At 61.0% G+C, this 57,671-nt stretch carries 51 protein-coding genes (1 of these 51 running past the window's edge); 25 read left to right on the top strand and 26 right to left on the bottom strand.

All coding sequences use genetic code 11. The annotated features are described in order from the left end of the window. On the top strand, positions 1–871 hold the 3' portion of the coding sequence (locus tag KIP88_RS36820) for an ABC transporter substrate-binding protein (RefSeq protein ID WP_214493058.1). It extends 422 nt beyond the left edge of the window; the window shows 871 of its 1,293 coding nt (coding positions 423–1,293); its start codon lies beyond the left edge, outside the window; it ends in the stop codon at positions 869–871. 134 nt (positions 872–1,005) lie between these two features. Next, positions 1,006–1,845: an ABC transporter ATP-binding protein gene (locus KIP88_RS36815; RefSeq protein ID WP_214493057.1), complete on the top strand. Its 840-nt coding sequence runs from the start codon at positions 1,006–1,008 to the stop codon at positions 1,843–1,845. Between the two features lie 96 nt (positions 1,846–1,941). Here KIP88_RS36815 and KIP88_RS36810 read toward each other — a convergent pair whose 3' ends face one another. After that, positions 1,942–3,102: an AGE family epimerase/isomerase gene (locus KIP88_RS36810; RefSeq protein WP_214493056.1), complete on the bottom strand. Its 1,161-nt coding sequence runs from the start codon at positions 3,100–3,102 to the stop codon at positions 1,942–1,944. A gap of 95 nt (positions 3,103–3,197) precedes the next feature. Here KIP88_RS36810 and KIP88_RS36805 point away from each other — a divergent pair, with 95 nt between their 5' ends. The 5 genes from KIP88_RS36805 to KIP88_RS36785 all read left to right on the top strand — a co-directional run bounded on the left by KIP88_RS36805 (position 3,198) and on the right by KIP88_RS36785 (position 9,258). Continuing rightward, entirely contained in the window at positions 3,198–4,424 is a 1,227-nt protein-coding gene (locus KIP88_RS36805; protein WP_214493055.1) for a phenylacetate--CoA ligase family protein, read from the top strand. 296 nt (positions 4,425–4,720) lie between these two features. Further along, the gene (locus KIP88_RS36800; protein ID WP_214493054.1) at positions 4,721–5,698 is read left to right on the top strand and encodes an NAD-dependent epimerase/dehydratase family protein; all 978 of its coding nucleotides are present in this window, start codon (positions 4,721–4,723) and stop codon (positions 5,696–5,698) included. A 377-nt stretch (positions 5,699–6,075) separates the two neighbouring features. Further along, positions 6,076–6,573 (top strand): HAD-IIIA family hydrolase, encoded by a 498-nt coding sequence (locus KIP88_RS36795; protein ID WP_214493053.1) that lies wholly within the window; start codon positions 6,076–6,078, stop codon positions 6,571–6,573. A 718-nt stretch (positions 6,574–7,291) separates the two neighbouring features. Then, a complete protein-coding gene (locus KIP88_RS36790; protein ID WP_214493052.1) occupies positions 7,292–8,518 on the top strand; it encodes an O-antigen ligase in 1,227 nt (408 codons plus the stop codon). Positions 8,519–8,817: 299 nt separating this feature from the next. Next, positions 8,818–9,258 carry a hypothetical protein gene (locus KIP88_RS36785; protein ID WP_214493051.1) on the top strand — a complete coding sequence of 147 codons (441 nt, stop codon included), beginning with the start codon at positions 8,818–8,820 and terminating at the stop codon, positions 9,256–9,258. 10 nt (positions 9,259–9,268) lie between these two features. Here KIP88_RS36785 and KIP88_RS36780 read toward each other — a convergent pair whose 3' ends face one another. After that, positions 9,269–9,460, bottom strand: coding sequence for a low affinity iron permease family protein (locus tag KIP88_RS36780; protein WP_308163722.1), 192 nt, complete (start codon positions 9,458–9,460; stop codon positions 9,269–9,271). Positions 9,461–9,783: 323 nt separating this feature from the next. Here KIP88_RS36780 and KIP88_RS36775 point away from each other — a divergent pair, with 323 nt between their 5' ends. After that, complete coding sequence (locus KIP88_RS36775; protein ID WP_214493050.1) at positions 9,784–11,019, top strand: glycosyltransferase family 4 protein; 1,236 nt, start codon at positions 9,784–9,786, stop codon at positions 11,017–11,019. Positions 11,020–11,193: 174 nt separating this feature from the next. Next, positions 11,194–12,507 carry an aminotransferase class III-fold pyridoxal phosphate-dependent enzyme gene (locus KIP88_RS36770; protein ID WP_214493049.1) on the top strand — a complete coding sequence of 438 codons (1,314 nt, stop codon included), beginning with the start codon at positions 11,194–11,196 and terminating at the stop codon, positions 12,505–12,507. Here KIP88_RS36770 and KIP88_RS36765 read toward each other — a convergent pair whose 3' ends face one another. The 8 genes from KIP88_RS36765 to neuB are packed head-to-tail and all read right to left on the bottom strand — an operon-like array spanning position 12,508 to position 19,444. Beyond that, positions 12,508–13,173 carry a hypothetical protein gene (locus KIP88_RS36765; protein ID WP_214493048.1) on the bottom strand — a complete coding sequence of 222 codons (666 nt, stop codon included), beginning with the start codon at positions 13,171–13,173 and terminating at the stop codon, positions 12,508–12,510. It abuts the gene before it with no gap. A 4-nt stretch (positions 13,174–13,177) separates the two neighbouring features. Beyond that, complete coding sequence (gene hisF, locus KIP88_RS36760) at positions 13,178–13,954, bottom strand: imidazole glycerol phosphate synthase subunit HisF (protein ID WP_057836601.1); 777 nt, start codon at positions 13,952–13,954, stop codon at positions 13,178–13,180. A gap of 13 nt (positions 13,955–13,967) precedes the next feature. Next, positions 13,968–14,606 (bottom strand): imidazole glycerol phosphate synthase subunit HisH, encoded by a 639-nt coding sequence (gene hisH / locus KIP88_RS36755; RefSeq protein ID WP_214493047.1) that lies wholly within the window; start codon positions 14,604–14,606, stop codon positions 13,968–13,970. A 53-nt stretch (positions 14,607–14,659) separates the two neighbouring features. Beyond that, a complete protein-coding gene (locus KIP88_RS36750) occupies positions 14,660–15,841 on the bottom strand; it encodes an N-acetyl sugar amidotransferase (RefSeq protein WP_214493046.1) in 1,182 nt (393 codons plus the stop codon). 36 nt (positions 15,842–15,877) lie between these two features. Beyond that, complete coding sequence (locus tag KIP88_RS36745; RefSeq protein ID WP_214493045.1) at positions 15,878–16,690, bottom strand: SDR family oxidoreductase; 813 nt, start codon at positions 16,688–16,690, stop codon at positions 15,878–15,880. Further along, positions 16,687–17,727, bottom strand: coding sequence for a nucleotidyltransferase family protein (locus tag KIP88_RS36740; protein ID WP_214493044.1), 1,041 nt, complete (start codon positions 17,725–17,727; stop codon positions 16,687–16,689). The genes KIP88_RS36745 and KIP88_RS36740 overlap by 4 nt, the downstream gene beginning before the upstream one ends. Beyond that, complete coding sequence (locus KIP88_RS36735) at positions 17,727–18,365, bottom strand: acetyltransferase (RefSeq protein ID WP_214493043.1); 639 nt, start codon at positions 18,363–18,365, stop codon at positions 17,727–17,729. Before KIP88_RS36735 ends, KIP88_RS36740 begins: the two co-directional genes overlap by 1 nt. Next, complete coding sequence (gene neuB, locus KIP88_RS36730) at positions 18,362–19,444, bottom strand: N-acetylneuraminate synthase (protein ID WP_214493042.1); 1,083 nt, start codon at positions 19,442–19,444, stop codon at positions 18,362–18,364. The genes KIP88_RS36735 and neuB overlap by 4 nt, the downstream gene beginning before the upstream one ends. A gap of 183 nt (positions 19,445–19,627) precedes the next feature. Here neuB and KIP88_RS36725 point away from each other — a divergent pair, with 183 nt between their 5' ends. The 6 genes from KIP88_RS36725 to KIP88_RS36700 all read left to right on the top strand — a co-directional run bounded on the left by KIP88_RS36725 (position 19,628) and on the right by KIP88_RS36700 (position 26,439). Further along, positions 19,628–20,374 (top strand): acylneuraminate cytidylyltransferase family protein, encoded by a 747-nt coding sequence (locus KIP88_RS36725; protein ID WP_214493041.1) that lies wholly within the window; start codon positions 19,628–19,630, stop codon positions 20,372–20,374. Further along, on the top strand, positions 20,371–21,561 hold the full coding sequence (neuC, locus tag KIP88_RS36720) for a UDP-N-acetylglucosamine 2-epimerase (RefSeq protein ID WP_214493040.1): 1,191 nt from the start codon (positions 20,371–20,373) through the stop codon (positions 21,559–21,561). Before KIP88_RS36725 ends, neuC begins: the two co-directional genes overlap by 4 nt. Positions 21,562–21,653: 92 nt before the next feature. Continuing rightward, positions 21,654–22,808 carry a hypothetical protein gene (locus KIP88_RS36715; protein WP_214493039.1) on the top strand — a complete coding sequence of 385 codons (1,155 nt, stop codon included), beginning with the start codon at positions 21,654–21,656 and terminating at the stop codon, positions 22,806–22,808. 81 nt (positions 22,809–22,889) lie between these two features. Further along, on the top strand, positions 22,890–24,443 hold the full coding sequence (locus KIP88_RS36710; protein ID WP_214493038.1) for an MBOAT family protein: 1,554 nt from the start codon (positions 22,890–22,892) through the stop codon (positions 24,441–24,443). Further along, positions 24,418–25,437 (top strand): hypothetical protein, encoded by a 1,020-nt coding sequence (locus tag KIP88_RS36705; RefSeq protein ID WP_214493037.1) that lies wholly within the window; start codon positions 24,418–24,420, stop codon positions 25,435–25,437. Before KIP88_RS36710 ends, KIP88_RS36705 begins: the two co-directional genes overlap by 26 nt. A gap of 21 nt (positions 25,438–25,458) precedes the next feature. Continuing rightward, complete coding sequence (locus tag KIP88_RS36700) at positions 25,459–26,439, top strand: NAD(P)-dependent oxidoreductase (RefSeq protein ID WP_214493036.1); 981 nt, start codon at positions 25,459–25,461, stop codon at positions 26,437–26,439. On the opposite strand, the gene KIP88_RS36695 is transcribed toward KIP88_RS36700, so the two are convergent. From KIP88_RS36695 to KIP88_RS36660, 8 genes are all read right to left on the bottom strand, one after another. Continuing rightward, positions 26,420–27,994, bottom strand: a complete 1,575-nt coding sequence (locus KIP88_RS36695) for a hypothetical protein (RefSeq protein WP_214493035.1) — start codon at positions 27,992–27,994, stop codon at positions 26,420–26,422. The two genes, KIP88_RS36700 and KIP88_RS36695, sit on opposite strands and share 20 nt — an antisense overlap. Positions 27,995–28,073: 79 nt before the next feature. Next, positions 28,074–29,399, bottom strand: a complete 1,326-nt coding sequence (locus KIP88_RS36690; protein ID WP_214493034.1) for a polysaccharide biosynthesis C-terminal domain-containing protein — start codon at positions 29,397–29,399, stop codon at positions 28,074–28,076. Positions 29,400–29,445: 46 nt separating this feature from the next. Then, positions 29,446–30,834 (bottom strand): hypothetical protein, encoded by a 1,389-nt coding sequence (locus KIP88_RS36685; protein ID WP_214493033.1) that lies wholly within the window; start codon positions 30,832–30,834, stop codon positions 29,446–29,448. Next, positions 30,834–31,982, bottom strand: a complete 1,149-nt coding sequence (locus KIP88_RS36680; protein ID WP_308163721.1) for a LegC family aminotransferase — start codon at positions 31,980–31,982, stop codon at positions 30,834–30,836. Before KIP88_RS36680 ends, KIP88_RS36685 begins: the two co-directional genes overlap by 1 nt. A gap of 78 nt (positions 31,983–32,060) precedes the next feature. Further along, complete coding sequence (locus tag KIP88_RS36675; RefSeq protein WP_214493031.1) at positions 32,061–33,059, bottom strand: NAD-dependent 4,6-dehydratase LegB; 999 nt, start codon at positions 33,057–33,059, stop codon at positions 32,061–32,063. A gap of 230 nt (positions 33,060–33,289) precedes the next feature. Next, complete coding sequence (locus tag KIP88_RS36670; RefSeq protein WP_214493030.1) at positions 33,290–34,390, bottom strand: DegT/DnrJ/EryC1/StrS aminotransferase family protein; 1,101 nt, start codon at positions 34,388–34,390, stop codon at positions 33,290–33,292. Positions 34,391–34,401: 11 nt separating this feature from the next. After that, a complete protein-coding gene (locus KIP88_RS36665) occupies positions 34,402–34,869 on the bottom strand; it encodes an acyltransferase (RefSeq protein WP_308163719.1) in 468 nt (155 codons plus the stop codon). Beyond that, positions 34,866–35,927: a Gfo/Idh/MocA family protein gene (locus tag KIP88_RS36660; RefSeq protein WP_214493029.1), complete on the bottom strand. Its 1,062-nt coding sequence runs from the start codon at positions 35,925–35,927 to the stop codon at positions 34,866–34,868. Before KIP88_RS36660 ends, KIP88_RS36665 begins: the two co-directional genes overlap by 4 nt. Before the next feature lie 298 nt (positions 35,928–36,225). On the opposite strand from KIP88_RS36660, the gene KIP88_RS36655 reads away from it, so the two are divergent. From KIP88_RS36655 to KIP88_RS36640, 4 genes are read left to right on the top strand one after another with little or no spacing between them, the layout of a single operon-like run. Continuing rightward, positions 36,226–37,521, top strand: a complete 1,296-nt coding sequence (locus tag KIP88_RS36655; protein WP_249791295.1) for a hypothetical protein — start codon at positions 36,226–36,228, stop codon at positions 37,519–37,521. Between the two features lie 12 nt (positions 37,522–37,533). Continuing rightward, positions 37,534–38,643: a dTDP-glucose 4,6-dehydratase gene (rfbB, locus tag KIP88_RS36650; RefSeq protein WP_214493028.1), complete on the top strand. Its 1,110-nt coding sequence runs from the start codon at positions 37,534–37,536 to the stop codon at positions 38,641–38,643. Between the two features lie 6 nt (positions 38,644–38,649). Next, entirely contained in the window at positions 38,650–39,843 is a 1,194-nt protein-coding gene (locus KIP88_RS36645; protein WP_214493027.1) for a glycosyltransferase, read from the top strand. After that, the gene (locus KIP88_RS36640; protein ID WP_214493026.1) at positions 39,840–40,631 is read left to right on the top strand and encodes a class I SAM-dependent methyltransferase; all 792 of its coding nucleotides are present in this window, start codon (positions 39,840–39,842) and stop codon (positions 40,629–40,631) included. Before KIP88_RS36645 ends, KIP88_RS36640 begins: the two co-directional genes overlap by 4 nt. 22 nt (positions 40,632–40,653) lie before the next feature. On the opposite strand, the gene KIP88_RS36635 is transcribed toward KIP88_RS36640, so the two are convergent. From KIP88_RS36635 to KIP88_RS36620, 4 genes are read right to left on the bottom strand one after another with little or no spacing between them, the layout of a single operon-like run. Then, a complete protein-coding gene (locus KIP88_RS36635) occupies positions 40,654–41,352 on the bottom strand; it encodes an NDP-hexose 2,3-dehydratase family protein (protein ID WP_214493025.1) in 699 nt (232 codons plus the stop codon). Next, positions 41,352–42,452 (bottom strand): DegT/DnrJ/EryC1/StrS aminotransferase family protein, encoded by a 1,101-nt coding sequence (locus KIP88_RS36630; protein ID WP_214493024.1) that lies wholly within the window; start codon positions 42,450–42,452, stop codon positions 41,352–41,354. The genes KIP88_RS36635 and KIP88_RS36630 overlap by 1 nt, the downstream gene beginning before the upstream one ends. A 6-nt stretch (positions 42,453–42,458) precedes the next feature. Further along, on the bottom strand, positions 42,459–43,433 hold the full coding sequence (locus KIP88_RS36625; protein WP_214493023.1) for a Gfo/Idh/MocA family protein: 975 nt from the start codon (positions 43,431–43,433) through the stop codon (positions 42,459–42,461). Between the two features lie 30 nt (positions 43,434–43,463). Then, positions 43,464–44,474, bottom strand: a complete 1,011-nt coding sequence (locus KIP88_RS36620) for a hypothetical protein (protein WP_214493022.1) — start codon at positions 44,472–44,474, stop codon at positions 43,464–43,466. A 234-nt stretch (positions 44,475–44,708) separates the two neighbouring features. Here KIP88_RS36620 and rfbA point away from each other — a divergent pair, with 234 nt between their 5' ends. Next, positions 44,709–45,587, top strand: a complete 879-nt coding sequence (rfbA, locus tag KIP88_RS36615) for a glucose-1-phosphate thymidylyltransferase RfbA (protein WP_214493021.1) — start codon at positions 44,709–44,711, stop codon at positions 45,585–45,587. Here rfbA and KIP88_RS36610 read toward each other — a convergent pair. Genes KIP88_RS36610 through KIP88_RS46920 form a run of 3 tightly spaced genes read right to left on the bottom strand, consistent with a single transcriptional unit; the run spans position 45,584 to position 48,234 of the window. Next, positions 45,584–47,104, bottom strand: coding sequence for a lipopolysaccharide biosynthesis protein (locus KIP88_RS36610; RefSeq protein ID WP_214493020.1), 1,521 nt, complete (start codon positions 47,102–47,104; stop codon positions 45,584–45,586). The two genes, rfbA and KIP88_RS36610, sit on opposite strands and share 4 nt — an antisense overlap. Positions 47,105–47,160: 56 nt before the next feature. Further along, positions 47,161–47,868, bottom strand: a complete 708-nt coding sequence (locus tag KIP88_RS36605) for a class I SAM-dependent methyltransferase (RefSeq protein WP_214493019.1) — start codon at positions 47,866–47,868, stop codon at positions 47,161–47,163. A gap of 15 nt (positions 47,869–47,883) precedes the next feature. Next, positions 47,884–48,234, bottom strand: coding sequence for a hypothetical protein (locus KIP88_RS46920; protein ID WP_249791294.1), 351 nt, complete (start codon positions 48,232–48,234; stop codon positions 47,884–47,886). A 629-nt stretch (positions 48,235–48,863) separates the two neighbouring features. On the opposite strand from KIP88_RS46920, the gene KIP88_RS36595 reads away from it, so the two are divergent. Then, entirely contained in the window at positions 48,864–50,789 is a 1,926-nt protein-coding gene (locus KIP88_RS36595) for a sulfatase (RefSeq protein WP_214493018.1), read from the top strand. A gap of 302 nt (positions 50,790–51,091) precedes the next feature. On the opposite strand, the gene KIP88_RS46915 is transcribed toward KIP88_RS36595, so the two are convergent. Further along, complete coding sequence (locus KIP88_RS46915) at positions 51,092–53,974, bottom strand: M10 family metallopeptidase (RefSeq protein ID WP_283848560.1); 2,883 nt, start codon at positions 53,972–53,974, stop codon at positions 51,092–51,094. Between the two features lie 137 nt (positions 53,975–54,111). Between KIP88_RS46915 and KIP88_RS36575 the strand changes: the two genes are divergently transcribed. The 4 genes from KIP88_RS36575 (at position 54,112) to KIP88_RS36560 (ending at position 57,184) form a co-directional block, all read left to right on the top strand. Continuing rightward, on the top strand, positions 54,112–54,456 hold the full coding sequence (locus KIP88_RS36575; protein WP_214493017.1) for a hypothetical protein: 345 nt from the start codon (positions 54,112–54,114) through the stop codon (positions 54,454–54,456). A gap of 113 nt (positions 54,457–54,569) precedes the next feature. Then, positions 54,570–55,763: a CaiB/BaiF CoA-transferase family protein gene (locus KIP88_RS36570; RefSeq protein ID WP_214493016.1), complete on the top strand. Its 1,194-nt coding sequence runs from the start codon at positions 54,570–54,572 to the stop codon at positions 55,761–55,763. Between the two features lie 269 nt (positions 55,764–56,032). Further along, positions 56,033–56,509, top strand: coding sequence for a type II 3-dehydroquinate dehydratase (gene aroQ, locus KIP88_RS36565; RefSeq protein WP_249791293.1), 477 nt, complete (start codon positions 56,033–56,035; stop codon positions 56,507–56,509). Between the two features lie 15 nt (positions 56,510–56,524). Next, positions 56,525–57,184 (top strand): hypothetical protein, encoded by a 660-nt coding sequence (locus KIP88_RS36560; protein WP_214493015.1) that lies wholly within the window; start codon positions 56,525–56,527, stop codon positions 57,182–57,184. The last annotated feature ends 487 nt before the right edge of the window (positions 57,185–57,671 follow it).

Below are 57,671 nucleotides of genomic sequence, written 5' to 3'. Positions count from 1 at the left end.
CAAGGCCAAGCCTGCCCCCTACAACTTCTTCTACGGACCGAGCTACTCGGACGCGGTTCGCGGCATGCTGACCTGGGCCGCCGAGGACTGGAAGTCCAAGGGCAAGCCCGGCAAGCCGAAGTTCGTCCATATGGGTGCAAACCACCCCTATCCGAACGCGCCGAAGGCCGCCGGTGAAGCGATTGCGGCCGAACTCGGCTTCGAGTTGCTGCCGCCGATCGTGTTCGCGTTGACGCCCGGCGATTACAGCGCGCAGTGCCTGACCCTGAAGAGCTCGGGCGCGAACTACGCTTATCTGGGCAATACCGCCGGCTCCAACATCTCCGTGCTCAACGCCTGCAAGGCCGCCGGCGTCGACGTGCAGTTCCTCGGCAACGTCTGGGGCATGGACGAGAACGCCGCCAAGGCTGCAGGCGCTGCCGCCGATGGCGTGGTGTTCCCGCTGCGCACCGCGGTAGCGTGGGGCGGCAACGCACCCGGCATGAAGACCTTCATGGAAATCTCCAAGATGTCGGACGCGGCCGGTACCACCTACCGCCCCGTGCATTACATCGCCGGCGTCTGCACCGCGCTCTACATGAAGGAAGCCGTCGAATGGGCTGCCAAGAACGGCGGCGCCACCGGCGAGAACGTCAAGAAGGGCTTCTATCAGAAGAAGGATTGGGTGCCCGCCGGAGCCGAAGGCATCTGCAATCCCTCAACCTTCACCGAGACGGACCACCGCGGCACGCTCAAGGTCGATCTCTATCGCATGAAGGTCGCAGGCGCGACCGACGCCCCGCTCAATGATCTCGTCAAGAACGGCGGCATCAAGATGGAGAAGGTGAAAACGATCGACCTGCCGCGCAAGCCCGAGTGGCTCGGCTGGTAAGGACTATCAACAAGCAGGCTGTCATCCCCCGCGAAAGCGGGGGATCCAGTACGCCGCAGCGTCTCGGTCGATCGCAGGCGCCTCTGGAATACTGGGTCACCCGCCTTCGCGGGTGACGACAGCGGGAGGTCAATATGAGCGAAGCAACCGAAATCAATCGTCCCGCACCGGCAGCGCAAGCCGCCGCGCCGCTCCTCAGCGTCCGCAACATCGAGGTGGTCTACGACAAGGTCATCCTGGTGCTGCGCGGCCTCAGCCTCGACGTGCCCAAGGGCGCGATCGTCGCCCTGCTCGGCGCCAACGGCGCCGGCAAGTCGACGACGCTGAAGGCGATCTCGGGCCTGCTCAAGACCGAGGACGGCGAAGTCATCCGCGGCGAGATCCTTTTCGACGGCGAGCGCATCAACGGCATCGACCCCGACAAGATCGTCCGCCGCGGCATCTTTCAGGTGATGGAAGGCCGCCGCATCATATCCGACATGACGTCGATCGAAAATCTGAAGCTCGGCGCCTTTACCCGCACCGACAACGAAATCGGCGCCGACATCGACATGGTGTTCAGGTATTTCCCGCGACTGAAGGAGCGTACCGGCCTCGCCGGCTATCTCTCTGGCGGCGAGCAGCAGATGCTGGCGATCGGCCGCGCGCTGATGGCGCGGCCCAAGATGATCCTGATGGACGAGCCCTCGATGGGCCTGTCCCCCCTCCTCGTCAAGGAGGTGTTCGGGATCATCAAGGCAATCAACCGCGACCTCGGCGTCACCATCCTGCTGGTGGAGCAGAACGCGCGCGCGGCGCTGTCGGTCGCGAGCCACGGCTACATCATGGAGCAGGGCAAGGTGGTGCTCGACGGCACCGCCGACGAATTGCGCGACAACGAGGACGTCAAGGAATTCTACCTCGGCGGCGCCGGCGATCAGCGCAAGAGCTTCAAGAACCTGAAAAGCTTCAAGCGGCGAAAGCGGTGGCTGTGAACCATAGCGTTTTCGAGCGAAGCACGTCCTCGGACTTGATTCGGGGATGGAGACCGGTTCGCGTGAAGAAAACGCGTCAAAACAAGAATCAAATGCTCAGCCGAGCACCTGCTCCGCTTCGGCAACCGCGCAGAGAACATGATAGAACGAAGAAGCAGGGATCGTCGTAACCAGCGAGTTGCCGTCGCGATCGAATTGGTCGTACCAGCCGCCCGCCACGGGATGGCTGAGGTAATGCCGTTCGAGCCGCGACAGCGCCGCGCGTGCTTCGTCCGCGGCCCCCGCCTCGCCCGCCTCGGCCTGCGCGATCCACGCCTTGGCGATCTCGGTCTGCGGCCACAGCCGGCGCGTATGGCGCCTGATATTGCCGTTGGCGGCGCCCTCGTCGACCAGGCAGCCGGTCGCTTCGTCGCGATAGCGCAGCGCGGTCGCCAGCAATTCGCCGCGGTAGCGTCCCGTCGGGCAGCCGGTGATGCGTTCAAAGCCCTTCAAGAGCCAAGTCCATTCCGCCTGATGCCCCGGCTCGACGCTGACGGGCTCGATCTTCGACCAGTCTTCCTCGAAATACTCCCCGAGCACCTGGCGCTGCTTGTCGTAGAGGTTGGCCAGAAACAGGCTGAAGAAATTCCCGGCCCTGTTCTGGAACACGGTATCGTGCGTCGCGTCGAACGCCGCGATCATCGCTTCGAACAGATGCATCTGCGGGTTCTGCCGCCGCGGCAGCGACACCGGCAATCCTTCGTGAACCCCGCCATGCGGCGAGCGCAGCTCCGTCTCGATGAAATGACACAGCGCGTCGATCTCGGTGCGGATCTGCGCATCGCGATCGAGCCCATGGACGGTTGCAAGTGCGAGCAGCACGAAGGCATGGTCGTAGGAATCGCGCAGCGGGTCCAGCACGGCGCCGTCAGGCGTCAGCGTATGGACAAAGCCGGGCTTGCCATCGGGCGCCTTCGCCTTGGCGAGCAGATGCTCCAGCCCCTTCAGCGCGATCGCGCGCCCCTCCGGATACCAGCCCATTTGCGCGGCCTTTGCGTAGCAATAGATCTGGCGCGCCTGCACGAGCACCCGGCGCGGCGCCAGGCGGTCTGCACGGCCGTCGCGGTCGAGCCGATCGATAAAGCTGCCCGACTTGTCGTCCCAGCCTTCGGTCGACCACAGCGGCAGACATTGATCGACCATGCGAAGCTTCAGCCTGGCGACGATATCGGCCGAAACGGCACCGTCTCCTGCCGCAGCGGTATGTCCTTCAACCATTGCGTCCTCTGGAACACGAGCAACACCGGTAGCCGCCGTCTGATAGCACGCCGGCGGCTCTGCGCAATCGGCCCCTTCTTGCGGGATCATCAGCCATGACCGATCACTATGACACCCTTGAAACCCGCGAGCCGGCCAAACGCGAGGCTGAGCTGTTCTCTCGCCTGCCGGACGTGCTGCGCAAGGCACTGGCCGCGCCAGCCTATGCCGAGCGGCTCAAGGGCATCGACCCCGCTTCTGTGACCAGCCGGGCCGTGCTGGCGCGCCTTCCAGTGCTACGCAAGTCGGAACTCCCCGCCCTGCACAAGGCCGCTCCGCCCTTCGGCGGGTTCGTGGCCGGTCCTTTGGGCTCGTTCGGACGGCTGTTCACCTCGCCCGGCCCGATCTTCGAGCCCGAGCCCGTTCACACCGACCCCTGGCGCGGCGCGCGGGCGCTATTCGCCGCGGGCTTCCGGCCCGGCGACGTCGTGCTCAATACCTTCAGCTATCACCTGACGCCCGGCGGTTTCATCTTCGACGCCTCGGCGCGGGCGCTGGGCTGTGCGGTGATTCCGGCCGGCCCCGGCAATACCGAGCAGCAGTTCGAGCTGATCGAGGCCTATCGCCCGGTCGGCTACAGCGGCACGCCTGATTTCCTCAAGATCCTGCTCGACGCCGCCGCCAGCGCAGGCCGCGACGTCTCCTCGATCAAGCGCGCGCTGGTATCAGGCGCGGCGTTTCCGATATCGCTGCAGGATGAAGTGAAGTCGCGCGGCATCGATGCCTATCAGGCGTTCGGCACCGCCGACCTCGGCATGATCGCCTTCGAAACACCGGCGCGCGATGGCATGGTGGTCAACGAGGACCTGATCATGGAAATCGTGCGACCCGGCACCGGCGATCCCGTAGCACCCGGCGACGTCGGCGAGATCGTCGTCACTTCGCTCGATCCGCAGCATCCGTGGATCCGCCTCGCACTCGGCGACCTCACGGCGGCGCTGCCGGGCGCAAGCCCGTGCGGACGCACCAACATGCGCATCAAGGGCTGGATGGGCCGCGCCGACCAGACCACCAAGGTCAAGGGCATGTTCGTGCGCCCCGAGCAGATCGCCGAGATCGGCAAGCGCCATCCGCAACTCGGAAGGCTACGCCTCGTCGTCACGCGTTCCGGCGAGAGCGATCTGATGACGCTGAAGGCAGAAACGGCGGCGGCCGGTGAAACACTTCAGAGCGAACTCGCGGCAAGCCTGCGCGCAGTGACCAAGCTCGGCGGAAATGTCGAACTGGTCGCGGCCGGCTCGCTGCCGAACGACGGCAAGGTGATCGCGGACGAGCGCAGCTAGCCTTGCTTGCTTTTTTGTTCGACTTTTTTTGGGTTCGTTCTGCCAATCTTCTTCACCTTGAATGCGGCGGCCGATCATATCGCTTTAGAACGGCCCGATGGTAAGACCGACCGTAGAGGTCCCTGGTCAAGCTGCCATCCGAGCCTTATGGACAATTCTGCTTAAGCTGGCGTCGTGGGAACCCGTGGCTAAACCCTCGGTTGCCTTGAGATGAGCCGTGCGGCTATATTGAGGTGAGTATCATTCAACTGATCCAAGAGTCTTGTTCGCAGGATATGCAGGAAACTCGGCGGAAAATGGATATCCCTGTGCGGGTGACCTCACAAACGATGCCTGCCTACGGCCCAGCCGACGCGCAAATGCGTTCCGCCGCGTCCGGCTCGCACAATAGCCCCAATGCAGAAAAACCCAGGGTGCTTGTAACGGGCGCCGACGGGTTTATCGGGCGGCACCTGGTTCCGTTCCTTGCCACGCGGGGATACAGGGTGGTTGCCGCATCGAGGACGGCACCCACCTTCGAGAATCCGAACGTTGCTTCAGTTCCGTTGCCGGATATCTCGAAGCTGTTCGATTGGTGCCCCCTTCTGGACCAATGCGACGCTGTGGTTCATCTTGCGGGCATCGCTCACAAGCACGCTGGTGACGCCCTTTACGATCGCATCAACCACCGCGCGACATCGGCGCTGGCGCGCGCCATATCTCTCGGCGCAACGAGACATTTGGTGTTCATTTCTTCCATCGCCGCCCAGTCCGGTCCTTGCGCGGATCATGACCTGACTGAAGATGATTTTCCAACACCAAGCAATGCGTATGGACGATCCAAATTTGCCGGCGAACAGGCCATTCGCGCGGCCGGCATTTCGTTCACCATCTTGCGACCGGTTGTAATTTATGGCGAGGGTGAGAAAGGAAATTTCGCTCTCGTCCACCGGCTTTCACGGCTGCCGGTCCCGCTCCCGTTCGGAGCACTAACCGCACAACGATCCATATTGTCGATTCAGAATTTCAACTTGGCAGTCGAAACCGCCTTGAGCAACCCCCGAGCACGGGGAGAGACTTTTATCGTGTCGGACCCGAAACCGATCACCGTCCCAAATCTCATCGCGCGTCACCGCGCTGGCCTCGGCAGATCACCTGGCTTGATTCCCTTGCCTGAACGCTGGATCGAGGCGTGCCTGAAGGCGACGGGCCAAATTTCGACCTGGGAACGGATTGGCCGGCCACTGTTAGCTCCGCCGACGAAGCTACTTGCGATAGGCTGGGAACCATCTTGAGCGAATAGCGTTCGTGGCAGCCAACACATTGGCACTGATACCGGCGAACCATTTCCATATTCGCAGAATTCGCAGATAACAAGATCTTGTCGCAGCATGGTACGATCCTGAAACATTCCTGCCCTCGCAGCCACGCAATAAGACATGCTGCATCAGCAGATCGCATGGAAGTGTAGAGCAATATCGTAGGGTGTGGCGTTCTCGATCGTCTCGCCTCCAGACTTGCAACGACTGGATCGACGAGGCCGGGATTGACTTCGGCGATCAGACCGCCGGAAAAATCGCCACGATCCGACACTCCTGTGCACGGCCAAGATTCCAATTTCGCGGCTAAGGCAGTTTTGGCATGATAGTGCCCCGCGCGTTAAGGCAGCAAGATGAAGAGACCAGCAATTTTCTTCGATCGAGACGGCGTGCTGAACGAAGATTGCGGCTACGTCTTTGAAATTAGCAAGCTAAAGTGGATAGATGGCGCACGGGCAGCGGTAAAGGTCGCCAATGATGCTGGCTATTTTGTATTCGTGATTACGAACCAATCTGGCGTAGCCAGAGGTCTCTACGAAGAAAGCCATGTTGAAGCGCTACATGAGTGGATGGCGAACGATTTAGCTGGAATCGGAGCTCACATAGATGCATTCGAGTACTGCCCTTATCATCCCGAAGCGCCAATAGAGCGGTATCGTCAAGCAAGCTATCGGCGTAAGCCCGCACCGGGCATGATCAACGATCTCCTGGACCAGTTTCCGGTGGATGTCGGTCGAAGCATTCTCATAGGAGACAAGCTCACTGATCTAGAGGCAGCACAGGCAGCAGGGATAAAGGGGTATTTGTTTAGGGATGGTAACCTCGAGCATTTCTTGAAATCAATCTTGTAATCATACGCGGACCAAATTTCTTCCAGCGGCACTTGGCGCGGCACTTGGCACACGATGCTAATGTGGCTTTTTCAGATTTCGGCGGCCTGACCCGCCAATGCGCTCTACCGTTTGTCACGGGATCAGTATTGTCGCTTGAACATCGTCGCGCCGACGTGAACGACGGCCTCGATCTAAGTTGGCTACATCCGAGTGATTGCTGCGTGCCGGTCCAAGACGTACGCCATTCTTGTACAGTTCGATTCCAGAGCGGACCTCGTCGTCGGAATTCGCGAGGTCATCGAATAGCTTGTTCCTCGCCTTGATTACAGCAAATTTCGAACCCCTTGGCTGCCGCGAATGGCGGCATAAGCCGGTTTTCTCACCCGAAACATCAGGACCGAAGGCGAAATTTGGATCGGATGCGCAGCCACGGCTCCAAGCCCGGCCGTCATTGAAACGCTTGCGCAACCGAAGCTTGAAGCGCACTCGATAATCCGACGGCTACGAGCGGTCTAAGTCCACAAACGGTGCTCGCTGTCTTTCGTCCTTTAGCGAGCTATTTTGTTAGTTGTGCTCCAGTTCCAAAAGGATTACGAATAAGAATCCGCGCACTAGCTGATCCCGCCACGTTGTTTTGCGTTTCATTATGTCAGATTCGGTATCGGCAGTTCGGCGATCAGAGACGATCCTGCGGCGTGTGGCGTTGTGGCCGCGTTCTTGGTTTTGGCTGCTATGCGTGGACCTTTATCCAGCCCTTACGGCGGCCGCTCTTCCATGGTCAACGACGGCTGTCAGTGTGTTCGTGGTCGTTTGGCTTATCTGTCTACTTCCAACGATCGACTGGCGACCATTCTGGCGTTCGCTTAAACGACCAGCTAGCTATCTGCCTCTGGCGCTTGTTGCGCTCGCTCTGCTGGGTTTGTTCTGGGCCGATGATACGTGGGAGGTGCGACTGCAGGGCCTTGCACCGGTAGCCAAGCTCGCGGTTATCCCTTTGCTCCTGTATCATTTCGAGCGCTCGCATCGCGCCCACTGGGTCTTTATCGCTTTTCTTGCCTCATGCACAATTTTGATGGGGCTTTCCTGGATCGTTTACTTTGCGCCGAGCTGGCGAATTTCAGGAAACGAGGCTGGCGTTCCGGTCAGAAACAGCATCGACCAAACGCAAGCGTTTGCGCTCTGCGTCTGTGCGCTTGCTCCACTCCTGTTAGCGCTCTTTGAAAAACGGCGAACTCTGCTGGCGTTCGGGTCCGCCGCTCTGTTAACCGGATTTGTCGCCAACCTGGCCTTTATCGCGCTTGCGCGAACGGCATTTCTTTATTTACCGTTCCTGGCAGCGGTCTTTGCGGTCAGATATTTGAGCCGCCAGGCCGCGCTGAAATTCCTTGTTATCGTTGTTGGTGTGGTCGCGTTAACCGCGTTCACATCCCCATACTTGCGCGCTCGCCTTCTGCAGACCGTTGTCGAACTCAAACAGAATGATCAATCGGATATCGCCACTTCAACGGGTCAGAGGTTACTTTACTGGAGTAAGTCGGCGGAGTTCATCGCAACGAGCCCAATCCTCGGACACGGCACGGGATCGACCAAAGAATTATTCGATAGACTTGCAGAGGGCAAAAGCGGCCCCTGGGCTGACAAGATCCGCAATCCGCACAATCAGACACTGTATGTTGCTATTCAATGGGGATTATTTGGCTGCATCATTCTATTCTCGATGTGGGGCGCTCATCTGTTTTTGTTTCGCGGGCGCGGCTTGATCGAGTGGATCGGCTTGTCTGTCGTGGCCCAGAATTTTCTGAGCAGTCTCGTTAACTCACATCTGTTCGACTTCCATGCAGGATGGCTGTACGTATTGGGCGTGGGAGTCGCTGGCGCAATTGTCTCCAGAGAAAGTACGAGCGCAGCCATCCGCCCATGGACCATGAACTCCCGGCCCTCCGCCGCACCAGCGGCGCAGTGAGTGCGCTGACCACCGAGCGCGGGAATCTGTTCGCAAGCGCTTGCTCCCCACTACCAGACTGCGGAAGCAGCGCTGGAGAATATGGCTATGCAGCGATGGGGTCTCATCGAACCCGGGTGACGATCCCCTCGCCTACTACTTATTTCGGGGTATTTGATGCGTTTGCGAATATGATTTCGTTCTCCCCACGACTTGCCGAAAAGCCCACCGTTCACGGGCCCTCCGTCCATGTCGGCCAAGTGACAGAAAATCCATTCTACTTGTGATAGCTGCGTAAGGCTTCACAATGGACCATCGCCATGCAAGTGAGTCGAAAACTGAAATGGGCATTAGCGATAGCCGGCATCATCGGTTATTTCGTGCTCGCCTCTTATTTCAAGTATTCCTATCACCTCTCAGGAAACGTGAGTGTTATCCTTCAAAGCTTCGAGCGATTGGGAGACTCGCGCCATGCTGTGGTCGCACATACCTGGGTTCCCAAAGGCGCGCGATTGGGCGAAGCGGATTCCGAGGACGATAACGAGCGCTCGTCCGTAATGATGTACGAAGACGACAAGCCCCTCGGCCCACCTCACAGCTCACACGCTGACATTATGAAGCTTGGAATGGGCCGTTTCTCACATTGGCGAGGCCAGGGTTTCGTCTTTTCGTCGAGCGACAACAGTGACCCGATGACGAATGGCCGTTCATACCGCGTCGTCATGCCGGACCAGACAACCAGGCCGACGCACAAGCCGTAGTATTGCTTTTCTAACTGACAGGCCCGGCGGTTCCGCTGGCGAGCCTGTGCCTTGCCAGGAGGTTCGGACTTTCGCGCTCGACCTCCTCTGCGTCGATGCTCATGAATTCATTCTTGGCATCGCCGTTGACCTCAAGGAGCTCGTCCAGCTTCGCGTGAATAGCTTCCGTGTCGCGATGTTTCACTCGTTGAATGACCAGAATGGGTGCTTGAGTGGCACAGATTACAGTTGAAGCGATTGGGCTTGCATGGTCAGTTTCTCATGCTGTCAGAGATGACCAAGCCTTGGCAATGCTGGTTGACTAGGCGCATTTGAGCGAATGTCGTGACGAATTTCTTGAACTGAATTTGTCCAACGGGTATGGCTTCAATTCGGCGACGGTACTGCGCAGCCAATAATAGCTAGCTTTCGCGGTGCGCGCCTATGCTATGTCGAGCTTCCGAAATTCTTTGAGCAGGCTAGCATACCGACGGAACGGTCGACAGATCGACTATCAGAGCTCCACATTTCAGACAGCCCTCACACATGCACAATTCTCCAAGGCTGATCCTCGCTACTCAGTTCTATCCTCCGGATACGAGCACGACGGCGGTGTATCTGGGCATGATCGCCGATACACTTGCGGCGGATAACCAGGTTGTCGTTATTTCCGCCACGCCCAACGCCGATTCGCTCAGCGCGGACCCGCGCAGCAATCCGGTCGTTGTCGAAATCAGAAACTGGAACCCGCGCAAGTCCGCGCTCGTGCAACGCGCGGCGGCGGTTTGCCTGCTGGCCGCGCGGATGTTCTTCTCGGTCTTGAGACGAGCCACATCCAGCGACGTCGTCTTCTGCGTAACGTCTCCTTTCACGTTGCCTTACACTGTGCTTCTGGCGGCGAAACTGCGACGCGCGACGACGCTGCTCCTCATCTACGATCTCTATCCCGAAGCGCTCGAAGCGGCCGGCCTGATCCAACCCAAGTCCTTTGCGGCTCGGCTCATCCGCTTCGCCAACACGCTCCTGTTTCGAAGCCTGGACGCCATCGTCGTCATCGGACGGGACGTGCCGCCCCTGATCCTGAAGTATCCAGGCGTCAAACCAGAAACGCTTCACGTCATCCCCAATTGGCCCCTGATCCCCATCGGATATCGGGAGATCGAGCCATCCAGCCGTTTCCGCGCTCCGGATGCTTCCAAATTCATCGTCGGACTATCTGGTAATCTCGGCTTCACCCATTCTCCTGCAACGGTGTTTGAAGCGGCAAGACTTCTGCAGTCAGAGCGCGACATTCATTTCATCCTGTCCGGATGGGGCGTTGGCTGGAAGGAATTGAATGACCTGTTCGCACGGGAAAAGCTCACCAACGTCACGATTCTGAGCCCGGTCCCCGAGGATGAGCTCATTGAGTTCCTGTCCGCAGCGGATCTTTGGATCATACCCTATCGCCGGAATGTCGCCGGCGTGTCGATTCCGAGCCGCCTCTACAATCTCCTGGCTGTCGGCCGGCCGGTCGTTGTCGCGTCAGAGGCAAATTCCGAAGGAGCTCTGGTGCTCGGTGAGCAGGCCATCGGATGGGTCGTGCCGCCCGAGGACCCGGTCGAGCTTGCCCGGGCCATCCAGGAGGCTGCACGGGATCGTCAGGCGACGACCGAGAAAGGGATGCGAGCGGCCAGCGTTGCTTACAAATACCGCGCAGAAGCTGCGCTTGCCCTTTATCGCCGCGTTGTCAACGACGTCAGGCAGGCAAGGATCGACCGCGGAAACGGTCCAACGACCTGACGACGCCTTGGCGGCAGAACTCTCTGTGGCTGCGCGTCACCTCGTCAAGACAGGCGGTGCCGTGGCGAACGCGCTTGTACAATTCGATTGCGAGCGGAGGCCGGACACGGCACCTTGCCTGACCGGGGGGCTTGGGGTATCCACCGCCTGCTTTCCCTGCAGGAGAAAAATGCGATGTCGAGCACTGGCCAAACGCTTTACCGGCGCGCGCGCAAGGTCATGCCCGGCGGAACGCAATTGCTCTCCAAACGGCCCGAGATGTTCCTGCCCGGACAGTGGCCGACCTACTTCAAGTCGGCCAAGGGCGCCGAAGTCGTCGACCTCGACGGCAAGACCTACCTCGACATGAGCTATTGCGGCATCGGCGCCACCATCCTGGGCTTTGCCGATCCCGACGTCGACGCCGCGGTGAAGACCGCGATCGACATGGGCTCGATGTCGACGCTGAATTGCGCCGAGGATATCGAGCTCGCGGAACTCCTGGTCGAGCTGCATCCCTGGGCGGACATGGTCCGCTTCGGCCGCGCCGGCGGCGAAGCGATGGCGATCGCGATCCGCATCGCGCGCGCGGCCACCGGCCGCGACATGGTGGCGTTCTGCGGTTATCACGGCTGGCACGATTGGTATCTCAGTGCCAATCTCGGCGAGACCACCGCGCTCGACGGCCACCTGCTGCCGGGCCTCGATACCAAGGGCGTGCCACGCGGCCTCGCCGGGTTGATGCATCCGTTCCATTTCAACAAGCTCGACGAGATCGAGGCGATCGTTGCCACCCACGCCGAGCGGCTCGCAGCGATCGTGATGGAGCCTGTGCGCTCCAGCGAGCCCGAACCTGCCTTCATCAAGGGTATCCGCGCACTCGCTGACCGCTGTGGCGCGGTGTTGATCTTCGATGAGGTAACGTCGGGCTTACGCATCAATTCGGGCGGCGCCCACCTCGCCTATGGCGTCGACCCCGATATCGCGGTGTTCGCGAAGGCCATCGCCAACGGGTTTCCGATGGCGGCGATCGTCGGCCGCGCCTCGGTGATGGACGCGGCGCAGGAGACCTTTGTCAGCTCCACCGCGTGGACCGAGCGCGTCGGTCCGGTTGCAGCACTTGCCACCCTGCGCAAGCATCGCGAGCAGAATGTCGCCAGGCATCTGATGCGCATCGGCACCCGCATCCAGAAGGGCTGGACCGAGGTTGCGCAGGCAACCGGCCTGCCGGTGCACGTCTCCGGCATCTCGCCGCTCGGGCATTTCGCCTTCGATCTGCCTGACGCGCAGGAGGTGCGCACCCTCTTCACGCAGATGATGCTCGACCGCGGCATCCTGGCCACCGGCTCGTTCTATGCGATGTGGGCGCATACCGACGCCCATGTGGATCGCTATCTGGAAACCGTGAACGAGGTGTTCCGTGAGCTGCGCATCGCAGTGGACCAGAAGGCCGTCAAACAATTGCTGCGCGGCCCGGTCGCCCATTCCGGGTTCAAGCGGCTGACCTGATCAGGCATCCAGGCCGAAAATTTCGCGCCTCACGTTGCGCGACGTCGGCGAGCGAGCGGCCTTCGGATAGATGCCGTGCAGCACGCTGTCGGCGGCGAGCGCGCCGCCATCGATGATGATCGCGCCGGTCGACACGAAGGTGTTGTCGCCGACGGCGGTCTTGCCAATCACGCGGCTGCCGCCATACATCACGATGCCACGGCCGAACGAGGGATAGTCGTTCTCGAGATTCGCGCCGACCGTGCAGTTGTGATAGCAGATGAAATAGTCCGAATAGCTGGCGCGGCCGAGCACGGTACCGACCGGATGCTGGACCGCAAATACGTCGGGCAGCTCCACCTCGTAGAAGGCGTCCAGCGCGTGCAAGGCTTTGTTGAGCGCGTAGGCCTTGTCGGCAACAGGATGGCCCGGCCGCTCGCGAAACGCGGTGTTTGCGAGGTAGTAGAGGAAGATCGCGTACTGGTCGGAGTGCCAATGCGAGAACCGCGCCTCGCCATTGGCAAAGAAGCCCTTGAGCCTGACGCGCGAGAAGCAGTGCTCGATCCGCCCGAGCGAAAGATCCACGAATTTCGGCAGATCGCCGAGATCGGCGCCATCCGGGAACAAATTCTCGAACTGCTTTCGCACATACGCGGCGAGGTCATTGCGCTGAAACGAGAGCTGCACGATGCTAGTTCCTGCTGCTGGAGCTCGCCCGCACCTCGAGGCCGCGCGAGAAGAGATGGCTGCGCAGCTTGATCGGGCTATGATCGGTGAACAGGAACATCGAAGAGATCGCCACGGCGGACGCGCCGGCCTCCAGCGCATCGATCGCATGCTGCAGTGAGCCGCAGCCGCCGGAGACGATCAAGGGCACGCTCAGCACGTTTGCAGCCCTGTGGATCATTTCGAGGTCATAACCGCTCATGGTGCCGTCCCGGTCGATGGAGCCGAGCAGCACCTCGCCGCAATGAAGGTCCTCGCAGCGCCGCGCCCATTCGATGGGATCGAGGGCTACGTGCTCACGGCCGCCGTCGATGAAGACGCTGGCGTGGTTGGGGCTGATCTTCTTGTAGTCGATCGACACCGTCATGCACTGGTCGCCGAAGGTGCGCGCGGCCTCGCGCAAAAATTCCGGCCGCCGGACCGCTTCCGAGTTCACCGAGACCTTGTCGGCGCCGGCGCGAAGCAGCGCGTTGACGTCATCGAGCGTCTTGACCCCACCGCCGACCGTGAACGGCATGAAGATCTCTTCCGACATCCGCTCGATGATCTCGACCACGCGGTGACGCGAGGCCTCGCTCGGCACGATGTCGAGCACGATCAATTCGTCGACGCCATAGTCGTTATAGACCTTCGCCGTCGTCACCGGATTGCCGGCGGCACGCTCGTTCTCGAAGAAGCGAACATATTTGACGAGCCGGCCGTCACGCAGCAGGAATTTCGGGATCAGGCGCTTCTTCAGCATCGCGGGCTTGTTTTCAAGGATTCCAGCGCAGGAAATTGCTCATCAGTTCGATCCCGCTGTCCTGGCTTTTCTCGGGGTGGAACTGAGTGGCGACGATGTTATCTCGCGCGATGATCGCGGTCACCTGCTGGCCATATTGGGCATGGCCGACCACGTCCTCCGGCGCGTTGCAGCGCATGGCAAAGCTGTGCACGAAATAGAAGGCCAGATTGCCCTCGCGGATATGGTCGAGGATCGGATGGCTGCGCTCCTTCGCCACCATGTTCCAGCCCATATGCGGGATCTTCAACGCGGGATCGTTCGGCATCAGGCGCAGGACGTCGGCATCGAACCAGCCGAGTCCGCTGTGGAGCACACCGTCATCGGCATGCTCCTCGGAGGTTTTGGCGAGGAGCTGCATGCCCAGGCACACGGCGAGGAACGGCTTGCCCTTCTCTCGGACATGGCGCTCCAGGAGCTCATCGATGCCCCGTGCACGAATATTGGTCATGGCGTCGCCGAACGCACCGACGCCGGGCAGAATTACGTGCGAGGCGTCCGCGATCGCGCCGGCATCATGAGTCACGACCGGCTCAAAGCCGCAATATTCGACGGCGTTGCGCACCGACCGCACATTGTTGATGCCGTAATCGACGATCGCAACGCCTGACATCGCCCCCCGCTCCCCCTAGCACTGTTCCACAAGCGCCCGCGATCAATCCTCGACTATTCCTTGCCGCCGCCGATCTCGACACCCGGATGGTTCGGCCAGGGCACGTGAGTGCTGTTCCACTTGCCCATGTCAGGCATGCGGCGGCCCGGCTCCACCGTGTTCGGCGAGAACTGCCACGGGCTGACCTCGTGCTTGATCGCAATACCCAGGAACTGCTCTTCGGATAGCTGCAGATAGTCGAGGAAGAGATCGAGGCTCGGCGGCCGCTTGCCGTCGAATTCGCGGACCAGGGCCTCGCCCTGCTCGCGGGTCATGCGCTTGTTGCGGATGTCGATATTGGCGAGATGGTTGGTCCGCCCCATGCCGCGCTTGATGTATTTCAGGTAGTCGCGCACGCCCTGGAAGAAGCACTCGATCTTCTCATAGTCGTATTCCGGCGGAATGCCCTCGACCTCCTGGCCTTTCCAGCCGAGCTCGCTCTTGATGATTTCGACGTGCTTCTTGGTGTCCCACTTGATGTAGCTGCCGAGACAGACCGAGCGGCACTTGATCCGCATCAGTTCCTTGCGCGGCGGATAAACGAACGGATAGAGGTCGCGCTTGGCGACGCGGCCGCCGAGGAATTCGTACATGTCATCGGCGGTGATGCCGAGATTCATGGCGCGGTTGAAGCGCTTCTCATCGACCTCTTCCATCTCGTCATAAGAATAGAACGACTGGTATTCAGCGAGACTCTCGCCCCAGATTAGAAGCGGCGTTTCGTAGCGGATCGCAATCTGCATCGTGTGGGCATAGATGCCGGTGTGGCAGTGCCAGCAGAAGTCGCCGCGACGCTTCAACGACTCCAGCATCAATTCGCGCACCACGTGCCAGTTCGGCGTGAAGTTCAGGACGTCGACGCCGAGCTGCTTGAACACGCTGGTGTTGTTCTCTTCGATCAGCGGCCGGTAGAACCAGTGGTCGAAGCGCACCACCAGCGGCTTCAGGCCGAGCTTGCGCACGACGTACCAGAGCTGGAATACACTGTCCTTGCCGCCCGAATACGGCACGATGCAGTCGTAAAGGCCCTTGTCGCGGTATTGACCGACCAGTTCCATCATCTGGGCATGGCGCTCGTCCCAATTGATCTGGGTGTCGCGAACCTCGATCTGCGCGCAAACGCTGCAGGAACCGGTATCGTCGAACGAGGTCGCCTCCGCCGTTTCCGGCAACAAGCATTTGCTACAGCTCAACATTTCAGAGATTCTCGCGATTGCATGATTTGCGTCGGCTTACCACGCCGTCCAGCCCCCGTCGACCGCAATGCACTGGCCTGTCACATAGGCCGACAAATCGCTCGCCAGATAGGCCACAGCGCCCTTCATGTCATCCTCCCGCGCCATGCGCGCAAGTGGCGTGCGGGCCACATAACGGCTCAAAAACGGTTCCGGCGTGGCCCTGAACACGCCTCCGGGCGCCACGGCGTTGACCCGCACTCTTGGGGCCATGGTGGTCGCAAGCCAGCGCGTCATCTGGATCAGGCCACCCTTGCTTGCGGCGTAGGCTGCGGGGTTCCCCAGCGCTGTTCCCTCGTAAAGCCGCCAGTCCGGCCCGGCGAGCCCGTAGATCGAGGAGATATTGATCACGCTGCCGTGGCCGGATTTGGCCAGATCCTCGGCTGCCGCCTGGATCAGGACGAACGGCGCGGTCAGGTTGACTTCGAGCGCCCGCCGCCAGGTCGCATCCGACTGCTGCTCGAACGGCACGGCCCACCCCTCAAGCCCAGTGGTGCCGACAAAGGCCGCGCAGTTGACGATGATGTCGATGCCGCCGAACGCCTCGCGCACCCGCCGAGGCAGATCTTTCACCGCCTCCCCCTGCTCGAAATCGCAGTCGAACATTTCCGCCTTGACCGGCCAGCTCTTCGTGAGTCCCGCCGCGGCCTCTTTGCCGGCAGACGCCGCCATATCGACCAGCGCGATCGTGGCGCCAAGCTCGGCCAGGCCGCCTGCAATCGTGCGGCCGATATGACCGGCGCCCCCCGTGACGACAGCGACGCGCCCGTCGAGTGACATCATCTCGCGCAGCGAACGTTCGGTGCTCATCCGAAAATCCTCTGAAACTCGTCGGAGGCGCGCTGCAGATCGTCGAGCCGGCCGACATCGATCCAGTACTCCCGCAGGGGGAACACCACAGATGGCTTGCCGGTAGCGATCGTTCGCTCGATCAGGCTGGGCATGTCCACGGCCTCGTTGGCGTCGAGGTAGTCGAGCACGCCAGGATCGAGCAGATAGACGCCGGCATTGACGAAGAATTTCTGCGTCGGCTTCTCGCGGATGCCAAGCAGGCGATGATCGTCGAAATCGATGACGCCGAACGGCACCGTCACCGAATGCTCGCGCACGCAGACGGTGGAGAACGCCTGATGCTCGCGGTGATATTTCAGCAACTGCTCGAAATTCACGGTCGTGAGCAGATCTCCGTTCATGACAAAAAACGGCTGCGTCGGCCGCTCGGGCAACAGCGACAGCGCACCGGCGGTGCCGAGGCGCGCGTTCTCCTGGAGATAGTGGATCTCTACGCCCCAGGCCGAGCCGTCGCCGAAATGGTCGCGGATCATGTCGGCCTTGTAGTTGACCGAGATGAAGAACTTGCCGAAGCCGGCCTTGACGAAACCGCCGAGCACGGTCTCCAGGATCGGCTTGTCGCCAACCCGGATCAGGGGCTTCGGTATTTCATCGGTCAGCGGCTTCAGCCGCGAGCCGAGGCCGCCGGCCATCAGAACCACCCAGTGGTCGGATTGCTGCACGAGCGCGAGATCGTCGATCAGCTTGACCTCGACCACCCTGCCCTCGGCATCGACGATCGGAAGCTGGTGGATCGAATGCTTGCGCATCAGGTTGAGCGCAGCCGGGTTGGAAATGCCAACCGTCGCCGTGATCGGCGTGCGGTTCATCACGAGGTCGACGGAGGCATCGAGCCCGACGCCACCGAGCAGCGCGCGCCGCACGTCGCCGTCGGTGACGGTGCCGACGATCCTGCCGTCACGTACGACCACGGCGAGCTGTAAATGGCCTTGATCGATCCGCCGCAGCGTCTCGATCAGGGGCGTATCTTCACTGACAACGAATATTTCTTTCATCACGAACCCATCCGGTCGCCGCCGGCGAAGGCGCCAGCACCGACATTCTTTGCGACCACGGCGCCCGCGGCAACGACAGCGCCCGCTCCCACGCTGACGCCCACCAGAACCACCGCGCCCGCGCCGATGTGGGCGCTCTCGCCAATCGAGACGCCGCCGCACAGCACCGCCCCCGGCGCGACATGTGCGTGATCGCCCACGATGCAGTCATGCTCCACCACTGCGCGCGTATTGACCAGAACATTCCGTCCGATCCGCGCCGCCGGCTGGATGACGGCACCCGCCATCACCTGAGCGCCGTCGCCGAGCATTGCATCGGAGGCAATCGCCGCCGAGACGTGCGAGATCACCGGAAACCTGTAACCCAGCGCGGCGAAACGGCCAAACAGCGTACGCCGCCCGGACAGGCCCGAATCGGTGCGCGAGGCGCGGTTGCCCAGCCCGTTGACGAGCTCGACCGCATCCACGCTCATCTTCAGGATGTCTTCGTCGGGTCCCGTGATCGGAACCCCGCCGACCACCCCGCCCAGGAGCGCGGTGTCGCGATCCATCACCGCGGCGGGGCGTATCCCACGGCTGCGCAAAGCTTCGATGACAACGCGGGCATGACCGCCGGCGCAGAGCACGATCAGGCTCATGGCTCCAGCGCCTCGTTGGCCGCATAGTCGCGCTGCGCCGTCTTGCCGAGATAGCTCCAGTATTCGATCGGCGCGATCCCGTCACCGGGCCGCTTGACGCCGAGATTATCCTCTGTGAAGCGCTCGCCGGCGCGAACTGCGCGGATCGCAACGAGACTCCGCCGCGCCACCGCGCGATTTGGAATCTCTTCCCGCGCAGGCACCTTGCGGCCGTCGCCGAGCGCCGCCTCGACGTCACGGATCGACGCAATCATCGCGGCCATTTCGTCGGGTTCGATCGAGGCGCGGTGATCGGGCCCCGGCAGATTGCGATCGAGGGTCAGGTGCTTCTCGATCACGGCCGCGCCGAGCGCGACCGCGGCTGCGGCAACATGAATGCCGCGGCTATGATCGGAAAAGCCAACGGGAAGCCCGAACGCATCGTGCAGCGTCGCCATCGCGCGCAGATTGATCGAGTCCGGTTCGGCCGGATACTCGGTCGTGCAGTGCAACAGCGTGACCCTGGCGCGTAGCTCGGTCCAGGTCTCGCGGTCGAGCAGAAGGTTTGAGAAACCGGTCGGCGACGGCCGCGTATGCGCGTCGGCGAGATAGCCGCAGGCGATGACGCCGAGCGCCTGCTCCACTTCCGCCAGTGTTGCCATTCCGGTTGACAGGATGATCGGCAGTTGAAAGCGCGCCAGATGCAACAGCAGTGGCGCGTTGGTAAGATCGCCCGATCCAACCTTCAGTGTCGAGACGCCGATTCGACGGACCAGATGCGTGGCGCTGTCGGCATCGAACGGGGTCGACATGTAGGCGATGCCGACGGCGGCGCAGGCCGCGGCGATATTCTCCTCGTCGTCCTCACTCAGTTCGAGCGCGCGCAGCATTTCGAGCTGTGACTGCGCGTTGCCAGTGGTCGTCTGCTGATAGCTCGCCTTCGCAGCGCCTGCAGTCGCCAGCTTGTCGGCACGAAACGACTGAAACTTGACGACGTCGGCCCCTGCCCGGGCGGCAGCTTCCACCAACTCGAGTGCCCGCGCGCGATCGCCGTTATGGTTAACACCGGCCTCGGCAATGATCAGGGTTCGGCGATGCATGTGGTTTCGTCGCTGGACGCAGGACGATCGAAATCGCCTGCCTATCAAGCGGTTGTCTTAGTCGAGTACACTGGTAAAAGCAATGCAAGCGGGCGGCTTGCGGCGTTCCCCATTAAGCCCCCTGGCCGGCGACGAATCGTGCCGGTCCTTGTTTGGCGCTGACAGCGGGATTGTCGAGAGCAAATGACGAATTCGCCGGAGATATTGTTCCTGCTGGTGGGCCGCGGAGGATCCAAGGGATTGCCCGGCAAGAACCTGCGCGAGGTCGGCGGTCTCAGCCTGGTCGGCTACAAGGCAAAGGCGGCGCGGCAATCGCGCTACTGCTCGCGCCTGATCGTCTCCAGTGACAGCGCGGAGATCCAGGCCGAGGCAAAGCGCCATGGCGCCGAGGTGCTGTTCGACCGCCCGGCCCAACTTGCGAGCGACACCGCCTCCTCCAACGACGTTGTGCTTCATGCCATGGATTGGGTCGAGACGCATGAAGGACGGCGCTACGACGCCATCATGCTGCTGGAACCTTCGTCGCCCTTCGCACGGCCGGAACATTTCGATGAGGCGGTCGAACTGTTCGCCGCGCGCAAGGCGAGCCTCGTGGTCGGCATGCGTGAAACTGAGGTTTCATCCATCTTCGTCGGGACGCTGGGCGCGGACGGCTCAATCGGCGGCATCGTCGAGAAGATGCTGAAGACGACGGCGCAGCGGCGGCAGGACCAGGCGCCTGAAGTCACCATGAACGGCGCGCTCTACCTCGTCGGCTGGGACGCGATGCGCAAGCACCGGAAGATCTATGCCGATCCCTCCGCGAGCTACGGCATCATGATGGACCGCTTGCACTCGATCGAGATCGAGAGTGCTGCCGACCTCGCCTACGCATCCTACGTCGTCGAGCACGGTATGCTCGACGCATCGCCATGGCGGAAACCCGCATGACTGCAAGCCGCCGCATCGCCGTCGTCACCGGTTCGCGGGCCGACTACGGATTGTTGCGGGGCATCCTGACGCGGCTGAAGGAGACGGATGACGTGTCCCTCAGCATTATCGCCTGCGGCATGCATCTGGTGCCGCGCTTCGGCGAGACCTGGCGAACCATCGAGGCCGACGGTTTTTCGATCGCGGCGACAATCGATCTCCAACTGCACGACGATCGCGCCGGGACGGTGGCGCGTGGTACCGGCATCGGCGTTTCCGGCTTCGCAGACGTGCTCCCCCAGCTTGCGCCGGATGTTCTGGTCGTGCTCGGCGACCGCTACGAGGTGCTGGCTGCCGCGGTCGCCGCGACGCTGTTGAACATTCCGATCGCTCATATCCATGGCGGCGAGGTCACCGCCGGCGCCTTCGATGATGCGATCCGCCATGCGATCACGAAGATGGCCTGCCTGCATTTCGTTGCGGCCGAGCCCTATCGGCAGCGCGTGATCCAGATGGGCGAAAATCCCGACTTTGTCTTCAAAGTCGGCGCACCGGGCCTTGATCTCGCCAGCACGGCGCCGATGCTCAGCCGGACCGAACTGTTCACAGGGCTCGGCGTCAGCGGCCCGGAACGCTTCCTGCTGGTCACGCTGCATCCGACCACGGCGCGGCCGGATACGGACGCAACGAATGTCGCCGCACTCCTCGGCGCGCTCGCGGAGGTCAAGGACCGCAGCATCATCTTCACCGGCGTCAACGCCGATCCCGGCTATCGCGCCATCGACGACGCCATCAAGGCCTTCGTCGCGGCACGGCCGGACCGCGCCTTTCACTTCACCTCACTCGGCAGCGAACGTTACTGGGCCGCGCTGCGGCTCGCCGACGCCGTGGTCGGCAACTCCTCCAGCGGCATCCTGGAGGCGCCGGCCGTCGGGGTGCCCTCGATCAATATCGGCGACCGCCAGCAGGGCCGGCTGCGCGCCGCCTCGATCATCGATTGCCCAGCCGATTCGGCCGTCATTCTCGCAAGTCTGGCGCGCATCTTCGAAGGCCGGTTCCACCCTGATCCGGGCGTAGAGCCGCCCTACGGCCGTGGGGGCGCGTCGGAGAAGATCGCTGGAACCCTTCGAAAGATCGACCTCCATGGCGCTTTCCCGAAGCATTTCCATGATTTAGCCGTCGCACCGGAACACCCGAAGACGGGCTGATAACTGCCGGGCGTTGTTGCCTGTGCAATGCGCCAGGTTGTATAGATCGGGCGGCTTTGAGACGATCCACGCCGGGTCCGGAGAAACGCGACATGACGACAATCGATTCCCTCACCGATGCGACACCCGCGGCGCGTGCCGTCGATGTCAGTGAGCTACCGATCCCGCCCTATCGCGGCAACACCCTGCCCTCGATCGACTATGACGCGCATCCAGCCTATGGCGGCAGGTTCGCCCGGCCGACGTTCCGCGAGCGGCTTTACGCGCTGAATGTGTTCGTGCGGACCTTCGCCTTTGTCACCATCCGCCGCATCGTCGATTACGACAACATGCCGCTATTGACCAAGGAAGCCGGCTTTAGCGGCCTCAACGCCCGGACTGCCCTGCGCTACATCTCGATGTTTGCGCGCATCCGCGCCAGCCGCGCGATCGGCATGCTGACCGGTGCGCGACGCCCTGCGATGCCGGCAAACCCGGCCTTGCTGAACAAGATCAAATCGGACGGCATCGTCTGCCTGACGCTCGCGCCCGATGAAATCGACCAGATCCGAAGCGTGACCAATCCGGGCTTTGCCAAGCTCGACGAGCGTCGTGCCAGCATTCCGCCGGAGAAGCGCAAGTTCGACGACAACGTCTACTGGTGCACGCGCTCCGCCGATGCAGAGGCCTTCGCGACGGTAGAGAATATCTTCAAGCGCTACGGCATCATGGAGGCTGCGAGCGCCTATCTCGGCCGCCCGGCCGGCGTGAAGCACGTCAATGCACAGATCAACGACCAGGACCTCGCGTTTTGGAAGCGGGTATTCCCGGACACGCAGCTCCAGGACCCCTGGGGCAGCTACCTGCATATCGATGCCACCTACGGCATGCTGAAATGCGCGATCTACGTCCACGACATCGGCCCGGACGGTGGACCGTTCTGCTACATCCGCGGCAGCCAGAATGCGAAGATCGGCTGGTTCGAAGGCATGGTGCGCCGGACCAACGACTTCAGCGGCTTCTCGGGTCGGCGCCCCGACGCGCGCAAGAAATTCATGGCGCTGCCGGCGTTCCTGCGCAAGAAGGCGGATTTCGGCGGCGACCTGCAAGACAACTCCCCCGACGTGGCGCCGCTGCGCGAGGGACATTTCGCCGCGACCTCGAACTATGGCAATTGCGTACTGTTCGACGGCAACGGCATGCATCGCGGCGGCATGGTGAACAAGGGCGAGCGCCGCTGCCTGTTCATCCTGCTTGCGGAACTCTGAGGCCGCGTTGCGCGCGCTCACTCCGATTGCATCACTATCAACGCCCCCGCGGTACGCCCGGCTATATCGGATATCAGGTAAGTGCTGTTTAACTCCCTGTCCTTTCTGCTGATCTTCCTGCCAATCGTCCTCTCCGGATTTCTGGTCTGCCGCCGCTACGGAAATGTGCGGTGGGTATTCATCTGGCTATTCATCTGCTCCGCGGTCTTTTATGGCGCATGGGAGCCGACATACATCGTTCTCCTGCTGACCTCGATCCTCCTTAACTATTACATCGCCATTCAGATTGCGCGAAACAAGTCAAGAGCCCTCCTCGCCTTCGGCATTGCCGCAAACATTGGATCGCTCGCATACTTCAAGTACCTGAACTTCATCCTTCAGACCTGGAACGCTATTCTTGGAAGTGACTTCCAGCCGGTTTCAATCACACTTCCACTCGGCATTTCATTCATTACGTTCATCCAGATTGCCTTTTTGGTCGACGTTTATCGAGACCGAGCCGATGACCTTGGATTTCCCAAGTACGCGCTCTTCGTCTCCTACTTTCCGCATCTGATCGCGGGTCCGATCATCCATCACAAGGAAGTAATGTCGCAGTTCACCAATGCGCGGCTGACGGCCATTTCGGCACACGACGTCGTTGGAGGAATTGCTCTCATTCTTTGCGGTCTATTCAAGAAGGTCGTCATTGCCGACACCATGGCCTCCTATGCCACGCCTTCCTTTCACCTTGCGGCCCAACTGCAACCGATCAGCTTCTTCGACGCATGGGGTGCCCTACTCGCGTTCACGTTCCAGATCTATTTCGACTTTTCCGGCTACAGCGATATTGCGATCGGGCTTTCACGCCTGTTCGGAGTCCGTCTGCCGATTAACTTCGATTCGCCCTACAAGGCCACCAGCATCATCGACTTCTGGCGGCGCTGGCACATTACATTATCTCGATTCCTTCGCGACTACCTGTACGTTCCGCTCGGAGGCAATCGCCATGGCGTGCTGCGGCAATATTCGAACCTCATGATCGTAATGCTTCTTGGCGGCCTCTGGCACGGCGCGAGCTGGCTTTTCGTGATCTGGGGCGGCCTGCACGGAATGTATCTGATCATCAATCACGCGTTCCATTCCCTGAAACGCCGCGTGGGCGAGAACAATGCGCCGCTCGCGATCGTATCGAAATTCTCCACGCTCCTGGTGTTTCCGGCGGTCATGCTGTCCTGGGTTTTCTTTCGCTCCGAGTCATGGACGGGCGCCAAGATGATGCTCAAGGCCATGGCGGGTCTTAACAGCATCTTGCTGCCCGAAAGATATCAGGCGTTGCTCGGTCCATTTAACGACACGTTGATGTCGGCGCTTCACATGCACACGGGAGATCTCGTTACATTCGGCAGCTTCCGCGCTGCTCTCTGGATGGTTGTCGTGACGGCATTCGTCTTCCTATTGCCCAACTCACAACAGCTCCTCGCGTACTTCGATCGCAATACCGAATTCGCCACTGGCGACCGCCAAATTCGCGATCGCCTGCTCGCATTCCGTCCGACAGTGGTCTCGGCCGTCGTTGCCGCCGGGGTCGGCATCATCGTGTTGGCCACTATCTATTCTGGGGTTCCAAGTGAATTCATCTACTTCCAGTTCTAAACGCTGGCTCCAGATCTTCTTTGCCATCATCGGCCCGGTCTGCGTGGGCTACCTCGTGGCATCGGAGTGGTTGATCCGTACCGAGGTCCTGCCGCGTGACCGTTTCGAGTGGATATCCGCCCGGTTGCGCAACTCCACACAGTCCAACGCGGCTTTCGGTGACTCCCATGTCGCAGCCGTGCCCGACTTCAACACCCGCAACTTCGTCAACCTCGGCGTCGGCGCAACCACCATCCGCAAGATGGATCAGCGCGTGCGCTATTACTTCAGCAAGATCAAACCGGGCGAAGTGATCCTCGAGGCCGACCCTCACCTGTTCGCAGAGTATCGGCTGCAGGCCCAGGCCGGCTACGTTCCCGAAAACTACTCCGAGTTTCGCCTGAGAGTGCTGGATCCTCAGCATCGTGGATTCATGACGAGCTATTGGACTGCCTTTCTGTCGGAGGGCCGGCTGGAAAAGAAAGAAGATACCACCTACGATCGGCTTTGGGACGCGGCAAACAAGCTGCACAGCGAAACGGCCGGCGACCTGGAAGCTCCCAAGCCGTCGAAGGCTCCTCAGCGCCTTCCACCGACTGCGCCGAAGATCCCGCGACAGCAGCCTGAATCCGACCAGGAGATATTGGCCAGTTTCAATGCGTTCATGGATTACGAAGTCGCGGCCCACACGCCGGTGCTCGATTTCAGAGCGCGTGACGAGGCGCGCATCTACCAGGATATGATCAAATTCCTCATCGCCCGGGGCGCCAAGGTTTGCCTGGTTAATTATCCTGTAGACCGATATTACCGTGAACGGGCGGATGCTATTCCGCTCTTTACCCAGGTTCACGAGTTCTACAAGCAAGTAGCTCGCGAAAATCACATCCCTTACGTCAGTTTTTGGTCACGCTTCGATGATCCGTCGATGTTTCAAAATACAGATCATGTTAATCAGAACGGGTCGCCCATTCTCGCAAGAGAAGCCCGGCTGGCGTGCTTCGGGCGCTCCGAATAGAGTAAGTAGGACGGTTGCGGCATGAAAGTTCTCGTGACCGGAAGCTCCGGCTTCATCGGCCAGGCGCTGGTGCGGCGACTGCGCACCGAAGGGTGTGTGGTAGTGGGGCTCGACAAGGTTCCGGCCGCTTCAACCGATATCGTCTGCGACATCATGGAGGCCGATCGCCTCCAGGTAGCCGTGCAGACTGCGGCACCCGACGCGCTGGTGCATCTCGCCGCGCGCATCGATCTCGACGAGAAGACCGATCTCGCGGGCTATGCCGCCAACATTGAGGGCGTCGAGAACCTGGTCGAGGCGGTACAGCTGACGCCGTCGATCCGGCGGGGCCTCTGGACTTCGTCGCAGCTCGTTTGCCGCGTTGGTTATCTGCCGGCAAACGACACCGATTACGCTGCGGACACGCTGTACGGAAAGAGCAAGGTTCGCACGGAACAAATTGTCCGCGGCGCAGACGGCGCCGGGCGCGAATGGTGCCTGACGCGACCCACCACGGTCTGGGGACCCGGCATGAGCGCGCATTACCAGCGCTTCCTACGCATGATAGAGCGCGGATATTATTTCCACGTCGGGCGCGGCCCGCTGTGGAAGTCCTACAGCTATGTCGACAACATCGCCCATCAGTACTGGCGCCTGCTCAACGTACCCGCCGAGCAGATCCATCGCAGGACGTTCTATCTCGCCGACTACGAGGCGATTGATCTGATCGCCTGGTGCAACGCTTTCCAGCGTGCCTTCGGCTCGCGTTCCATTCCTCATGTACCGCTCGCCGTCGCTCGCGCGCTCGCCCTTTGCGGAGACGCGGTGAACGCCTTCGGACTGAAGCGGTTTCCCTTCAATTCGTTTCGGCTCAACAACGTGCTAACGCAATATCAATTCGATCTCGAGCCGACCGCAGCAGTATGCGGACCACTGCCCTGTGACACGGAGCAGGGTGTCGCCGCGACCGTCGCGTGGCTACGCGACATTTCGGGCGCTGAGCCTAGGTCGCCGGGCCGTTGAGCTGAAGTTCGCTGGCTTCTCGCGGCGCCCCTGACCACAGCCTAGTAAGATCGAGCGTGAGCCCGGTCACCACCATGGAACTTAGCACTAGCGCCGAGTTCGCTATACCCAGCGGCCCCTGCACCGGGCTGAGCAGTATGCTAGCTAGGACAAAAATCAGCAAGAGCAACGGTGTCGTAAGGTCCGATCGTTTGCTTCCAGCCGCGCTCCAGCCCGCCACCCCTCCCCAGATCAGGATGTAGACAATCGCGCCGACGAAACCGAAATCGATAAAGGCCGCGCCCCATACGGAGGGGAAGAAACCGAAGATCTGAGCGGACTTCTGCTCGTCGTGCAGCGTAACCAGTTGCTGGCTTCCCGGAAAGAAAACCCGCAATAGCGGCGACAGCACACCGACCTGGTAGAGTCCCCAATGTGGCGTGAATCCATCGCGGGCGTGCCAGACGAGATCGATCGTCCGCACGCCGTGCGTGAGATAAAAGTAAGTGCTGAGGCCGATCATCGCGGTACGCGCCGATAGATGGCTGGATTCGATCGCGGACCTCACGTAGCCACGCGGCTTAACGTTCCAGCCTTCCAGCATCGCCGCAAGGACCACATCGGTTGGGCTCGGCTGTTGCTCCGATGGCGGGGCCGCGCTCGCCTCGGCAAGCCGCTTGGTCAGTTCCGTTGCCGTGATTTTCTCTCTGCTGTCCGGCCGGGCGCCTTCACTGAGACTGTTGGCTGGCCCGGCCTCGGCCGGCTTGCTGGGAACGGCCAGAGGGTCGCGCTGCAGCTGCTCCTGCCGCAATTCGGTGATCAGCGGGGACATCTGGATGCAGAACTTCTGCCGGCTAGTCCAGATTGCACTCGAATAGATCGAAAACAGCCCGACCACGGCTACCGTCTTGACGAGGAGATGATGGCCGCGCGGCAGCGGCGGCCGTCCCTGAGCGAGGCGAACCAGCATCGCCACGCCAACCAGGACCAGGACCAACAGGATCGGCATCCGCCCCGAATATAGCACTGCATAGCCGACCGGAGAGATGATCGACAACTGCGCGAGCGCGGCCGCCCATCCCTTAATTTCCTCCCCCTTTAACAGGAACAGCGCCACAGAAACAAAGCCGAAGGAGAACATGGCGTAGCCGCCATAGAGCAGCGGTGTCCGCTTGATGGATATTGCATCGATCAGACCGGGCGCACAGCGCAACAATTCGGAATACGCGCTGTTGCTCACCCCGCTCAGCATCGTGCGGTCGAGTGTCATCAGCGAAATGCCGGCAATCCCGAAGAGCGACGCGGCAGTGACGACACGATTCAGCATCTGGCTCGAGAGCGGACGCATCTGGGCGGCCTGAGACGCGAAATAACGGATAAAAAGCGATCTGCCGCCTAGATAGCCGAGCAGGAAGAGTGCAATGCCCGCACCAACCACAATGAGCACGACGGCGGACGGCTGCCCCCGATAGTCAAGCGGCCCTATCGCGACACTTACGAGCGCCGCGCTCCAGATGAGGGCGATGAGAATTGCGGGTGACGAAAGCCCCGCCGCCAATTGCATGAGCCGTTGCATTTTGCCATTCAGAAAACGCGTCTAAACCCCAGGGTGTGTAGCAGGGTCAATTTGACACCGCAATGACGGCGGCGCTCGTTCACGGGTAGAGTATGTCCGGATCAGTCGGAAGGCCGACAGTTTCAGGCTCGTCGGTTCCCTTGCGAGTCTCACGCATCCTGTGGATGGTCAAGCCGGCCAGCGACAGAAACATCACGGCGCTGGCGATGCCACCGGCCAGCGCCGCACCATAAATTCCATACACTGGCACGAGCAGCAGGTTGAGCAGCGTCGACACAGCGGCCGAACCAAGGTTGCAGAGCAAGAGATAGTTGTCTGACCGCGCTGCATAGAGCGCGTACGACGGAACATCGGCCAGCATGCGAAGGAAGATTCCCGGCAACATCGCATAGAACACGCCAATGCTTGCCGAGTAGGTGGACAACCCGAGCAGTGAGAGCAAAGGCGCCATGGAGAGGGCTGAAATGATCATTGTCGCGAACGCCAGCGAGAGCATCGACCAGAAGAACGAGGACAACGCTCCACGGTAGGGCGCCGGGCCGGCCGCGTAGCCTGCGATCACCTTCGGAAGAAACTGGTGCGAAATCGATGCACCCAGCGACAACAGTCCAATCAGGATCGTCGAATAAAATGTATAGATGCCGAGCGCCTCGCGCCCGACGAACGCGTCGATCACGAACCGGTCGACGTAGGAGATGACGAGCGCCCCCGCCGCGGTCAGCATGAACGGACGGGCGGTACGCAGGCCGTTAGCGATCCAGGTCCAGTCTGGCCGCCGGTTCCTGATTCGGCCCCATGGCAGGTCGCGCAGCGATATGGCCGTGAACAACATCGAACTGGCGCCGCCGAGAGCCCACCAGACCAGAACGGCTTCGAGCGATCTCGAGGACGGGATGGCGATCATCAGGACTGCGATCGCATAAACCCATATGGCACCGCGAAGGAAAACAACCATGTAGGCCCTGACCGGTCGCGACATGATGATGAGAAAGCGCGTCGCCTCGAGCGAAATATGCTCAGTCAGGAGAATCAAGAGGAACCAGGGCGCTAGCCGCGCTGGAAACAGGCCGGCGATGACCGCCAGAATCGAGAGAATCACCACCGCCAGGAACGTCACCCCTCCCAGGGCAGCCTGATCCGCGATAATCAGCACCCGCCTTTCCGGCGGCGCCGGCACCATCTCGCGATACATGTAAGAATAGAACTCGAGTCCTAGGCCGAGAAGCGCGAACGCCAGCACCGCTGTTATCAGCCCGTACCTGCCCATCTCGTCCGGCGACAGCATCCGCGCCAGCAGCAGGGACAGCAGCAGGCGGCTGGCAAGGGTCGAACCACGCAGAAAAAGAACCGCGACCGCGGCAACGATCGCGGGCCGGGTCGCGAGATCGAGTAGACGAGATCGCATACGCTGTTCCATTCCCGCTGGCCATCGGCCCGGGTTTCCAAGAGAGTCAGGCGGCGTTCTTGCAAGACTTCAGGAAGCGCGGCAAATGCGCGTTCAGCGAACGCGCCAATGGCTCGACCGACGCGCGCGCGGCCGCATTCGTGGGATCGAAGTCGCGCCAGCCGAAATAGTCACCCTCAACACTGATTGCCGCAAGATGCCGCACGACCTCGCGCCGCATCGTCGCGAGGTCGTCCGGCAGGCGCCATCTCGCAAGCCGCTCAGCAAGCGCGTCGATTTCGCCGACATCCCGGATGTGCACGAAGTGCTGCTCGGTTGCATAGTAGGGCTCGGTCGCGACCGAACAAAGTCCCGCCAACGCCGCCTGGAGCCCGATCGTCCCCGTGAACGTCACCGACACACCGCATTTGCCAATCAGCAGGTTGGCCGGAACATCATAGGGCACCAGCGTAACGAAAGGCAGTTTTGACAGCCGCTCGAACAACTCGCGCTGGCGGAAACCGAACTGCAGCGGATGATCCTTGACGAAGATGCGGTAGCCCGCGCGGCCAAGCACCTCGCAATAACGCACCAGCACGTCGTCATGCGCAAGCATACCCGGGGGCCTCAGCCAATAGTCCATCGAGGCTTCGGGAAAGAGTTGCAGTCCGAGGAACACCCGCCGCTCACGCGGCAGGTCGGCAAGCCGCTTGTCCCAGTCATGGTCGAGCAGCTTGAGGGCGGCGGCGTCGCGAACGCGCACCTTGTGCCTCAGCCGCTTCAGCGCATCGAGATAATGGCAATTGTAGCGGTCGCGTTTGAGGAAGCGCCAGACATTGAAGAAGGCGCCCCGCACCGCGTAATAACCGAATATGCGCCAGAACCTGGCCCGCGAAAAGCGCTTGGCACCGCGCACATAGGAGGGTGCGAAGTCTTCGGTGCAGAGCTGGCCCACAGCCGCATCAATGTCCTCGCTGGAGGGCTCCCGCAACCAGGCCGGCCGGCCGCGACGCATGAGCATCACCTGATCGGGAATGATCGATGTCGTCATTTCGAGGAAATCGATGCCGCGCCGGCGCGCGGTCCGCTCCATCACGTCCATGACATAGCGGTCGATGGTGAAGGTCATAATGAGATGGGGATCAAGCTTGTCGAAGGCCTGCTCGATCGCCTGGGTCATGCCGCCGATCATCCTGAGCGCGAGATCGCGATCGATGCTGCGGAGCACGCGGCAGCGCAGGATGACATCGGCGCATCCCTCCTCGCCAAACCGCGCGAGCGCGACGGAAGCCGCATCCCCCCTGTCGACAAAGCGGTAGAAATCGTCGACCAGCGAATAATCGCCGTCGTCACGCAGGTCGCTCATCACAACCGCGTCGGCAAACTCCATGCGCGACGCAAGATACTGCCACCACGGCGTCGTGCTGTGAATGGTGAAGAAGACAAGGCGGGCCATCAGATCTTGTTCGCGCTTTCGGCCAGGAAAGGGCTGCTCGGCAGGTTGATGCAGCGCGTGTGCATGTCTTCGGCGACTGGCAGCGGCGAACGCGGGCAGTCTCGGTACATCGGCAAGAGGTGCATTGGCGTCCACAGCGGCCTTGCGCGAATGCCGTGACCGTGCAGGGCCTCAAGCAGCCGGTCACGCTCGGCAGCGTACTCGCGGTCGAGCACGAGCGTGTTGAGCCAGTAGTTGCTTTGCGAGCCCTTCGGCTCACGATAGATGCGCGCCCAGGGGAAATCGCTGAAGGCATGCAGATAGCGCTCGGCGAGCAAGCGCTTGGCCTCGACCATCGCCGGCAGCCGCTCCATCTGCGCGCAGCCAAGCGCTGCATTGATGTTCGGCAGGCGGTAGTTATAGGCGACCTCGTCATGGTCGAATGCCCAGGCGTGCGCCTTCTTCGCCGTAGAGGTGAAGTGCCGCGCGTGACGAGCATGCGCCTCATCGTCGGTCACGATCATGCCGCCACCGCCGGTAGTGACGATCTTGTTGCCGTTGAAGCTGAGCACGGCGGAATGGCCGAACGTGCCGCAGCCCTGCCCGCCCAGGGTCGAGCCGAGCGACTCGGTCGCGTCCTCGACGATCACGAGATCGTATTTGGCGGCCACCGCGCCGAGTGCGGCCATGTCCACCGGATGCCCGAAGATGTGCACCGGAACTACCGCGCGAAGCCGGCGGCCCGTCTGCTTGTTCACCCATGCGCCGTTCCGCCGCACCGCGACGGTATCGAGATGCGCCTCGAGCGCCTGGGGATCGAGCCCCAACGTATCCCAGGTCGAATCGACGAAATGCGGGATGGCGCCGGCATGGCTCACCGCGTTCGCGGTGGCTACGAAGGTGATTGAGGGCAGCAGCACCTCGTCGTTTTGCTCGACCCCCTCGAGCACCAGTGCGGCGTGAAGCGCAGCAGTGCCATTGACGATCGCCACCGCATGCCGCGAGCCGGTCGCGGCCGCGACCATCTCCTCGAAGCGAGTGACATACTTGCCCGCTGACGACACCCAATTGGTGTCGATGCAATCGAGCACGAGCTCTCGCTCGCGCTCGCCAAAGCGCGGTTCGTGCAACTCGACCGGGCGCGCGGCGGCTCCGAGCGCGGCATCCACCGCGTCGAGGACTGGCTTGAAGTCAAGCACGGTGGGACGGTCGTGGCTCGCCTGGGCGGAGGAGATGCTCATCTTGTTTCACAGCGTGTATGCATTGGCACGATAACGAGACAGGTTCTCCTGCTTGGTGAACCAGGCGATGGTCTGTTCGAGGCCCTTGCGCAGGCCGTCCACACCGGCAAAGCGCGGCGACCAGCCGAGAAGCTTCTGCGCCTTGGCATTGCTGGCCCACAGGCGGTCAACCTCGCTGCGCTCGGGACGGACGCGGACGTCGTCTTGCTCAATCTCGATTGTCACGTCCATCAGTTCGGCGATCATGCGCGCGGTATCGCCGATCGATATCTCGAACGCGCTGCCGATATTGATGACCTCACCGATGCCGGCCTTCGAGTCGAGCGCCGCCAGGAAGCCGCCGACGGTGTCAGCGACATAGTTGAAATCGCGCGTGGGATGGATGCTGCCGAGCTTGATCTTGCGCGCGCCTGCCGCGATCTGGGTAATGATGGTCGGGATCACCGCGCGCGCCGATTGCCGGGGACCATAGGTATTGAACGGGCGCACCACGGTCACCGGTGTCCCGAACGAACGCTCGAATGACAACGCGAGCTGATCCGCGCCGATCTTGGTCGCGGAATAGGGCGACTGGCCCTGCAGGCGATGGTCCTCGGTGATCGGAACGAATTGGGCCGTGCCATAGACCTCGCTGGTCGAGGTATGGACCAACTGCTCAACGCCGAGATCTCGCGCCGCCTGCAGCACATTGAGGGTGCCGCGGATGTTGGCTTCGACGTAGGTGTCCGGCGAATGATAGGAATAGGGAATCGCGATTAGCGCCGCGAGATGCAAGACTGCGTCGCATCCCTTCATCGCGGTGCGCACGCCATTTGGGTCGCACACGTTTCCTGCGAATATATCGAGTTCCTTTCGGATCTCGGGTGCCGAGGAATCAAGCCAGCCGTGCGAGCCCATGCTGTTGTAGTGCACGAACGCGCGAACCGCGAAATTGCGGCGGACCAGTTCCTCCGCGAGGTGGGATCCGATAAATCCGCCCGCGCCTGTTAGCAAAATTTTCCGCAACTTCTCGGTTCCCCTTCGCCAAGCCAAGCTACCCTGAAAAATAAGGTACCCGACCGGTATGGCCGCTTCTAAACAGTCCTTATGCGAGAGGCCAGCCGGAACGCACAGAAATTATGAGCACCATCTACCTTGCGTCGGTAAAGCCGCCCTCCCCGTAACGCATTGATTCCAATAATTATTACTCGGATTGCGGTGAGAATCGACAGCTACCATGATACCGGGACACCCACTTAGCGGAACGCGCGGATGAGATCGATGACACTTTGGAGTTGTTCGGCGGCGATCTCCGCAAACATCGGCAGCGACAGGATACGTCCCTGATCGGCGAACGCGTTCGGAAATTGCTCGGGACGTTGGTCAAACCGCCGATATGCGGCAAGGAACGGCAGCGCCGTCGGATAGTTGATCGCGGTCTGTACGCCGTTCGCATTCAGGTGCGCCGCCAGCGCGTCGCGGCGCGGATGCCTGATCGTGTAGGCGTGATAGACATGGCTTCGGCCGAGCGCGACCTCTGGCACCACCACGTCTTCGACCTGGTTCAGGCCGGCGTCGTAAACCTTGGCGGCATCCCGCCGCGCCTTTGTCCATCCGACGAGATGCGGCAGTTTGGCCGACAGGATCGCCGCCTGCATGCCGTCGAGCCGGCTGTTGATGCCCTCGATGTGATGCTGGTGCTTCACCAGCCCGCCGTGCCGCGCCAGCATGGTCATGTGTTCGGCCAGCACATCGTCATTGGTCACGACGGCGCCGGCATCGCCCATCGCACCAAGATTCTTGCCCGGATAGAACGAATAGGTCGCGGCCGCGCCGAAGGTGCCGACCTGCTGGCCTCTATAGCGGGCCAGATGCGCCTGCGCGCAATCCTCGATCACCCAGAGCTTATGCTTGCGCGCGATCGCCATGATCGCGTCCATGTCCGCCGGCTGGCCGTAGAGATGCACGGGAATGATCCCGACCGTGCGCGGCGTGATCGCGGCCTCGATCGCGGCCGGATCGATGGTGAACGTAGCGCCGTCGGTATCGCAGAACACCACGCTGGCGCCGGCATGCGTGATCATCGCGGACGTGCTGATCCAGGAATGCGCCGTGGTGATCACCTCGTCGCCCGGCTTGACCTTTAGCGCGGTCATCGCGAGATACAGCGCATCGGTGCCGTTGGCGCAGGAGACGCAGTGCTTGACGTCTACGGCGGCAGCAAACTCCCGCTCGAACGCGTCGACATAGGACCCGCGAATGAAAGCGTTGTCGCGGATCACGGAGGCAATCGCGCCATCGATCTCGCTCTTGATGGTCTGATACTGCAATTGCAGATCCGCAAAAGGCACCGGCATCGGTCGTCTTCCTACTTGTCTGTCAGCAGCCGGCGCGCCGGGTTGCCCGCATATGTCCCTGACGTCGTGATGTCTCTGGTCACGACAGAGCCTGCGCCGATGACAACGTCGTCGGCGATCCTGACCGGCATGATCGTCGCATTGGAGCCGATCGAGACGCGTTTGCCGATCACGGTCTCGCGCCACAATTCCCTGTTGCCACGAGCCGGGCCGCCGGTCGAAAACGTATCGTTGACGAACATCACCCCGTGGCCGACAAAACAATCTTCACCGATCGTGACCAGTTCGCAGATGAAGGCGTGCGACTGCACCCGCGTGCGGGCGCCGATCACGACGCCTTTCTGGATTTCGGTGAACGGCCCGACAAAGCAATCGTCGCCAATCTTACAGCCATAGAGATTGCACGGCTCCACGATCTTGACGCCTGTGCCGAACTCGACATCGCGCATGCCGGCCTGATGTATCTCGGGCCGGTTCACGGCACGACACCAAGCCGGCCCAGCCGCGGCGCGAAGCGAAGCGGCACCTCGGCGCCGGTCTCGATCGATTCGTAGAGCGCGGAAATCAGTTCCAGGCTCTTGCGCCCTTCGAGGCCGTCGACGAGCGCCGAGCGCTGGTTCACCAGGCAGTCGATCACATGCTGGTAGTAGGCCTGATGGCCGAAGCCGTAGACGTTCGGCGGATTGACGGAAAATTTCTCGACCACGTCCTTGTCGGACGGAAGTTCTTCGACAAAGCGCCAGTGCCGGATCTGGTTGACGGCGAAGCCGGCGATCTCGACGGTTCCCTTCTCGCCGAGAATCGAAAGTGAGCCTTCGAGGTCGGTTGGGCGCACGGCCGTCGTCGCCTCGATAATCCCGAGCGCGCCGTTGCGGAACTTCAGCGTTGCCACCGCCGTGTCCTCGGCTTCGATCTTTGCCAGCGCCGTGACGGCGCGGGCATGAACGCTGACGACGTCGCCGAAAAACCATTCCAGCATATCGACGTGATGGCTGGCCTGGTTCGAGAGCACGCCGCCGTCATATGCCCAGGTGCCACGCCAGGCGTCCTGGTCGTAATAAGCCTGGTCGCGGCACCAGCGGACGCGGACCGTGCCGAGAATCAGGCGGCCGAAGCGGCCGGCCTCCAGCGCCTCGCGCGCCTTCACCACAGGAACATTGAAACGGTTCTGCTTGACGACGAACAGCTTGACGCCGGCCTCGTCGCAGGCGCGAACCATGTCGTCGGCATCCTGCAGCCGCAGCGCCATCGGCTTCTCGACGACGACGTGCTTCCCGGCCCTCGCGCAGGCAATGACATGGGCGGGATGCATCCCGCTCGGCGTCAGCACCGCCACCGCGTCGATGTCCTGCCTGGCGAGGAACTCATCGATGTCATAGATCGCCGGGACGCCGAACTTCGACGCAATCGCTTCGGCGCGCTTGCGAACGGTGTCACAAACAGCAACGAGCCTGGCTCCATCGATATGATCGCCGCCCAATAACTCGGAATGACGCTTGGCAATGCGCCCACATCCGAGTAGGCCAAATCTGATCATTAACAGCCCCTATTCTGGCTAGCCGTCATTGAGCGAAGCTTCACAATGTCCAGCTCCAGGACCTTGAACGCGCAACCGCGACTGTCCTATATTAACAAAAGCAACATTAGATCAAGGCGCTTACCACCGGCGCTGGCTTCTTCGCCCCGGCCGGGGCGCCAGAAGGCAGCGAAGCTTCCGACTTTGGCGGCCGTCACGACGGATCAAGATTATCCTACTTCAGCCCGGCCGTTGTGCGCTCCTATCAAGTAGGCTACCCCCTCCCGATATTGACACAGTTTCGATGAATGCGAGAGCAATGGCCGATGCCCGCGAGCTAATTCGAGAACGTTTCGGATTGGCGCTTCTGCTTTATCTTCATATCGTGATTTGTTGTGTATCGCTCGTCTGCGTAGCGGCGATTTATCCTGAATTCTACATTTTCTTTCAGCCGGCCGGCCTGCTCGGTGGCGTCTCCGTCATTGCGGCGTTTTCCCTCCTCGCGGTTCTCTTCATTCTTGCGGAGTTTAGCTTTGGCTATTGCGTCGCCTTCTATTTCTACACCATGGTCGTCGGCTATCTCTGGCTGAACCACTTTTCCGAGTTCATCTATAATCATCGGCTGAGCGCGCTGTCGGCTGCAGCTTCGGCCTTGGCGTTCTTGCTGCCCGCGCTGTTCATGACGTCCCCGCTGCGCCAGATATGGACCCTATCGTCGAAGAATTTTGATCGTTTGCTCAATCTCCTGCTCCTAACCGGCGCCGTGACCGTCGCCATCGGCGCCAGCTACAACTTCAGATTGATCAGCCTCGACAGCATCTATTATTTTCGGGACAAGCTGACGTCGCCGACCATTCTGAACTACCTGACCGGCATAACGTCCGGTGCATTGCTGCCGTTCGCGTTCGCCTGCTTCGTGGAGCGCAAGGACGTCTGGCGCGCCGGTGCCGTGCTGTTGCTGCTCCTGTGCTTTTATCCGATCACCCTGAGCAAGCTCACCTTGTTTGCGCCGGCCTGGATGGTCGGCATGTTGGTGCTCTCGAAACTGTTCGAGCTCAGGGTTGCGGTCGTCATCTCGCTGCTGGGGCCGATGGCTTTGGGAATTTTCCTGTTTCTTCTGTACAAGAACGACCTGGCTCGGTACGAGGTCACTATATCCTATTTTGGTTTGGTCAATTTCAGGATGATTGCGATCCCATCGCTCGCGATGGACTACTACAACGAATTCTTCTTCCGGCACGATCTCACTCATTTTTGCCAGATCGGGTTCCTCAAATCCCTCGTGACGTGCCCGTACCAGGATCCGCTCTCCGTCGTGATCTACAATGCCTTCGGGACCGGAGGAAATTTCAACGCGTCGCTGTTTGCGACGGAGGGTATCGCCTCCGTCGGCCCAATGTTTGCTCCGATTGCGGTTTTCGCCGGCGGGCTTATCATAGGCTTGGGAAACCGCCTCTCCGCCGGTTTGCCACCACGTTTCATTCTGATCTCTAGCGCCGTTCTCGTCCAAGTTCTGCTCAATGTTCCGTTCACGACGGTCTTGCTTACCCACGGCGCTGCGTTCCTGTTTTTGCTCTGGTACATTGCGCCACGCGCACTTTCGGATGCCAGCTAACCGGGGTTTTCGATGCATAGCGTTCTGATCACGGGCGGCGCTGGCTTTATCGGCCAGAACCTGGTGCACGCGTGGCGAGCCGCGCGGCCGGGCGACCGCCTGACCGTGGTCGATGCCATGACCTATGCGGCCAATGTCCGCAGCCTGGAGCCGCTGATTGCCGATCGCAGTATCCAGTTCGTGAAGGGCGACATCGGCGATGCGGCGCTGATGCAGCGCCTGTTCGACGAACGCAAATTTTCCCGCGTGGCGCATCTCGCTGCCGAGTCGCATGTCGACCGCTCGATCAGCGATCCCGAAGCTTTTCTGCAGACCAACGTGCTCGGCACGTTCACGCTTCTGAAGGCGGCGCTCGATTGCTGGCGCGCGGCGGCGATGCTCGATGAGGCGCGATTTCTCCACGTCTCGACCGACGAAGTCTATGGCTCGCTCGGCGCGGCCGACCCCGCCTTCACGGAATCCTCCTCCTATCGTCCGAATTCGCCTTACGCGGCGAGCAAGGCGGGAAGCGATCACCTGGTCCGCGCCTTTGTCGCGACCTACGGCATGCCGGCGCTGATCACTAACTGCTCCAACAATTACGGCCCCTACCAGCACCCGGAAAAGCTCATTCCGCTGATGATCATCCATGCGCTGGAAGGCAAGCCGCTGCCGGTCTATGGCGACGGCTCCAATGTCCGCGACTGGCTGCACGTTTCCGATCACTGCGACGCCTTGATGAACGTGATCGAGCGCGGCCGCACCGGCGAAACCTACAATGTCGGCGGCGGCAACGAACGCAACAATCGCGACGTGGTGAGCTTGATCTGCGATACGATCGATGCCGCCTTCGCAGCCGACGCGCGCCTCGCCTCGCGCTTTCCGTCCTGTCCCGCTGCGGCCGGCTCCTGCCGCACGCTCATTACCTACGTGACGGACCGCCCCGGCCACGATCACCGTTATGCGATCGACGCCAGCAAGCTCGCGACCGAACTCGGCAGCCGCTGCAGTGTCGGTTTCGAGAGCGGACTGAAGCAGACCGTGCAATGGTATCTCGACCACGAGCCATGGTGGCGTGACGTCACCAGCGGTGCCTACAAGGCGTGGATCGACAAGAATTACGGCTTCCGGCGCGCGGTCTAGCCATTCATGCGCATCCTCGTGCTCAATGCGGACTACCCGCGCTTCCTGAACTGGCTATATCGCCGCCAGCCAGGGCTCGGAAGCGCTGGTTACGCGGCCCAGATGGCGGCGCGAAACGCCAGCCTGTTCGGCGTCGCCGATTTCTATTCGCGGAACTTTGCCGCACTCGGCCATTCGGCGGCAGAGATACACGTCAACAATGCCTGGCTACAGACGGCATGGGCGCGCGAGCACGGGATGGCCGTCGAAGCGGCTGAAACCGCCACCCCGAGCGGAAGCACCTCGCTTCCAGCCTGGCTGCAGCGCGCCGTGACGCCGCTGAAGCCGATGCTGCGGCCGTTGGCCCGCAAGGTTGGCCTCAGTCCCAGCCTCGACGCGCAGGCCGAGGCAATCCTGCTGGCCCAGATCGAGGATTTCAAACCTGACGTGGTGCTCAACCAGGACACGTTTCACGTCGACCCGCAGCTGATGCGGCGGATCAAGGCGATCGGCAACCCGATCCTGATCGGACAGATCGGGATCGCGCCGTCGCGCGGCGTGGACTGGTCCGTCTACGACCTGATGATGTCGCAGCTGTCGGCGACGGTGGATTTCTTTCGGCGTCTCGGCGTGCGGGCGGAAGTCAATCACCTGGCGTTCGAGCGCGGCATTCTCGAAGCGCTGCCGCCGGCGCCCGCCATCGACATCGAGGTTTCCTTTGTCGGCACGGTGTCGCCGGATCACCGGCAGCGGATTGCGCTGCTCGAGGCCGTTGCCGAACGTTACGATCTCAAGCTGTTCGGCAACCCGCCGCAGACGCTGCCAGCCTCCTCGCCGCTGCACCGCTGCTTTCAAGGCGAAGTGTGGGGCGCCGACATGTATCAAGCGCTGCGGCGCTCTAAGATCACGCTCAACTCCCACATCGACATGGCCGGACGGGAAGCCGGAAACATGCGGCTGTTCGAGGCCACCGGCGTCGGCGCCTTCCTGCTGACCGACTTCAAGGACAATCTGCACACGCTGTTCGAGCCGGATGGTGACGTCGCGACATGGCGCTCGGTCGACGATTGTCTGGCGGTCATCAGCCGTATGATCGGCGACGCCAATGGTCGCGCTGCGATCGCGCGCGCGGGCCAGGCGAGAACCATGGCGCAGCATACCTACCGCCATCGCGCCGCCGAGATCCTGGGCTTCGTTGAAACCCTGCGGAAGCCGCGATGAAACTACCCCGCATCGTCAGGCAGATCGGCAAGCACGTGGTCAAGGCGACGCCGATCCTGCGCCGACATATTCTGACCTCGACCGATTACAAGGTGCTTGGCGGCGTAGAGGATGCCCGCGATGCAGCCGCATCATCGAGCGGCTGGCTTGCGGCGCGCACCGTGGCTCGCCAGGAACGCGCCTACCGTGGACTGATTGCCGACATGAAAAATGGCGAGCCGCGGCTCGATTTCGCGGTCGCGGCGGAGGCCGTCGCTGCGACCGGTATCGCCGATGCCCGCGTGCTCGAAGTCGGCTGCGGCAGCGGCTATTATTCGGAAGTTTTCGCCGATCTCGTCCCCGGCGGCGTACGCTATACCGGCATCGATTATTCGGAAGCGATGATCGCGCGCGCGCGTTCCCGTTATCCGTCGACCGCATTCGAGGTCGCGGACGCGACTCGGCTGGCGTACCCGGACGATGCATTCGACATCGTCTTCAACGGCGTATCGCTGATGCACATCATCGATTATCAGGCGGCGATCCGCGAAGCCGCGCGCGTGGCCGGGCGGTACTGCGTGCTCCACACCGTGCCGGTATTCGACGATCACCAGACCACATATCTGAAGAAGTTCGCCTATGGAGCGCCCGTCGTCGAGATTATCTTCGGCAAGAGCGAATTGATGTCGCTTTGCCGGGACGCAGGACTTCGGCTGCTACGCGAATGGCCGTGCATCCCCTATGACGTATCCGAGGTGACGGGCCATCGCTCGACGACCGAAACCTACCTGTTTTCGAAGGCGCGCTGACCGGGAGCGAGCATCCGCTGAATCATAGCGGCGCGATAATCGTCCTGACGAAGGGGCTGAGCACATTGTCGATCAGGGCAAGCTCCTTGATCTGGCCAAGACTCGCCCAGCAAAACATCGCCATGTCGGACGTGATCACGCTCTCATCGTCGACAAATACGATGATGTTCTCGTTCGACTTGCGCCAGAACCGGCCACCCTCTTCATTGTGCTCTGCCCGGTAGATGATACGAACGCCGGACTTGGCGGTGAGCACCTCCAGCATCGGTGACAGCTTTCCACCATGCGCGCGCCTGATATTGGACCACGTGCTTTGAACCGAGGGAGAGAGCTGGAGCACGCCGACGTTGCCCGGCTCGGCCTTGGCGTACAACAGAAACTGGACGCCGCTATCCGGCGTCTCGCGGGCGACCAGTCCGAGGATACCGCCTTCAGGCTGGGTATAGATCGGCTGGTCCCAAGAGGCGACCTCGCGCAGGTCGCCGCTTTCGACGCGCACGCCCTCGACTCCGAAAAACTGCCCGGTCTTGTGCCGGACATTGCCTTGCGCGTCGCGCGACCAGCCGCGAACCTCGTCGAGTCCGATCAACTCGGCCTTGAAGCGGATCGCCCGGCAGCGCTCGTCCCGCCACGCCAGGATCGGCGCGGGATCCGCCGGCTCGATCGCTTTGGAAGCCGCGAGCCGCCCGCGAAACCAGTCGAGATGCGCGCGCTCGGCCATCAAATCACGTCCCTGAGCACTTCGATCACGGTATCGACTTCCTCGTCCTTCAGGTGCGGATACATCGGCAGCGAGAAAATGCGCTGCGCCTTGCGCTCCGCCACCGGAAACTGCCCCTCGCGATAGCCGAGATCGGCGCTACCCCGCATGGTGTGGATCGGCCAACGATAGGACACATTGCAGTTGATGTCGCACTTCGCCAGCCGCTCCAGCACCCCATCGCGATCCGTCGGGTGTTCTACCACATAAACATAATAGGAATGGCGGCTATGGACGTTCTCGCGCGGCAGCACGAGGCCGCTTCCGGCGAGACCCTGCTTGTAGCGCGCGGCGATCTCCCGCCGCCGCTCGATCCAGCCATCGATGCGCGGCAGTTTCAGCGACAGGATCGCAGCCTGCACCTCGTCGAGACGCGAATTGTAACCGTGGCGCTCGGAATAGTACTGCGTTTCCATGCCATAGAAACGAAGGCTGCGCGCAAGCCGGATCGCCGCCTCGTCGTTGCTCAACACCATGCCGCCGTCGCCATAGGCGCCCAGCACCTTGGTCGGGTAGAACGAGAACGCCGAGGCGTGACCGACGCTGCCGGACTGATGATTCTTGTAGAGCGCGCCCTGCGACTGCGCGCAGTCTTCCATCACCTTCAGCCCGTGCCGTTCGGCAATCGCCATCAGCGGATCGAGATCCACGCACTGACCGTACAGGTGCACCGGCACGATCGCCTTGGTGCGCGGCGTGATCGCCGCCTCGACCTGCCCGACATCCATCAGGAAATCATCTTCGCGCACGTCGACGAAGACCGGCCTGGCGCCGAGTGTGCGGATCGCCGAAACCGTCGGCACGGCCGTATTGGGCACGGTAATGACCTCATCGCCGGCCTTGACCCCCAGGGACGCCAGCGCGATGTAGATCGCGTCAGTTCCGCTGTTCACGCCGACGCCGCCCGCGACGCCCAGATAGGCGGCCATCTCGCGCTCGAATTTGACGCCTTCCTGTCCAAGCACCAGCCGTCCCGAGCGAAACACCCGATCGACGATAGCGAGTATCTCGTCGCGGAGTTCGTCGTATTCCCGCAGATAATCCCACACGTTGATTGGCATTGTCTCTCACACGCGCTGATGCGACGGATTCTGGGATGCGAGCGCCGTCGCGATCATGTCCCGGCACCGGGCATCGCTCAGGAGATCGCGGTGGTAGCTCTCGTGATCGCCGCCGCCAATCGCTGACGTCACCGCCGCAAGGAAGCGTGCAAACGTATCGGCTGGCTCGAACGTCACGACATCATCGACATTGCGCACGCGCCGGCGCCATTCCATCTGATGATCGGCGGGTGGGGTGAAGACGCGCTCTACTAACACAGACCCCGAACGGCCCACAACGAGCAAGCGATTCTGATACTCGCCCTCGAAGCTGAACTGGCCGGAAAAGGCGCCGCCATTGCCGAGCCGGGCCAGGACCGAAAAGCCCATGTCGACGCCGGTTTCCGGATGCCGGCCGCCGGCAAGGGCCGAGATTTCCGACGCCGCCGCCCCTCCGCCGAGGATTCGCATCGTGGCGGCGGCGTAAGGTCCCATGTCGAGCAGACAGCCTCCGCCCAGTTCGGCGTGGTTGCGGAAATTGCCGATCGGCAGCGGTGGAATGATGAATTGCACGGCGGCCTGCGTCAACGGGCCGTGTTCGGCGACGAAGGCAGCAAGCGCCTCGAACTGCGGATGATAACCGAACACTGTCGCCTCCGCGACGAGCCGATTGACGCGCCGCGCCGCTTCCACCGCACGCTCGCTGTCCGCCAAGGTCATCATCGCCGGCTTGTCGACCACGACATGCTTGCCGGTGGCCAGCGCGGCCATGACCCAGCGCTCATGCAGCGCATTGGGCAGCGAAAGATAGACGAGGTCGGAATTGCTGCCGCGCAAGGCGGCCTCATAGTCGTCGAAAAAGAGTCCCTGCTTCGGCCAGCCGTCCGGCTTGGGGCGGCTCTTGCTTGCGATCGAAATCTCCTCGATATCCCTGACTTTCGCCGCGGCCGGCATCACCCGTCGTTCGACGATCGAGGAATAGCCAAGGATCAGCAGTCGCATTCGCACAATCTCTCAAGGCAGCGGATCGGGCTATCGAACGGCAATGGCCCGGCCGGTGATGATATCGAGGCCGCGGTAGGCTATCGTTCGCATCTTGCGCAACGCATTGGACAGGCGGTCGATGGGACTGGCTGTGACGGGCTTTCGGATCGTCTCGCTCTGCTGCCCCTGCAAGTGAGGCGCCGACGACCGTTCGGCCTCGGCGAGTGCCGCCACGTATGGCTTGTACAGTTCTTCTCTCATCAGGCTGGAAAATGGCGCGTGATAGAACCGGTGGCTATTGAAATAATAGCCACCGCTGCGTTTGACCCCGTAAAAATGAAAGAACAGCAGCGGATGCCGTCGCTCAATCTCGACCCTGCCGTTGTTCCATTCCAGGCGGCAATCGGCAAGATTCCAGGGCGCGAGATTGGCGCCGAGATGCGATATCACGTGAACGCCACTGAACATTTCGGGCATTCGATCGAGGTAGCGTTGGTCGGCGAAACGGTCGCCCTCGACCCTGTCGTAGCACCATTCGATGCAGCGCTCGCGCCACCAGCGCAGCGCCGTGATGCCGTCGTCGCGCCTGCGCACGCTCACCCAGCCGACATTGTAGAGCCCGAACCTGCGCTGGTCCTCCAATCCACGGGAGAAACGATGCGGAATGATGCCGAATGCCGCGTACTTCATTTCCTCATAGATCGGATCGGGCGAAGCAAAGAAGAACAGGTCGCTGTCCAGATAGGTGGTCCACTCCGCATCCGGGTTGCTTTCCAGCACGAAGAGAATCCAGGCCGGCGAACATGTGAAATAATATTCGATCTGGCTGCGGGATGACCGGGTCGCGGCGACGTCGGCATTGGCGGCTTCGAAGTCTGCCATCCGCACCGCCAGCAGATTTGGAAGATCAAGCGCCAGCAGCGCCCGATGGCAGGCCTCGCTCAGGCAAAGCACCCAAAGCCGGGCGCCGGGCGCGTGCCGCTGCAACGAATGATAGAGCGCCAGCCCGCGCGGCAGGTAGTTATGATCGAAATAGGTGCAATAAACGCGGTCGGCCATGATCCCCGTCGCAGTCCAGATCGCTGATTGCGCTGGTGTGTCACCGACATTGCGTTGCCAACCGCCGCGATGGCGCCATTCCTATCCCACCCGCGGAGAGCGCGCAACGCGGTCATTTCGGGCGTAAACCATTGAAATATTTCCGCTATGGACGGCAGGGAAGGCCCTTTGTAGGCCGCTTGGCGCATGCTAACGAGGCTACCATCTCCCCGCCAACCGCGAAGAGTTCGGCGCATGAATCGCAAGGGTATCATTCTGGCAGGTGGCCGCGGCACGCGGCTTTACCCACTGACGCTTGCGACCTCAAAGCAACTATTGCCGGTCTACGACAAGCCGCTGATCTATTATTCGCTCACCACGCTGATGATGGCGGGCTTGCGCGAGATCCTGATCATCACCACGCCGGAGGAGATCGACCAGTTCAGGCGCCTGCTCGGTGACGGACGGCAATGGGGCATCGAGCTTTCCTTTGCCATCCAGGATCATCCCGGCGGCATCGCGGAAGCCTTCCTGATCGGGCAGGATTTCCTGGCCGGCGGATCCTGCGCGCTGATCCTCGGCGACAACATCTTCTACGGCGACAATCTGCGGGCGCTGTTGCGCAGCTCCGCACAGCAGAGCCGTGGCGCGACGGTGTTCGCGTGCTGGGTCGACGATCCCGAGCGCTATGGCGTCATCGAATTCGACCCGTCGCATCGCCCGCTGCGGATCGTCGAGAAGCCGAAAGCGCCGAAATCCAACTACGCCGTGACGGGGCTTTACTTCTACGACGAACGCGTCGTCGACGTCGTGCGCGAGATGAAGCCTTCGCCGCGCGGGGAACTTGAGATCACCGACGTCAACCAGTGGTACCTGGAACACGGCGACCTTCACGTCGAACGTTTCGGCCGCGGCTACGCCTGGCTCGACGCCGGCACGCATGAATCGCTGCTCGAAGCATCGCAGTTCATCCACATCGTGGAAAAGCGCCAGGGACTGAAGATCGCCTGCCCCGAGGAAATCGCGTTCAGCCAGGGCTTCATCGACGCCGAACAATTGCTGCGCCTTGCCGAGCCGATGAAAAACACCGGCTACGGGCAATATCTTATCCGACAGGCCACGATTCCGCGCTAATGCGGGATCGCCGCAGTCAATCGCGCGCGCACCCTCTCGATCGCGAGCGGACTTGCTGCAACTGCGACGACAACCAGCCATAGCCCGCATTCAACGAAGAACCGCAACGGTTCCGCCAGCGGGATGGCCAGCCGGATCGCCGTTCCCAGCGCCCAGCCGGCGAGCGTCACCGTGACCATCACCGCGGCCAGGAACAACAAATGCCGCAGCGGATGCTGCAGCGTTTGCCCGATGATGATCCGTCCCAGCACTCCGAACTGGATCAGGAGCTCGCTCGCGACGACGGCAACGGCCGCTCCAAGCAGGCCGATCGAGGGAATCAGGATCGCCGACAGAACGAGGAACAGGACGAGTTGCAGCGCCTTGGCACGCAGCAACAATTGTCCCCGATCGCTGTAATTCGCGTAGCCCAGCGCGAGGATCGAGGGAGCCACCGCAGCCGTACCGATCAGCAACACAAAGGTGAGCGCGCGGTCGCAAGGGATGGCGTTGTGCGTCCAAAGCGCGAAAAAATCCGGCCAGAACGGCAACAGGCCCGAAACCACAACGCTCGCCAGCAGCGCCACCAGCACGGAGCCGCGCGCGTACAGGCTCCGCAGCCGTTCCCGGTGGCCGACGGCATAATCGTGACCGAGCTCGGCGGCCAGGGGAAGGGTCGTCTGGACGCAAAGCACCCGTATCAGCCCGGCAACGACACGGGTCAGGCCCCATTGCGCTACCGCGACCCTGTCGGACACGAACGCGCTGACCAGCAGTACAGGCAGATTGAGCAATGCCAGATCGGCGGCGCTTGCGACCGCGAATGGAGCCGCCTTGCGAAACTGGCCGGCGATCCAGCCCGACGAACGCGTTCCACGCATGCCGCGGAGAAACGGAAACAGCCGAGGGGCATCGAACATCAGTAGATAGGCCGCCGTCAGCATCTGCGTCGCGACAAAAACGATGGCAACCCAAAACAGGCTTTGAGTGAGCGTGACGGCGGCGAACTGGCCGAGCAAAGCTCCGAGCATTCCCAGATTCGCGAACTTGACCGCCCGCCCGTAGAGGCCCCGCGCGCGGTAAAGCGCCGTCACAATATTGACGGGGAGACTGAGGAGCGCGCCAACGACCATCGCGCCGAAGGCCAGGTCAAATTGCGCGATCCCGCCAAAGCCCAGCATCGCGGAAGGCGGAAGCACATGAATCAGGATCAGCGTGACGACAGCGAGCGTCCCCCCGAGTCCAAGATAGATCCGCCGCAGTTCGGCATAGAATTGTCCGGTACGACGATCGCTGTCGACGCTGGACTTGAACGCGAGAAAACGATTGATCGCGCGAACTTGCAGGCCGGCATCAACGACCAGAACGAGATTCCCGGCAGCGTAGATCGCCAGCCACGCGGCGAGCACGTCGTTCGACCAGTAGTGCAGGAAAATGGGAACGAGCGCGACCTGCTGCGCGATTCCCAACGCCATCTGCAGGAGATTTGCCGACCAGCCCTCCGAGAGACGGCGCGCGCGGCTTGGAGAACCGGTCATCGACGGTCTCTCCGGGGCAATGTGCTCGAACAGCGTGCGGTCAAGATAGCAACAACCTAACCATACATCTCGACCGCATGCTGGGACGCCACGAAATACAGGTTGTGCCGCGTCGGATAGATCGTATCCCACACGCGCACGAACTTGAAATGCGGTGTGAAGAAGCGCCGCAAATCTTCCTTGTCCTTGAATTCATACTCGTGAAGCGCGTTGCTCTTCCTGCCGGTCTTGTCTTCGGTCAGCGTATAACCGCTGAGGATGCCGTCGGCGCCGAGACGCTCGACAATCGCGCCCATGATGCTATCGATCTCTTTCTCGGTGAAATGTTCGATCGCCGCATCCCAGACGATGTTGTCGAACGGCCCCTCCGGCAGGCCGGCGCGAACGTCCTGCTTGACGAAGGTGATGTTCGGTGCGGAATTGTATCGCCTGGCATGGGGGATCGCGTCCTCGTCGAAGTCGAGAGCGATGATCGACTTCGCCCTGGTCGAATAGAAGTGCCGGGCGTTGAAGCCGTCACCGCAGCAGATCTCGAGCATTCTGGAATTCTCCTTGAGGACGAGCCGCGAAAACACGCCGCGCTCCACCCACAGACTGTTGTTCGTTGCACCCCACTGCCAGTACTGATCGAGAAAATGATCGAACCATTCCGGCCTCGGCTTGATACCCCATTGCAGGGCAAATTGCGCAAAGTGGGTCCAGCCGACCAGCAGGCGCATGAACCAGTTGATACCCTTCAGGACGGATACCAGAAACCGCTTCAAGGGAGCCCCCTATCTTCATGAAGACCTTTGCAGAAAGGACGTCGAGAGGCGCTTTAGGCTGTCACTAACGTAGGCGATATCCATCATCAAGCCTAGCCGACGCCAGGACGCAGCCGTTTTCTCCGACGCCGGAAGCCGCGTGTTGTAGATTTCGCCGTTGTACACGATCACAGGACGGCCGTCGGCGGACACCATCGGCTGATAGCCGCCCTCCCCGGGATCGATGATTTCAAGCCTGCGGTGACCAAACGCCAGGTCCCGGTTCTCACTGAACCAGATTCCCTTGCCGAACGGTCCGCGATGCGCGACGAGGTTCGTCAGTCGCGAGATTTCCGCGCGTTCGACCGCGTTGCCGCGGAGGTTCATGACGCCTGCAATTCCGCACATTTCCTACGGCCCCCTTACAGGAAGGAGGCGGCTGGCGATCAATCAGCTTCTAGCCACCACTAATTACTTGACTTGCTCGTCCAGTGGAGAGCCAGAACGTACTTGAGGCGCGTGGCTCAGCCGCCCGAGACCAAGGAACATGCCATGCAGCTCACTTCCCGACTTGGCCGAATTGCCGGTGATTGTTTAAGTTGCGCCTTACTTGTCTACAGGAGCGATGCACGCCTTGCAAGCGATTGAAATAACAAGAGTATTATGAGAATATCTGTTTGCTCGCCTAAGTTAACATCATCCCGGCCGCACGAAGAACCGTGCGATCCTTGAAATCTCGATCTTCTCGTCAACGCTACCCGGACTTTTGGAACGGTCAGCGCAGTCGCCACCACCAACCCAGGCCTATGATTTCGTTCCTGCTTACGAGGAACCCATAGAGTTCCCTGACCCGGTGAAGCAAGCGCTTCCGGTGACAAACGCCCGATTCTGAGCGCATATACGCGCGATGGTTGCGTTGACACTTGCATCGGAATTGCATCGACTGATCTTTCGGTGGCGAATTCTGCTCCTTTGCTCAGAGCGCAATCTTTCAATCTTTTAAGTCAGGAACGGTTATGCACTCGTTATTTCGCGCTTCTCCGACAACGACCGCGATGAATTGGCCGTCGGTTATTGCTCGCGGGTTCGTCATTTCTGCAATCCTTACGTTGCTCTATTGCCGAAGGATCGTCTGGACGTCGTTCGCGAGCGTCGAAGGTGGGCCGATTGCGAAACTAATTTCGCTCGTAGCCTATTGTTGGCAGGATTTAGTAGTCCTGGCGCTGTTGGTCGGCTGGGCGCTGATCTTTGAAGCGAAACGCTCGCACTGGCTCTGGTCGATCATCACCGTGTTGATCTGCCTGTTCGTCATGACCGCGACAGTCTTCAACGTGTACGCAATGCACATTGTTGGCAGTCCTTTGGATGCCTCCTGGCTGGGTGAGGTCAACTTGCGCGATGCGGGCACTGCGTGGCCCATGATCACGGCCTATATCTCGCCGGGCATGAAGCAACTGAGCGTGATCAGTTTTGTTGTAATGCCCTTTGTCGGGCTGGCTATTGCGAAGTTTGCAGTTACCCGATTGACGGGCGCACTTCTGTTGTTGGTCCTGGGATCGATGATAGCGTTCGGATTGCAGTTCGTAATTGGTGCAGCAGCTTTCCCAGTAGAGAAACGCTTGGCGTTTAAAAATCCTGTCTTCGGAGAGTTGCGCGATCTGGTCTGGCCTCCGAGAACCCTGGCATTGCTCAACGGCGAAGCTAGCGCGGCAGTGGCAACCGGTGAGTTATCTTACGCCATGCAGCCAGTCCGGCCTTCAACTTTCAACTGTTGTGCCGGACAAAACATCGTCTTGATCACGATTGATTCAGTGCCTCAGAAGACGCTCGAAAAAGCCTTATCGCCTGCCACGCGCTCCAATTTTCCTAACTTGTCCGAGTTGTTCGATCATGGGATTGCGTTTCGCAATTTCTACGCAAACTTTCCGATGTCCGCTCAGGCGATGGGGACGATGGTAACGAGCATACACCCGAGCTTTTCGCCCGTTCTGACGACGATGGAAGAAGTCTATGACAAGGATATTGCCATCTTGCCATCGGTACTCTCAAGCCACGGATACAAGAGTGCTCACTTTATGGGTGGCCAGCTTAAATATGCTGGCGCCGCCGATCTGCTAAAGAACAGAGGCCTGGATACAATTGAGGACAGCGATTCCCTGAAATGCGGTGATGATGACGCTGCGGCGATGGCAATTTATGCACACCTTGGGGATGATTGCACTGCAGCGGCAGTCTCTCGTTGGATCGATGATCGCGGCAAAGAGAAGTTCTTCCTTTGGGTGTGGTTCACAAATCCGCATTCCCCGTATTTCGTCCGTGCTCGGGCAAGGATCGGTGGGACTCTGGGATCTTTTGAGCAACACATGGCCGCTCTCGCGGAGACAGACGCAGCCATTGGCGTTCTGCGAAACAAACTGAAGTCAAAGGGTCTGCTGGATCAAACCGTTTTCGTCATCGTAGGCGATCATGGCGAAGCCTTTGGTGAGCACGGTCAGCTTAATCATGGCACGTCCGTGTTTGAAGAGCAGGTTCATGTGCCATTGCTCTTCTCGGGCGGCAATGTCGTTGCCAGTCATCGAGAGATGGATGCAATCGGCAGCATGGTTGATCTTGCGCCGAGCATCCTCGACGTTGCAGGCATTTCGGCTCCTGCTGGCTGGCAAGGCCGCAGCATGTTCGCAAAGGACCGCGCAAATGAGGCGTTTTTTGCAAGTCGTCGCAGCGGCAGAATGGTTGGGCTGCGCGTTGGTGACATCAAATATGTTCTGTCGAGTCTGGAAGAAGGCGTTGTCGCTTACGATCTGTCGAAAGACCCTGGTGAACAGGCGCCGCTCCGTCTGGACGCCGATACCGAGAAGGACATTTCGGGCAAAATCTCAGCCTATGTGGCTTATCGAAAGGCGATGAAATGGCCTCCGAGAAAATCTGCTTCAGGTCCGTAGGCAGGTGGGTTTGGGTTCTACAAGGCGCCTACTGGCGATCGAAACTGAAGGGGTTGATGACTATCGGTTAGCGCAAATGATCCTTAAATCTAGCAATCTCGGAGCATCACAGGAGACGTGTCGCAAAAACCTGGATCCCTGAAGAACGCGAAGTTCCCATTGATTAACTTCAAATGTGTACCGAGTGTTGCGAAGTGAACCGCGGCCGCGGGACCGCTGCCATCGGCGTCGTATGATAGCGCGCCAGTATCGACATAGATAACCCGATCGTTCGCGTCGATGCGGGGGCCAAGCAGAAGCGGTCAGACAAGAACATGAAACTCGGTCCAGCCACTCCAGGCGACGCCGTCAAAAGCACGCACCCACAGATCGTCCGAGCCGGAGCCGCTCTGGAAGCTGGTGCTGGACAATTGCGCTGACGTCACATCGATGTTCTGGTTGGTGCCCTGCGCAACCCCGCCAACCACAAAATGCCCGCTTGAGGGATCGCTGGTCGAATCCCAGAATTGATATTTTGTGATGGCATCGCCGTCGGCATCGCTCACGCTGAATAGGCTGGTAACGGCGATGTTTTGATTATGCATCGCCGCGAAGTTAGCAGCCGCTGCGACTGGCACCTGATTGATCGGTGCATTGACGTAGAACTCCTTCCAGGTGCTCCAGGTGGTGCCGTCAAAAGCACGTACCCACAGATCGTCCGAGCCGGAGCCGCTCTGGAAGCTGGTGGCGGACAATTGCGCTGACGTCACATCGATGTTCTGGTTGGTACCCTGCGCAACCCCGCCAACCACAAAATGCCCGCTCGCGGGATCGCTGGTCGAATCCCAGAATTGATATTTTGTGATGGCATCGCCGTCGGCGTCGGACACGCTGAACAGGCTGGTCACGGCGATGTTTTGATTATGCGTCGCCGTGAAGTTAGCAGCCGCTGCGACTGGCACCTGATTGATCGGTGCATTGACGTAGAACTCCTTCCAGGTGCTCCAGCTGGTGCCATCAAAAGCACGTACCCACAGATCGTCCGAACCGGAGCCGCTCTGGAAGCTGGTGGCGGACAATTGCGCTGACGTCACATCGACGTTCTGGTTGGTACCCTGCGCAACCCCGCCAACCACAAAATGCCCGCTCGCGGGATCGCTGGTCGAATCCCAGAATTGATATCTTGTGATGGCATCGCCGTCGGCGTCGGACACGCTGAACAGGCTGGTCACGGCGATGTTTTGATTATGCATCGCCGTGAAGTTAGCAGCCGCTGCGACTGGCACCTGATTGATCGGTGCATTGACGTAGAACTCCTTCCAGGTGCTCCAGGCGACGCCGTCAAAAGCACGTACCCACAGATCGTCCGAGCCGGAGCCGCTCTGGAAGCTGGTGCTGGACAATTGCGCTGACGTCACATCGATGTTCTGGTTGGTGCCCTGCGCAACGCCACCGACCACAAAATGCCCGCTTGAGGGATCGCTGGTCGAATCCCAGAATTGATATTTTGTGATGGCATCGCCGTCGGCATCGCTCACGCTGAACAGGCTGGTAACGGCGATGTTTTGATTATGCGTCGCCGTGAAGTTAGCAGCCGCTACGACTGGCACCTGATTGATCGGTGCATTGACGTAGAACTCCTTCCAGGTGCTCCAGCTGGTGCCGTCAAAAGCACGTACCCACAGATCGTCCGAGCCGGAGCCGCTCTGGAAGCTGGTGGCGGACAATTGCGCTGACGTCACATCGATGTTCTGGTTGGTACCCTGCGCAACCCCACCAACCACAAAGTGCCCGCTCGAGGGATCGCTGGTCGAATCCCAGAATTGATATTTTGTGATGGCATCGCCGTCGGCATCGCTCACGCTGAACAGGCTGGTAACGGCGATATTCTGGTTGCGGGTCGCCGTGAAGTTGGCAGCAGCCACAACAGGCGGCTGGTAGAGGACTATCGAACTCGCAAACGTCCCGTCTGAAAACTGAAAGTTCTCCACGCTGGTAAGAGTATCTGCGCCATCGACTTGACCGGAGGAACGCTGGTCGATTACCGTGAACGTCTGTGTGGCTGAATTATATGTAACCACATAGTTGCTGCGGGCACCTGAGAATACCGCAACGTCAGTGCCGGAACCGCCCACGATGGTATCGTTGCCCGCTCCGCCGATCAGCGTATCGTTGCCGCCGCCGCCATTCAACGCATTGGCGATCGCATTGCCGGTGATGGCGTCATTTGCCGAACCACCAAGGGCATTGTCGATATAGGATCGCGCATCGCCGTTGAACAAATAGGCGTTGTAGATATTCCCGGCCGCATAGTGGCCATTTCCGAGATAGGCGAGCTGCGTGCTCGACGTGATCGAGGATGCGCCGGGATTGAGATTGATCGTTACGGCCGTCGAGTAGTTCGACAGGTCATAGGTATCGACGCCGTTACCGTCCCAGATCGTCTCGAATACGCGGTTCGCCGAGCCGCCGACACCATTGCCCGGCGCGAGCTGGGCAACGCCATTGATGAACGTCTGCCCGGTCGTCGGGCTCCAGGAGTAGACGGTGTTCCCGCTACGGGTCGAGTAGTTCGCGCCGTAAAGCGTTTGCAGGGCCAGGATATCGTTGGCCATGTAGGTCTGCGCGAAACCGTAGGCTTCGGATGTGTATCCCGTGAGCGGCGCACCGGCATAGCTGCGATAGCTCATGACGGTATATTCGGAATTGTCGTGCGCCGCCGGCACCGCGACATTGGCGACACCACCGGTTTCCTGGCTGTGCTTGAGGCCCAGAGCGTGGCCGAGCTCATGCAGCGCTGTAGCGAAATAGTAATTTCCTAGCGCAGCAAGGGAGTAATTGTATGCGGTTCCGAACCAGATATCGCCACCGGCCGGCACATTATAGGGGTAATAGGCGTAGGACGTCGGATTGGCGACAGGCGACTGGGCGATCGCGATATCCGCTCCGTTGGTTCCTGCGTACTGAAAGCTGGCGTTGGTGTAGCCGGCGATCAGCGAAAAGGCGTAATGGATGGCTTGCTGCATCGCAGCCGGCGCCGACGAAAAACCTAAGCTGGTCGGCTCGCCTCTGCTAGAATAGCTGGCAGAGTAATCGGTCGCGGAATCTGGAAAGCTATAGGAGATCGTGCCGGACCATTTCGAGCCCCACAGCAGACCATCAATTTCCGGGTTGTTGGTTGGGGTAACCCCTACAGCCGTTGCCAAGTGTATCTCCGGGATATCCTGCTTTACCTGATTCGCGTGGGCCGCTTCATTTCCAGGCGATTCAGGTTTCGATTGAGTTACAATGCGATGCTAAAACGGTTTGGGTGGGTTGCCCAGAGGACATCGTGGGTACAACAATGCGAAGAGTGTTCCGCATCAACCGTGCGCCAAGAGCGTTTACTGTTTCTTTAGCGTTTACGATCTCTTTACTGACCGTGGCAGTCTTGCTGCCGGATTCGGGTCGGTTGCTTCAGAAAGGTCATTTATCCATGGCCAAAGCCATCGCTTCGGATGCAAAGCCTGACAAGGCTACCGCAAAAACCATGCCGCCCGCACGCGATCCAAAGCGGGCGGTGGAGGAAGAATATCAAATCGCGCGGCGACTGAATACGGTTCAGTCGCTGGAGCTCTTCATCGCAAGGCACCCCGACGACCCTCTCGCTGCGAGAGCGCGAGCCGATTTGCGGTCGCTATCGCGCTAACCACGACCATGCCATGCATCCCGGCGCGGGCACCATCCGCGATGATGGCATGACAAGCCCATGTATTTCGCCGATAATTTGACCTCGACCAATTGTTGGCTGGAGATTTCTTGATGCCCTCCCCGCGAGCCTCGCAGGCCCTGTCCCGTTTCACCGTGCTCGATCTGACCCGCGTTCGCTCCGGGCCCACCTGTGTACGGCAGCTGGCGGATTGGGGCGCCAACGTCATCAAGATCGACGCACTGCTGGAAGACGGCGGCGGCGAGCAGCCGGGTGGCCCGCGCCAGGGCTCGGATTTCCAGAATTTGCACCGCAACAAAAGGGCCATGACGCTGAACCTGAAGGATGCCAAGGGCCTGGAAGTGTTCAAGCGCCTGGCGGAACAGGCCGATGTCGTGGTCGAAAACTTTCGTCCCGACGTGAAGGCAAAACTCGGCATCGACTATGAGAGCCTGCGCAAGGTCAACCCGCGCATCGTCTATGGCAGCATCTCCGGCTTCGGCCAGGACGGCCCCTACCACAAGCGGCCGGGCTTCGATCAGATCGCGCAGGGCATGGGCGGGCTGATGTCGGTCACCGGCGCGCCGGGCCAGGGCCCGATGCGGGTCGGCATCCCCGTCGCCGACCTCACCGCCGGGCTGTTCTGCGCCACGGGCATCCTTACCGCGCTGCTGGAGCGGGACGTTTCCGGCGAGGGCCAGTGGGTGCAGACCTCGCTGCTGCAGGCGCAAATCTTCATGCTGGATTTCCAGGCCTCACGCTGGCTGATGGAAAAGGAAGTCGCCAAACAGGCCGGCAACAACCATCCGACCTCGATTCCGACCGGCGTGTTCAAGACCTCCGACGGCTACATCAATATCGCCACCACAGGCGGACGGATCTGGGAACGCTGCGCGCAGGCGATCGGCGCGCCGGAACTCGTCACCGATCCCGATTATGCCACCGCGCCCGCGCGCTCGAAGAACCGCGACGCGCTGAACGAAGCGATCGGCAGGCTCACCGAGAAGAAGTCGACCGACACCTGGGTCAAGGAATTGAACGAGGCCGGCGTGCCCTGCGGCCCGATCTATTCGATCGACCAGATGTTCGACGACGCCCAGGTCAAGCACCTCGGCATCGCCCAGCACGTGCCAAACGACGAGAACCGCCACATCCAGCTCGTCGGCCAGCCGGTGACGCTGTCACGCACGCCAAGCAGCATGGCTGCGCGGCCGCCGGAGTTCGGCGAACAGACCGAGGAAGTGCTGGCGGAATTTGGATTTGGCAAGGACGAGATCGCCGAGCTGCGCCAGCGCAAGGTGGTGTGATCTGCCCTCGCGTCATTGCGAGATTCGTAGGGCGGATTAGCGTCAGCGTAATCCGCCATTCACGGCAAGAGGTCGGCGGATTACGCTTCGCTAATCCGCCCTACGATCGCTCCTACTTCACCGCCGCCGTTGCGAGCGCTTGCTCCACGCAATTGTCACAGCGTGCAACGTCGCGGTCGCGGTTTCGGCATCGCACTTCAGCGTTCACCGGCTGACATGTAGCCGCGATCGGCTACACTGCCCTTTCTTCATCCCGTGAAAGGCATTCCATGCGCATCATGATCCTCAATGGCCCGAACCTGAACATGCTCGGCATCCGCGAGCCGCACATCTACGGATCGACCACGCTCGACGCCATCAAGGCCTCCTGCGAGGAGTTCGCCGCTTTCGCCGGCGCGGAGCTGGCGTTCCACCAGTCGAACCACGAGGGCGAGCTGGTCGATCTGATCCAGTCCGCGCGCACCTCGGCGGACGCCCTGATCATCAATCCCGCCGCCTACTCCTTCACCTCGATAGCGATATTCGACGCCATGAAGATCTTTGAAGGCCCGATCTACGAGGTGCACATCTCCAACATTCACGCCCGCGACGAGTTGCACCGGCACTCCAAGCTTTCGGCCGCCGTGAAAGGCGTGATCGCGGGCCTCGGCCCCTACGGGTACATCGTCGCCATGCAGGCCGCGCTGCAGGCCGCCGGCCAGTTGCCGGCGTCGCTGCCGGCGGCCGTGCGCGTCGGCCCGAAATGACGGATGGAGCCTGACATGCAGGGAGCTGGTTATCTCGCGATCTGGAGCGATCTCGCGCCGCAGGACGAAACCGACTGGGCGCACTGGATCACGCGCGAACACGCCGCCGAGCGCGTCGGCGTCAACGGCTTCCTGGCGTGCCGCATCTTCCGTGCGCTGGGCGTGTCGGTGAACCGCTACTTCATCCTCTACGAACTCGAGGACGAGCGCGTCGTCGGTGGTCCGGATTATCTGGCGCGGCTGAACGCGCCGACGCCATGGTCGCAACGCATCATGCCCCGGCTCGGCAATTTCGCTCGCGGCGGCGGCCGCATCGCCGCTTCAGCCGGCACCGGCCAGGGCGGCATCGTCGCTCCCCTGCGCCTCGACGCCGCGCCATCGTGGGACGCAGCCGCGCTCGTCGCGGAATTAGCCGGCCTCGACCGCATCATCGCCGCGCGGGTCCTGCTCACTGATATCACGCAGACGTCGATCAAGACCCGCGAGAAAGGCATGCGAGCCAATGACGGCTCGTTCGCTGCGCTGTTGCTGATCGAAGGACTGGATGAAGCCGCGGTGCGCGACGCGCTCCACCATGCGCGCAAAACGCTTCCTGCCGAGCATCACGACATCATCGACAGTCTGCCGCTCTACCGGCTCGCGTTCAGCCTGCCGAAACGACTCCTGCCGGGCTGACAGCGGCTTCTTGAGGACCGTAGGGTGGGCAAAGGAGCGTAGCGACGTGCCCACCATCTATCACCGATCGCACTTCGAAATGGTGGGCACGCTCCGCTTTGCCCACCCTACGGACTTCGCTCTACCCATCCTACATTTCTGACGAACGTCGAATGCGCCGGATAGGCCCAGGAATCCGCTGCGCCAAAGATCGAATTTCGCAAGCAATCTCAAGCTGATTTGGGGTGTCCAGACCGGCCGCGAGAAAGATTTCGCTTTCGCCGTCGGGCAAATCAGTGCTTTGAATCCGCCCGTCTCACGGTAGATGAGGGGCGTTGGCCATCGTCACGAACGTGCGGTGAGATGCGATGGACGCAAATGGCGCGATAGACGTACGCGCCTGATGCGTACGGCGAAGTCGTGTGGTTCTGACGCCGCGGTGCTGGCGTTAAGTTGTGCGGGGTTCATTCTCACGCAGCGACGGTGGCAAGAAAGCCGTTCACCGGGG

Origin of the sequence: Bradyrhizobium sp. SRL28, from assembly GCF_018596315.1 — a bacterium.
GTDB lineage: Bacteria > Pseudomonadota > Alphaproteobacteria > Rhizobiales > Xanthobacteraceae > Bradyrhizobium.
Note: the sequence above shows the minus strand (reverse complement) of the source record. Positions and strands in the feature narration are given on the sequence as shown.

Excerpts from the sequence above, each read along its gene's own strand:
- rfbA (WP_214493021.1), top strand. The coding sequence starts at position 44,709 with ATGAATCGCAAGGGTATCATTCTGGCAGGTGGCCGCGGCACGCGGCTT.
- KIP88_RS36770 (WP_214493049.1), top strand. The coding sequence starts at position 11,194 with ATGTCGAGCACTGGCCAAACGCTTTACCGGCGCGCGCGCAAGGTCATG.
- KIP88_RS36630 (WP_214493024.1), bottom strand. The coding sequence starts at position 42,452 with ATGCCAATCAACGTGTGGGATTATCTGCGGGAATACGACGAACTCCGC.
- KIP88_RS36805 (WP_214493055.1), top strand. The coding sequence starts at position 3,198 with ATGACCGATCACTATGACACCCTTGAAACCCGCGAGCCGGCCAAACGC.
- KIP88_RS36570 (WP_214493016.1), top strand. The coding sequence starts at position 54,570 with ATGCCCTCCCCGCGAGCCTCGCAGGCCCTGTCCCGTTTCACCGTGCTC.
- rfbB (WP_214493028.1), top strand. The coding sequence starts at position 37,534 with ATGCATAGCGTTCTGATCACGGGCGGCGCTGGCTTTATCGGCCAGAAC.
- KIP88_RS36690 (WP_214493034.1), bottom strand. The coding sequence starts at position 29,399 with ATGCGATCTCGTCTACTCGATCTCGCGACCCGGCCCGCGATCGTTGCC.
- KIP88_RS36560 (WP_214493015.1), top strand. The coding sequence starts at position 56,525 with ATGCAGGGAGCTGGTTATCTCGCGATCTGGAGCGATCTCGCGCCGCAG.
- KIP88_RS36695 (WP_214493035.1), bottom strand. The coding sequence starts at position 27,994 with ATGCAACGGCTCATGCAATTGGCGGCGGGGCTTTCGTCACCCGCAATT.
- KIP88_RS36775 (WP_214493050.1), top strand. The coding sequence starts at position 9,784 with ATGCACAATTCTCCAAGGCTGATCCTCGCTACTCAGTTCTATCCTCCG.
- KIP88_RS36700 (WP_214493036.1), top strand. The coding sequence starts at position 25,459 with ATGAAAGTTCTCGTGACCGGAAGCTCCGGCTTCATCGGCCAGGCGCTG.
- neuC (WP_214493040.1), top strand. The coding sequence starts at position 20,371 with ATGACTGCAAGCCGCCGCATCGCCGTCGTCACCGGTTCGCGGGCCGAC.
- KIP88_RS36740 (WP_214493044.1), bottom strand. The coding sequence starts at position 17,727 with ATGAAAGAAATATTCGTTGTCAGTGAAGATACGCCCCTGATCGAGACG.
- KIP88_RS36745 (WP_214493045.1), bottom strand. The coding sequence starts at position 16,690 with ATGAGCACCGAACGTTCGCTGCGCGAGATGATGTCACTCGACGGGCGC.
- aroQ (WP_249791293.1), top strand. The coding sequence starts at position 56,033 with ATGCGCATCATGATCCTCAATGGCCCGAACCTGAACATGCTCGGCATC.
- neuB (WP_214493042.1), bottom strand. The coding sequence starts at position 19,444 with ATGCATCGCCGAACCCTGATCATTGCCGAGGCCGGTGTTAACCATAAC.
- hisH (WP_214493047.1), bottom strand. The coding sequence starts at position 14,606 with ATGTCAGGCGTTGCGATCGTCGATTACGGCATCAACAATGTGCGGTCG.
- KIP88_RS36620 (WP_214493022.1), bottom strand. The coding sequence starts at position 44,474 with ATGGCCGACCGCGTTTATTGCACCTATTTCGATCATAACTACCTGCCG.
- KIP88_RS36800 (WP_214493054.1), top strand. The coding sequence starts at position 4,721 with ATGGATATCCCTGTGCGGGTGACCTCACAAACGATGCCTGCCTACGGC.
- KIP88_RS36655 (WP_249791295.1), top strand. The coding sequence starts at position 36,226 with ATGGCCGATGCCCGCGAGCTAATTCGAGAACGTTTCGGATTGGCGCTT.
- KIP88_RS36660 (WP_214493029.1), bottom strand. The coding sequence starts at position 35,927 with ATGATCAGATTTGGCCTACTCGGATGTGGGCGCATTGCCAAGCGTCAT.
- KIP88_RS36625 (WP_214493023.1), bottom strand. The coding sequence starts at position 43,433 with ATGCGACTGCTGATCCTTGGCTATTCCTCGATCGTCGAACGACGGGTG.
- KIP88_RS36595 (WP_214493018.1), top strand. The coding sequence starts at position 48,864 with ATGCACTCGTTATTTCGCGCTTCTCCGACAACGACCGCGATGAATTGG.
- KIP88_RS46920 (WP_249791294.1), bottom strand. The coding sequence starts at position 48,234 with ATGAACCTCCGCGGCAACGCGGTCGAACGCGCGGAAATCTCGCGACTG.
- hisF (WP_057836601.1), bottom strand. The coding sequence starts at position 13,954 with ATGCTGAAGAAGCGCCTGATCCCGAAATTCCTGCTGCGTGACGGCCGG.
- KIP88_RS36610 (WP_214493020.1), bottom strand. The coding sequence starts at position 47,104 with ATGACCGGTTCTCCAAGCCGCGCGCGCCGTCTCTCGGAGGGCTGGTCG.
- KIP88_RS36685 (WP_214493033.1), bottom strand. The coding sequence starts at position 30,834 with ATGGCCCGCCTTGTCTTCTTCACCATTCACAGCACGACGCCGTGGTGG.
- KIP88_RS36815 (WP_214493057.1), top strand. The coding sequence starts at position 1,006 with ATGAGCGAAGCAACCGAAATCAATCGTCCCGCACCGGCAGCGCAAGCC.
- KIP88_RS36795 (WP_214493053.1), top strand. The coding sequence starts at position 6,076 with ATGAAGAGACCAGCAATTTTCTTCGATCGAGACGGCGTGCTGAACGAA.
- KIP88_RS36635 (WP_214493025.1), bottom strand. The coding sequence starts at position 41,352 with ATGGCCGAGCGCGCGCATCTCGACTGGTTTCGCGGGCGGCTCGCGGCT.
- KIP88_RS36575 (WP_214493017.1), top strand. The coding sequence starts at position 54,112 with ATGCGAAGAGTGTTCCGCATCAACCGTGCGCCAAGAGCGTTTACTGTT.
- KIP88_RS36785 (WP_214493051.1), top strand. The coding sequence starts at position 8,818 with ATGCAAGTGAGTCGAAAACTGAAATGGGCATTAGCGATAGCCGGCATC.
- KIP88_RS36725 (WP_214493041.1), top strand. The coding sequence starts at position 19,628 with ATGACGAATTCGCCGGAGATATTGTTCCTGCTGGTGGGCCGCGGAGGA.
- KIP88_RS36670 (WP_214493030.1), bottom strand. The coding sequence starts at position 34,390 with ATGCCGGTGCCTTTTGCGGATCTGCAATTGCAGTATCAGACCATCAAG.
- KIP88_RS36715 (WP_214493039.1), top strand. The coding sequence starts at position 21,654 with ATGACGACAATCGATTCCCTCACCGATGCGACACCCGCGGCGCGTGCC.
- KIP88_RS36645 (WP_214493027.1), top strand. The coding sequence starts at position 38,650 with ATGCGCATCCTCGTGCTCAATGCGGACTACCCGCGCTTCCTGAACTGG.
- KIP88_RS36640 (WP_214493026.1), top strand. The coding sequence starts at position 39,840 with ATGAAACTACCCCGCATCGTCAGGCAGATCGGCAAGCACGTGGTCAAG.
- KIP88_RS36750 (WP_214493046.1), bottom strand. The coding sequence starts at position 15,841 with ATGTTGAGCTGTAGCAAATGCTTGTTGCCGGAAACGGCGGAGGCGACC.
- KIP88_RS36810 (WP_214493056.1), bottom strand. The coding sequence starts at position 3,102 with ATGGTTGAAGGACATACCGCTGCGGCAGGAGACGGTGCCGTTTCGGCC.
- KIP88_RS36735 (WP_214493043.1), bottom strand. The coding sequence starts at position 18,365 with ATGAGCCTGATCGTGCTCTGCGCCGGCGGTCATGCCCGCGTTGTCATC.